Raw genomic sequence first — 55,327 nt, forward strand, 5'->3', positions numbered from 1 at the left:
CGACGTTCTGGGCATGGCGCCCGACGCGCAGATCTTTGACCTGCGCATTTCCGGGCCGGGAGGTTCGGTCGCCGTCATTTCGCGCGCGCTGCAGGCCTTTGACTGGGCCCCCAACCGGCATCCTCCGCATCCTCCCGCGCGGGGGCCGGCTCGTCATCCATCTCGGCTCATCCCAATCAGACGGAGACTGTCATGATCCTCATCATCTCGCATCCCGAAGACATCCACGCCCGCGCGGTTCTGAACCATCTGGGCCAGATGCGCGCGCCTGCACAACTGCTGAACCTTGGCCGCTTTCCCAAAGCCGCCCGGCTGGTCCTGCGCTATGACGCCCATTCCAGCCAGATGGGCTGGAGCGATGACGACGGCACCGTGATCGACCTCGATACCGTCGGCGCCGTCTGGTGGCGCCGTCCACAGCCGCTGGCGTTCGAGCCCGGCCTGAAGGCGCAGGATTTCGCCGCCTCGGAATGCGCCGAGGCGCTGGCCGGGATGTGGCAGGCCATGCCTGCGGTCTGGATGAACCCGCCCGTTCTGGACGAGGCCGCCAGCCGCAAAAGCTGGCAGCTGCGGCTGGCCGGGCAACTGGGGCTGGACCCGCCAGAGACGATCATCACCACCTGCCCGCAGACCGCGCGGGCCTTTGTCGCAAAATGCGGCGACGTGATCTGCAAGCCCTTCGCGGGCAGCCGGCACCACCGGCGCGAGACCTGCCGCATCCGCGAAGCCGAGCTGGCCGAGATCGAGCAGCTGCGCCATGCGCCCGCCATCCTCCAGCAGCGGATCGAGGGCCGCGACATCCGGGTCACGGTGGTCGGGCGTCAGGTCTTTGCCGCCGAGATCGACACCGGCGCGGGCCGTTTCCCCGACAATCGCCGCATGAACGACAACCGCACCATCCGCCCGGCCGCCCTGCCCAAGCCGACGATTTCCGCCATCCATATCCTGATGGAGTATCTTGGCCTCGTCTACGGCGCGCTGGACTTTCGCCAGCAACCCGACGGGCGGCTGCGCTTTCTGGAGATCAATCCGGCCGGCCAGTTCCTGTTTGTCGAGGAGCAGACCGGCCAGCCGATCGCGCGGGCCATGGCCAGTGAGCTGATGCAGATGGCGGGCCTGCGGGCGGCGGCCTGAGCCCTGATGTGCGGGGCGCGTCCTGTTCATCCGCCGGGCATCGCGGTGTCGTCTGCCACGCCCGGCTGTGACCGGACCGCCTCCCTGACCGCCCTGCGCCCGGGTCAATGCAGACTGCACCGGGCCGGCCGTGGCCCGAGAATTCGTCCTGGTCAGGCCCCCGCGCATTGACCCCGATATCGATCTTGCACGCTTTGGCGCGAGGCGTTAGACGGCACCAACGGAGCGGTGGCCGAGTGGTCGAAGGCGCACGCCTGGAAAGTGTGTAGGCGGGAGACCGTCTCGAGGGTTCGAATCCCTCTCGCTCCGCCATCTACCTAAAATTTCTGTTGATTATCAGCCGCTTGCGGGGCAGATTGTCAAACTGCTTTAGCGGGTTTGACAGTTGCAGTTTCGTCGTCTGATCGTCCCAGCGCAAGCATTGCCCGCACTGCGAGGTCTTTTCGGCTGGCGGCGACGGTATATCGCGTCACCTCGGCCAGCGATCGATGGCCGGAAATAGCCATGATTTCGTGTGCGCTGCATCCCGTTTCTGCCAGACGGCGGCGGGTGGCTTTGCGCAGCCCGTGAGGCGACAGGCCATTCGGTACCGATTGGCGATCGCGCCCCACGTCGAACATCTGCGCGGCCAACAGCCGCCTGGCCCGGGGCATCGCCATCCCGGAATATTCCGCCCTTCAGGTGATGGAACGTGCCTTCCGGCATCCCGTGCCTGCACCTGCGCACGATGCGGGTGTCAGAGCTTCGAGATGCGCTTTTGCAGCTCGGCAAGCTGGCGGCGGATCTCGGCCATGTCCTGTCCCTCGGGCGCAGCACCGTCCGGGGGGGCGGCGCCCGCATCGGTCATTTCATCAGGCTCGGGACCGGAACCGCCGCGCCAGCCACCCATCATCGCCTTGAGAAACATCTGCTGCTGGCGCTGCAACGCGTCAAAGCCGGGCATCGTCGCCATCGGATTCGGCATCGAGGCCATGTTCTCCATCAGCTTGGACTGGCCGTCGCGCAGCATCTCGAAGCTGGCGGCCAGAAACTGGGGCACAACCGACTGCGCGTTGGGCGTGTAGCTGCGCACAAGATCGGTCAGCACGTCGATCGGCAGCACGCTTTCGCCGCGGCTTTCATGCTCGGCGATGATCTGGAGAAGATATTGCCGCGTCAGGTCATCGCCCGACTTCAGGTCGATGATCTTCACCTCGCGGCCATCGCGGATGAAACGGGCGATATCCTCCAACGTCACGTAATCGCTGGTTTCGGTATTGTAGAGCCTGCGGCTGGCATAGCGCTTGATCAGCAGCGGCTCGCTTGATGCGGCCATCACGGCCCCCTTGCTGTTCCGTCCGGGCATGATGAAAGCTGGCAGGGGAAAAGGCAAAACAAAAAAAGGCTGGGACGGGATAAACCCGCCCCAGCCCGGAACTTTCACCGGCTAAAATAACACCACAGAAAACGAATTCGTGGAATTACTTCGCAGCGGCAGTCGCGGCAGTCGCCGTGGTGGTCGCTTTCTTGGCCGCAGCCTGCGTCTCGCGGGCGGCTTTCTCGGCGACTTTCTGTGCGTCGGCGGCAATGTCCTTGCCAGCGGTCAGCATCAGGTCAACGGTGTCCATCTGAACCTTTTTCGCCACTTCGGCGTAAGAGGCCATGTGCTCGGCGGCCATTTCAGCCGAAGCCGAGGCGTAATCGCTCATGGCTTTGGTGTATTCCGAGGGCTCTTCACGGACAGCGGCCAGTTCACCGGCGCGGGCGATCGAGTCCTTGGCCCACTGGGCCGAAATCTCGGTCGAACGCTCGGCGGCGCTCAGCGCAACGCGGGCCAGCTTCTCGGCCAGCAGGCTTTGCGACTTCATCGCTTCCTGCAGCGAGGTGGTGTCGATGGGGAAGTTCGCCATCATGTCTTGCATCGTTTTTGCGAAATCGGGGGTCTTGGCCATCTGTACTACTCCTGAGCTTGCGGCGCGGGGGCTGTTTGCCTCGGAAGCCGCCAATCATATCGTTCCACCAATATGAATGCCGCAGTGCAGCATTTCAAGTATTTTTTCTGCACCGCAGCATAAACTGTTACAAAGTGAGGCGGTTGCCTGCAAGCCTTTGATAAGCAGACTTGCAGGCCGAAAGAACGCTATGCGCGCTCGTGGACATACCGTCCGGGGGCGGGTTCCAGCCCCTCGGATGCCTCCCGCGCAGGCAGTTTTCCGCCTGCGCGCGCGGCCAGCCAGGCCCCCCAATGCGGCCACCAGCTGCCCGGAACGAACGCGGCCTGCGCCCGCCAGCCCTCATGCCCCGAATCGAATGCGGGCGGGCCCACGTAATGGCCGTATTTCTTCTTGCTGGGCGGATTGACGATGCCCGCGATATGGCCCGATTCCGACAGGATAAAGGTCTTGTCGGCGGCCCCCATCTGCGCGACGCCACGCCAGCAGTCCTTCCACGGCGCGATATGATCGGTCTCGCAGGCGATCGCGCAGAGCGGAACAGAGACATCGGACAGATGCAGCCGGTGGCCCATCAGATCGAACCCCTCGCCCGCAAAGGCGTTCTGCTGGCACAGGCTGCGCAGATACTGCATCGCCATGCGGCCCGGCAGGTTGGTGCTGTCGCCGTTCCAGTACAGCAGATCAAAGGCGGGCGGCGCCTCGCCCATCATATAGCTGCGGATCGCAGGCCCCCAGACCAGATCATTGGCGCGCAGAAAGCTCATGGTGCGCGACATCAGCTGCGCCCGCATCAGCCCGTGCCGGGCCACCTCATCGGCGATGCCCTTGACGAAATCGTCCTGCAGAAAGGTGGTGAATTCGCCCTGATCCGAGAAATCGGTCAGCGTCGTGAAGAAGGTGGCCGAGTTCACCCGGTCATCGCCCCGCGCCTTGAGCAGGGCCAGCGTCAGCGACAGGGTCGTGCCCGCGATGCAATAGCCCACGACGTTCAGTTTGGGCTGCTCCGTCAGGTCGCGCACCTTATCCATCGCGTCCAGATAGGCGGCGATGTAATCCTCAAGCCCGGTCTCGGACATGCTGGCATCGGGGTTTTTCCAGCTGACGACGAACAGGGTGTGGCCCTGATCGACCAGCCACCGGATCAGGCTGTTCTGCGGTTTCAGGTCAAGGATGTAGAACTTGTTGATCCATGGCGGAATGATCAGCAAGGGCACGGCATGGACCGTCTCGGTCGAGGGCGTGTACTGGATCAGTTCGAACAGCGGCGTGCGATGCACGACCATGCCCGGCGCCGTGCCGATATTCTCGCCGACGCTGAAGGCCGTGCGGTCGGCCAGCGACACGACCATCTCGCCGCCATGCTGTTCCACATCGCGCACGAGATTTTCGAGGCCCCGCACAAGGCTTTCGCCTTCGGTCTCGATCGCCTTTTCCAGCGCGTCGGGGTTGGTGGCCAGAAAATTGGTCGGCGCCATCATGTCGATGATCTGCGCGGTCAGCCAGTCCAGCCGGCGCCGGGCCACCCCGTCGGGCAGGTCCAGCGCGGCCGCGGCCTCTTGCAGGGCATTGGCGTTGGTCCGGTACTGGCGCTTGATCAGGTTGAAATAGGGATGCGTCGTCCACAGCGGATTGGCAAACCGCTTGTCCGCCGGGCCGTCATCTTCGGGCGCCGCAAGCCGGCCCTTGACCAGCGCCGCCTGCGCCAGCGAATAGTTCTTCAGCGTCTCGCCCCAGTAATTCACCTGCTGTTCGATCAGCTTGGTGGGATGATCGGTCAGCGTCTTCAGAAATGCCTCGGCTGCGGTCATGTAGAGGTCAGGGCCCGGCCCCTCGACGCCGGGATTGGGCGGGCTGCGATCCACCAGAGCCGACATGAGGCGGGTGCTGAGCAGCTCGATCCGTTCGATGTTCTGGGCCAGCTTCTTGGCCGTGGGCGCGTGGCCGGTCAGCGCAAGCTGTTTCAGCATGTCTTGTGCCGCCGCGCGCCCCTCATCGACAGCCTCGGAGGGCGGCGCGGCTGAGGCGGGCTGGGCTGAGGCGGGCGCGGCAGTTCTGGCCGCAGGTGAGGCGGCGGTCCGGGCTTCAGACCGGGTCGCAGGCTGCGCCGCAGGTTTGGCAGGTGCCGTCGCGGCCCCCTGCCCGGCTGGCGTGGCTGGCGCGGCTTTGCGACTGCGGCGCACCGCGGGCTTGGCCGGAGCCGTCGCCGCAGGGCCTGCTTTTGCGGCAGATCCTCTTTTTGCGGCAGCGCTGGTGGGCGTCGCCGCGCTGGCCTTTGCCGCGCCGGTTGACCGCGCAGCAGCAGCGCCCGCCTTGGCCGCAGCCCTTGGTTTTGCGGCAGGGCTGGCCTTTGGCGCAGCCTTGGCCGGGGCGCTGTCATTCTCTGTCGCGGCGACCCCGCCCGCCTTTCGGGTCGTTGCCTTTTTGCCGACTGGTATTGACGGATCTTTCCCCGGACGGGTCGAGTTGCTTGCCATGTTCCAGTTTCCCCCCTAGACGTTTGGCAATGATACGCGCAGGACGCAGGACGCGCAAACCCGGCTTTTTCCGGTGCCCCTCGGCCTCCGCCAACGCAGCAGATGGTGACCGGAATGCCGATGAAGGGTCTCAAGGGGATCGTCTCGTACGACGCGATGGAGACGATCCGCAACACGAATGAGTGGCTGGGCGCGACGGCGCGGGCGCTGGCGTCCTACCCGGCCTTCGCCATGGTTCCGCATCCGGCGTTCAAGCTGATGGGGGCATGGGGCCGGGTGACCGAACGCAGCTTTGCGCGCATGGTCACCAAACCCGGCTGGCAGCTTCCCGCGATTCCGGGCGAGGACGGGCAGGACCATATCGTCTATGTCGAACCCGTCGTGCGTCGCGCCTTCGGCGATCTGATCCATTTCCGTGTCGCCCGGCGCGAGCCGCGCCCGCGCAAGGTGCTGCTGATCGCGCCGATGTCGGGCCACTATGCCACGCTGATGCGCTCGACCGTGACTTCGCTGCTGCCCGATTGCGAGCTTTATGTCACCGACTGGCACAATGCCCGCGACATTCCGGTCAGCGAGGGCAAGTTCGACATCGAGGATTACACCCAGTATCTGGTCGATTTCATCCGCCATCTGGGCCCTGACACCAATGTGATCGCCGTGTGTCAGCCCGCGCCGCTGGCGCTGGCCGCCACCGCGATTCTGGCCGCGGACGACCCCGCCGCCCAGCCCCGCACCCTGACGCTGATCGGCGGGCCGGTCGATCCCGATGCCGCCGCGACCGAGGTGACCGATTTCGGCAACCGCGTCACCATGGGCGAGCTGGAGCATCTGGTCATCCAGTCGGTCGGCTTCAAGTATCGCGGCGCCGGTCGGATGGTCTATCCGGGGCTGGCGCAGCTGTCGTCGTTCATCGGAATGAACGCCGAAACGCACACCAACGCCTTTATCAGCCAGATCTTCGCCGAGGCGCGCGGCACCGCCTTTGAAGGCGACAAGCACAACAAGTTCTATGACGAATATCTGGCCGTGATGGACATGACGGCAGAGTTCTACCTGTCCACGGTCGAACGCATCTTCAAGAACCTGGAAATCGCCAAGAACGAGTTCAGCGTGAATGGCCGCCCGGTCGACATCGGCAAGATCACCGATGTCGCCGTGATGACCATCGAGGGGTCGAATGACGACATCTCGGCACCCGGCCAATGCGTCGCGGCGCTGGATCTGTGCACGGGCGTGCCGGATTCGAAGAAGGTGCAGCATCTAGAGGACGGCGCCGGTCACTATGGCATCTTCGCGGGCAAATCCTGGCGGCTGAACATCCGCCCGCTGGTGCTGGACTTCATCGACGAGAACTCGTCCCTGCCCGACGCCGTGAAGCCGCGCAAGCGTCGCGTGCGGGGCGGGCCGGATGCCGATTGCGGCGCCGATGACGGCGAAAGCAGCAAAATGGCGGTCTGAACATGTCAGGCGCCCCCGCGCGGGCGCCTTTTCGCCTTACGGCAGAGCCTCGATTTCGCGCTCGATGGCGGCAAGGCAGTCCGGCGTCGAAAAGCGGTGATCGGCGCCCTTGACCAGCACCAGCCGCGCATCCGTCGCGGTCACATGATCCAGCAGATCCAGCGCCCAGCCCATCGGCACATCCGTATCCGCCGTGCCCTGCAGCATCCGCAGCGGGCAGTCCAGCCGCAGCGGCTGGTCCATGATCAGGTGATCGCGCCCGTCCTCGATCAGGCGGCGGGTGATGACATAGGGCTGGTCGGCGTAATCACTTGGCAGCTCCAGCCGCCCGGCCTGCATCAGCACCTCGCGCTGCCGGGGCGTGAAACCGGCCCAGAAGCCGCGCTGGGTAAAGTCGGGGGCGGCGGCGATGGTGACAAGCCCCGCGACCCGCTGCGGAATGTGGCGCGCCATCAGCAACGCGATCCAGCCCCCCATGGATGAGCCGACAAGGATCTGCGGCCCGTCCGTCAGCGCCTCGATCGCGGCGCGGGCATCCTCGGCCCAGTCTCCGATACAGCCATCCTCGAAATGGCCGCTGCTGTCGCCATGGCCGGAATAGTCCAGCCGCAGGAAGGCGCGGCCCCGGCACGCGGCCCAATCCTGCAGGTGCAGCGCCTTGGTGCCGGACATATCGGATTTGAACCCGCCCAGAAACACCACGCCGGGGCCGCCACCCTGCGTCCGGTGATAGGCGATGCGCCGCCCCGTCGCTGTGTCCAGATAGTTGCTCATCCGTGCCTCTCTTTCAGTTCATCGGCATCAGCGCCCCGTCCGCCCCCTTGATACGCGATCATCGCCCCGGACAGAACCACCACGATCCCCGTATCTTGACAGCGCCCCCACCTGCGGTCATGCCTGCGCCCACATCACCCGCAACCGGGCGTTCCGTGGGCGCCAAACTGACGAGGAGGACAACATGTCCCAGATCACCCTCCGCTTTCCCGATGGCAATGCGCGCGACTATCCCGCAGGCGTGACCGCAGCCCAGGTGGCCGAAAGCATCGCGCCCAGCCTGGCCAAGCGGGCCATCTCGGCCAGTCTGGACGGGGGCCATGTCGATCTGGCCTGGCCGATCCATTCCAGCGGCACCATCGCGATCCACACGATGAAGGACGAGGCGCAGGCGCTGGAGCTGATCCGCCATGATTTCGCCCATGTCATGGCCCGCGCCGTGCAGGCGATCTGGCCCGATGTGAAGGTCACCATCGGCCCGGTGCGCGACCATGGCTGGTTTTACGATTTCGACCGCGCCGAGCCTTTCGTGCCCGACGATCTGGCCCGGATCGAGGCGAAAATGCGCGAGATCATCAACGCGCGCGAACCGATCCGCACCGAAGTCTGGGACCGCGACCGCGCCATCGCCCATTACAAGGCGGCGGGCGAGCCGTTCAAGCTGGAGCTGATCGACCGCATCCCCGAAGGTCAGGACCTGCGCATGTACTGGCATGGCGACTGGCAGGATCTGTGCCGTGGCCCGCATCTGCAATCCATGGCGCAACTGCCCGCCGATGCCTTCAAACTGACCCATATCGCGGGCGCCTACTGGCTGGGCGATGCCTCGCGCCCCATGCTGCAGCGCATCTATGGCGTGGCCTTCCGCAACCGCGACGACCTCAAGGCCCATATGACCATGCTGGAAGAGGCCGCCAGGCGCGACCACCGCAAGCTGGGCCGCGAGATGGACCTGTTCCACATGCAGGAAGAGGCGCCGGGCCAGATCTTCTGGCACCCCAACGGCTGGAACATCTATGTCGCGTTGCAGGATTACGTCCGCCGCAAGCAGCGCGCCGATGGCTATGTCGAAGTGAACACGCCGCAGGTCGTCAGCCGCAAGCTGTGGGAGGCCTCGGGCCATTGGGACAATTATCAGGAAAACATGTTCATCGTCGAAGTCGATGAGGAACATGCCAGGACCAAGACGATCAACGCGCTGAAGCCGATGAACTGCCCCTGCCATGTGCAGGTCTTCAACCACGGCCTGAAATCCTATCGCGACCTGCCCCTGCGCATGGCCGAATTCGGGTCGTGCAACCGCTATGAGCCTTCGGGGGCGCTGCATGGCATCATGCGGGTGCGCGGCTTCACGCAGGATGACGGACATATCTTCTGCACCGAGGATCAGATCGAGTCGGAATCGAAGAAATTCATCGACTTCCTGTCGGGGATCTATTCCGATCTGGGCTTTGATCAGTGGCGCATCAAGCTGTCGACCCGCCCTGAAAAGCGCATCGGCAGCGATGAAAGCTGGGACCGGGTCGAGGCCGCGCTTGGCAATGCCTGCAAGGCGGCGGGCCATGACTATGAGCTGTTCCCCGGCGAGGGCGCCTTTTACGGCCCGAAGCTGGAATTCGTGCTGACCGACGCCATCGGGCGCGACTGGCAATGCGGCACGTTGCAGGTCGATCCCAACCTGCCCGAACGGCTGGATGCGGAATATGTCGGCGCCGACGGCCACAAGCACCGCCCGATCATGCTGCACCGCGCCGTGCTGGGCAGTTTTGAACGCTTCATCGGCATCCTGATCGAGAACAGCGCGGGCAAGCTGCCGTTCTGGCTGGCCCCGCGTCAGGTCGTGGTGGCCTCGATCGTCTCGGATGCCGATGAGTTCGTGGCCGAGGTGGTGGCGGCCCTGCGCGCCGTGGGCATCCGCGCCGAGGCCGATACCCGCAACGAAAAGATCAACTACAAGGTCCGCGAACATTCGGTCGCCAAGGTGCCCGCGATCATGGCCATCGGCATGAAAGAGGTCGAAAGCCGCTCGGTCTCGCTGCGCCGGCTGGACGCGCAGGGCAGCCGAAGCCTGACATTGGAAGAGGCGGTGGCCCTGCTGAAAGCCGAGGCGACCCCGCCGGATCTGCGCTGAAACGCTCCAGCGTCACGCTGGCGTCACGCTGAGACGCCAGCCTGTGCACAGTTCGCACTTGCCTTTTAACGCGATTCGGGCATCCTCGCTTTCGCGTGAGCAAGGACTTTCTACCGCCTCCCAGCACGGGCAGCCGGAAGATCGGAAGCGGGCTGCACGGCCTGACGCAATCCTGCGTCGGGATGACTTGAAGGAGAGACGGTTATGGCGACCGGAACGGTTAAGTGGTTCAACGCCACCAAAGGGTTTGGCTTCATCGCACCGGACGATGGCGGCAAGGATGTGTTCGTCCACATCTCGGCCGTTGAGCGTGCGGGCCTGACGGGCCTGCAGGACAACCAGAAAATCGCATACGAGCTGCAGTCGGGCCGCGATGGCCGTGCATCCGCCAGCGATCTTCAACTGCTCTGAACTCACGCCCCGGCGCGTGCTGCGACGGCCCGTTTGCGCGGGCCGTTTTTCTTTTCGCCCGCCCGCCGACCCCCAAAAGGACCGCCCATGATCCCGCTTGATATCTTTGCCGATCCCGTCTGCCCGTGGTGCCTGATTGGCAAGGTGCAGCTGGACCGGGCATTGGAAAGCCGCCCCGACCACCCCTTTGTGCTGGCATGGCACCCGTTCCGCCTGAACCCGCAGATGCCGCCCGAGGGCATGGACCGCATCGCCTGTCTGCACGCCAAACTGGGCCCACGCGCCGAAGAGGCATCGCGTCAGGTCGCGGCTCAGGCGGCAGAACTTGGCCTGACCCTGAACCCCTCACCGCGCGAGCCGGACACGACCGATGCGCATCGGCTGCTCTACTGGGCCGGGCTGGAGGGGGCGCAAAGCCGCGTCATGGCGGGCCTGCTGCGTGCGCATTGGCAACAGGCGCAGGACATCGGCGCCCCCGCCACCCTGACGCAGATCGCGGCAGGCGCCGGCATGGACCCGACCCTGACCGCCCGGCTTCTGGCCTCTGATGCCGACCGGGACGAGGTTGCCACCCGCGAGAGGCACGCCCGCCAGCGGGGCATTTCGTCGGTGCCGACCTTCATCGTGGCCGACAGCCATGTCGTGACCGGCGCGCAACCCGCCAGCCTGTGGCAAAACGTCATCGACGATCTGACCCGCCCCTGACCGGCGGCACCGCTTGCACAGAATGCAAAACGCGCCTATCTGCCGGTGACAACCGACAGGTATTTGCATGACCGACATCGCCAGCCCCGCCCCCGCCCCAGACACGACGCGCCGTCTTCCGCTGCCGGAATTCATTGCGATGCTGGCGTTCCTGTTTGCCACCATCGCCTTTGCGGTGGACGCGATGCTGCCCGCCCTGCCCGACATCGCAGCCGAACTGTCCCCCGACAACGTGAACCGCGCCCAGCTGATCCTGACCTCGTTCATGGCCGGGATGGGGCTGGGCACGCTGTTTGCCGGGCCGATCTCGGACGCGATCGGACGCAAGCTGACCATCACACTGGGATTTGCGATCTATGCGGTGGCCGCGCTGGCGGCCATCTGGGTCAATTCGCTGGAACTGCTTTTGCTGGCGCGCTTTGTCCAGGGCCTCGGCGCCGCCGCCCCCCGGATCGTCGGCGTGGCCCTCGTCCGCGACCTCTACGAGGGCCGCGAGATGGCGCGGATCACCAGCTTCGTGATGATGATCTTCATCATCGTGCCCGCCCTTGCCCCCTCGCTTGGGGTCGGGATCATCGCGATCTCGGACTGGCACGGCGTCTTCGTGGCCTTCGCCCTCTTCGCGGTGATCGGCGCGCTGTGGCTGAACCTGCGCCAGCCCGAGACGCTGCTGCCCGCCCAACGCCGCCCCCTGCGCCTGACCAGCCTTGTCGCTGCCGCCAAAGAGGTGCTGTCGAACCGTCAGGTGATGCTGGCCACGATCGTCCTGACCCTGGGCTTCGGGCAGATGTTCGCGCTTTTGTCCTCGGCGCAGCAACTCTTTGGCGAGACCTATGGCCGCGGCGACAGCTTTCCGTTCTGGTTTGCGATGATGGCGCTGCTGTCGGGCTCGGGCACGATCCTGAACGCCAGCTTCGTGATGCGCTTCGGCATGCGCCGCATCGCGGCATGGGCCTATATCATGCAGACCATCGTCTCGGCGGTGATGCTGACACTGCTGCTGACGGGCCTGCTGCCCGCCGCCCTGCAGTTCCCGGCCTTCTTCCTCTGGGCGACCAGCGTGTTCTTCATGGCGGGCGTCACCTTCGGCAACCTGAACGCGCTGGCCCTGCAACATATGGGCCATATCGCCGGCATGGCCGCCTCGGTCGTGGCCGCCATCTCGACGCTGGCGGCGGTGCTGATCGCCGCCCCGGTCGGGCTGCTCTATGACGGAACGGCCATTCCCGCCGTCACCGCCACGCTGATCTGCTCGGGCCTGGCCTGGTGGCTGATGCGCCGCCTGCGCGACTGAGAAAAGCCGGACGGGGCAGGCCACCGCCCGCCCCTTTGCCTTGGAAAAATATCCCGGGGGAATCGCGCGGCACGCGCGATGGGGCAGCGCCCCCAAAGCGCCGCCCACCTCAGGCCGCCACGCCCTCGGGCAGCCGCGCCCCGGTCATATAGGCCACCGCATCCGACATCGAATGCTCCTTGGGGTCGATGACGCACAACCGCTTGCCCAGACGGTGGATGTGGATGCGGTCAGCCACCTCGAACACATGCGGCATATTGTGGCTGATCAGCACGATCGGAATCCCGCGTGAACGGACATCCTGGATCATCTCCAGCACCCGGCGGCTTTCCTTGACGCCAAGCGCCGCAGTCGGTTCGTCCAGAATGATCACCCGGCTGCCAAAGGCCGCGGCCCGCGCCACCGCGACGCCTTGTCGCTGGCCGCCCGACAGGGTTTCAACCGGCTGGCCGATATTCTGGATCGTCATCAGCCCCAGTTCGTTCAGCTTCTGGCGTGAAAAGGCGTGCATCGCCGCCGTGTCCAGCATGCCGAACCAACGGCCCATGAAGTCCTTGCGCCGGACCTCGCGGCCCATGAACATATTGTCGGAAATCGACAGCGCGGGCGACAGGGCCAGCGTCTGATAAACCGTCTCGATCCCGGCATTGCGCGCATCCAGCGGGCTGGAAAAATGGACCAGCTCGCCGCCCAGCCGGATCTCGCCCGCATCGGGGCGGACAGCCCCCGACAGCGCCTTGATCAGGCTGGACTTGCCCGCGCCGTTATCTCCGATCACGGCCAGAATCTCGCCGGGATAGAGGTCGAAATCAGCGCCGTCCATCGCGGTCACGCGACCATAGCGCTTGACCAGATTGCGGCCAGAGAGAAGCGGTTCGGTCATGACGATACCTTTCTGATCCATTGGTCGATGGCGACAGCCAGAATGATCAGCCAGCCGGTCGCGAACAGCTGCCACAGCACATCCACCCCCGCCAGCCGCAGGCCCGAGTTGAACACGCCTACGATCAGCGCCCCGATCAGCGGCCCCAGGATCGAGCCGCGCCCGCCGAACAGCGAGATGCCGCCGATCACCACCGCCGTGATCGATTCCAGGTTTGCCTCGAAGAACGAGGTCGGGCTGACCGACCCCACGCGCCCGATCGAGGACCAGGCCGCCAGCGCGCAGATCACGCCTGCAACCATATAGACCGACATCAGCACGCGGTTGGTCTGGATGCCCGCAAGTGCCGCGGATTCGCGGTCATCGCCCACGGCATAGACCCGCCGCCCCCATGCGGTCTTGTAGAGCGCGTAATACAGCACCGCAAAGACCACGACCATCAGCACGACGCCATAGGTCAGCACCGCGCCCGCGACCTCGAACCGGGTGCCGAAGAATTTCAGCAACGGCGCTTCGGCATCCAGCGTCTGGCTGCGGATGGTCTCTCGCCCCGACAGGTAATAATTCAACGCGAGGAAGATATTCCATGTCCCAAGCGTCGTGATGAACGGAGGCAGCTTCAGCCGCGTGACCAGAAAGCCGTTCAGCGCGCCGGTCGCGGCGCCGCAGCCAAGGCCGATCAGAATGGCGATGGGCACCGGAATGCCGAAGTTCACCGCCAGCTGACCCATGATGACCGAGATCAGCACCATCACCGCACCGACCGACAGGTCAATCCCTGCGGTCAGGATCACCAGCGACTGCGCGGCAGCCAGCGTGCCGACCACGGCCACCTGCTGGAGGATCAGCGACAGGTTGAAGGCCGAAAAGAAGTTGGGCGAAACCAGTCCGAAGACGAGAACGGACAGCACCAGCACGATGACCGGAACCATGGTGGGATACTGATGCAGGAAATGCTGCATCCGGTCCAACGTACTGCGCGAATGGGTCTCGAACTGGGCGACCGCTTCGCTTGCATTGCGTTCGACCACGGGATCGGGGGCGTCGGACATAGGGGTCTCCGTGGATCTGCGGGAAAGACCGGCGGCGGGCTTGCGCCGCCGGGATGAGGTCAGCGGACAGGCTCAGCGGCCCTGGGCACTCAGCCCCAGCAGCGCTCCAGCCCCTCTTCGACGCTGATCGAGTCCAGCCCGTCGACCGGCTCGCCGGTCACGAGGTTCACGCCGGTATTGGTGAAGTCCAGCCCCTGGCTGGTATCGGGCATGGTGCCGTCGGCGGCAAAGGCCGCGATTGCCTCGATCCCCATCGACGCCATCAGCAGCGGGTATTGCTGCGCGGTCGCGCCGATCACACCGTCGCGGATGTTCTGAACGCCCGGACAGCCGCCATCGACCGACACGATGATCACGTCATTTTCCTTGCCAAAGGACCGCAATGCCTCGTAGGCACCGGCGGCGGCGGGCTCGTTGATCGTATAGACGAGGTTGATGCCGGGATCGCGTTGCATCAGCGCCTCCATCGCCTGCCGGCCACCCTCTTCGTTGCCCGATGTGACCTCGTGGCCGACGATGCGCGGGTCATCCTCATCACCGATAACATCGGGATCTTTCACATCGACGCCGAAGCCTTCCAGAAAGCCCTGATCGCGCAACACATCGACCGAGGGAGAACTGGCCGACAGGTCCAGCATTGCGATGCGCGCATCCGCGGCCGCATCGCCCATCCGGGCAGCAGCCCATGCGCCGATCAGGCGGCCCGCTTCGCGGTTGTCGGTGGCAAAGGTCCCGTCGGCGGCGTCGATCGGGTCCAGCGGCGTATCCAGCGCAATGACCAGCATGCCCGCCTCGCGCGCCTGCGCCAGCGGATCGACGATCGCCTTGGTGTCAGAGGCCGCGATCAGGATGCCCTTGGCCCCCGCCGCGATGCAGCTTTCGACGGCCTGCTGCTGGGTCTCGTGGTCGCCGTCCACCTTGCCGGCAAAGGTCATCAGTTCGATGCCCAGTTCCTGCGCCTTGGCGGTCGCGCCTTCCCGCATCTTGACGAAAAACGGATTGATGTCGGTCTTGGTGATCAGGCAGGCGCGCGTCGTCTCCTGCGCCTGAGCCGCACCCATCGTCAGCGCCAGGGCAGACAGGGCTGCGGACGCCGCCAGAACGGTCTTGATGGTCATGATGAATACTCCTCCAGAGCGGCGGGCCCTCTTCCCGCCCTGCCGTCACAAAGCATCTCCACTATACACTTGTCAATAACTCAATCATGTTGATTTAATCGGCGCAGGAGGAATCGACCATGGCTTATGATCGCGACACCACCGGCGGCCTGACCCGGAATGAGCGCCTGATCCTGTCGCTGATCCGCAGGCACGGGCCGCTGCCGCGCGCCGCTCTGGCCCAGCAGACGGGGCTGTCGGCGCAGGCGCTGACCAATCTCAGCCGCAAGCTGATGCAGGCCGGGCTGCTGGATGCGGGTGCGGTGGTGCGCGGCAAGGTGGGCCAGCCCTCGACGCCGCTGTCGCTGGCGCCGGACGGGGCGCTGTTTCTGGGGCTGAAGATCGGGCGACGGCTGGCCGAACTGGCGCTGGTCGATTTTGCGGGCCATGTCCGGCTGCACCGGCAAGAGGTGCATGCCTTTCCCGAACCGCAGCGCATTCTGAATTTTGCCCTTCACGGAATAACCACCTTCATGGCCGGGCTGCCTGACCCCCTGCGCGGACGACTTACCGGACTGGGCGTCGCCACGCCCTATCGGCTGTGGGACTGGGGACATGAGATGGCCGCATGGGAGGGGTTCGACCTTGGCGCCGAACTGGCGCGTCATACGCCCTGCCCGGTCTTTACCGAAAACGACGCGACGACCGCTTGCGGCGCCGAGCTGATCTTTGGCCGGACCGCGCTGCCGCGTGATTTCATCCATATCTATGTCGCGCATTTCGCGGGTGGCGGGATCGTGCTGGACGGCACCCTGCGGCACGGACCGACCCGCAATGCCGGGGCGCTTGGCTCGATGCCGGTGCCGGGGGGCGGGCAGTTGCTGGACCGGGCCTCGGTCTCGGCGCTGGAGCGGCGGATCGGGCGGGCCTTGCCGCCCGATGATTCGGCCTGGGACGTGCCCCTGGGCGATGAAATGGCCTGGGCGGAGGAGGCCGGTCAGGCGCTGGCCTTTGTGGCGCTGTCGGCGGTGGCTCTGGCCGATCTGCCGCTGGTGGTGATCGACGGCGCGGTGCCCCCCGCCACCCGCGCCCGGCTGGCCGAGGCGACGCGGCGCGCGATGGCGCAGATGCCCGCGGCGGGGATCGACCGCCCCGAGGTGACCGAGGGCAGCCTTGGCCGCGCGGCCCGCATTCTGGGCGCGGCAGGTCTGCCGCTGGCGCATTTCTTTCAGCCGGACGGGGCGCCTGCCTGAGGCAGAGCGGTGCCTGACGCGATTGCGCTTGACGCGGGGGGCCGGGCGGCTATAAGCGCCCCCTTCATTGGTGTTGGTGGACCCCGCAAGGGGAAGCCTGTCGGGCCTGAGGCCAAAGGACAACGCCCTTCGACAAAAGAGAAGGATATCAGCCGTGACCAAACGCACGTCTGCCAAGTACAAACTTGACCGCCGCATGGGCGAGAACATCTGGGGCCGCGCGAAATCGCCGGTCAACCGTCGCGAATACGGCCCCGGCCAGCACGGTCAGCGCCGCAAGCAGAAGCTGTCGGATTTCGGCACCCAGCTGCGCGCCAAGCAGAAGCTGAAAGGCTATTACGGCGATCTGACCGAAAAGCAGTTCCGCCGCATCTATGCGGAAGCAGAGCGCCTGAAGGGCGATACCGGTGAGAACCTGGTCGGTCTGCTGGAGCGTCGCCTGGACGCCATCGTCTATCGCGCGAAATTCGTGCCGACGATCTTTGCCGCACGCCAGTTCGTGAACCACGGCCATATCGAGGTGAACGGCCAGCGCGTGAACATCGCGTCCTATCGCGTGAAGGAAGGCGACGTCGTCTCGATCCGCGAGCGGTCGCGTCAGCTGGCCATCGTGCTGGAATCGGTCAGCCTGACCGAGCGCGACGTGCCCGACTATCTGGAAGTCGACCACAACAAGATGACCTCGACCTTTGTGCGCACGCCGTCCCTGGGCGACATTCCTTATGCCGTGCAGATGGAACCGAACCTGGTCGTCGAATTCTACGCCAAGAACTGATACTTTCGGTCGGTTGCAGATTGGGGGCCGCATCTTCGGATGCGGCCCTTTTGCGTCCCGCGGCCGCCGGGGGCTTGCCCCCGGACCCCCAGGATATTTGTGGACCAATGCAGGCCACAGGGCGGGCTAAAGGGTTTGGGGGCTTTTCTTGGCGCGGTGCGGGGCATAGACCGGGCCGGGAGCAAGGAGCGAGCCATGTCAGAGATCACCGTGCAGCCCGGCATCATGGACATCGCGCTTTATGTCAGCGGCGACAGCGCGCTGGCGGGGCGGGGTGAGGTGCTGAAACTGTCCTCGAACGAGAACCCGCTTGGGTGCAGCCCGGCGGCCAGCGCGGCGTTCCGGGCGGCGGCGGACGCGTTGCATCGCTATCCTGCGACAGATCATGCCGGTTTGCGTGGCGCGATTGCCGGGACCCTTGGGCTGGATGCGGGGCGGATCATCTGCGGGGTCGGCTCGGACGAGGTGTTGCAGTTCATCGTGCAGGCCTATGCCGGGCCCGGTGATGAGGTGATCACCACAGAGCACGGCTTTTCGATGTATCCGATACTGGCGCGGATGGTCGGCGCGACCCCGGTGACCGTGCCCGAGGCCGGGCGGCGCGTCGATGTCGACGCGATCCTGGCCGCCGTGACGCCCGCGACGCGGGTGGTGTTTCTGGCCAACCCCGCCAATCCCACCGGCACCATGCTGGGCGCGGATGAGTTGGAGCGGCTGGCCTCGGGGCTGCCGGGCCATGTGCTGCTGGTCCATGACGGCGCTTATACCGAGTTTGCCCGAGGGTTTGACGGCGGCGCGGGGCTGGTGGACCGCTATCCGAATGTCATCATGACGCGCACCTTTTCCAAGATCCACGGGTTGGGCGGGCTGCGCATCGGGTGGGGCTATGCCGCGCGCGACATCATTGATGTGCTGAACCGGGTGCGGCAGCCGTTCAACCTGTCCAACGCCCAGATGGCAGCCGCCGAGGCCGCGATCCGGGATCGGGCCTTTACCGCCCGTTGTGCCGAACTGAACGCGGCGATGCGAGCGCGGATGCGGGCCTCGCTGATCCAGATGGGCATTGCCTGCGACGAGAGTTTCGCCAATTTCGTGCTGGCCCGGTTCGACAGCCCCGCCACCGCCGAGGCGGCCGATGCGGCGCTGCGCGAGGACGGTATTCTGGTGCGCCGCGTGGCCGGCTATGGCCTGCCCGAGGCGCTGCGGATCACGGTCGGCGATGAGGCGGGCGTGACCCGCGTGCTGGACAGTCTGGGCCGCTTCATGGCCGCGCGGGGGGCTGCATGAGCCGGGTCTATGACCGTGTCGCCCTGATCGGGCTGGGGCTGATCGCGGGTTCGATGGCACATGCGATGCGCGAGGGCGGGCTGGCGGGCGAGGTGACGGGCTTTGCCCGCAGCGCCGCCACCCGCGACACCGCGCGCGAGATCGGGCTGTGCGACCGCGTCTGTGACAGCGCCGCCGAGGCCGTGGCGGGTGCCGATCTGGTGGTGCTGGCCGTGCCCGTGGGTGCGATGGGCGCGGTGATGGCCGAGATCGCGCCGCATCTGGCGCCGGGGGCCACGGTCACCGATGTCGGCTCGGTCAAGCAGGCGGTGATTGATGCGGTGGCCCCGCATCTCCCTGCGGGCGTGCATTTCATCCCCGGTCACCCGCTGGCCGGGACCGAGCATTCCGGCCCGCGCGCCGGCTTTGCCAGCCTGTTTCTCAACCGCTGGTGGTTGCTGACCCCGCTGCCCCAGACCGATGCCGTGGTCCTGGACCGGCTGGAGGCGCTGATCCGTGCCATGGGGGCCAAGACCGACCGGATGGAAGCGCCCCATCACGATCTGGTTCTGGCCGTGACCAGCCATGCGCCGCACCTGATCGCCTATACGATGGTGGGTGTGGCCGACCATCTGCGGCGTGTCTCGGGCGAAGAGGTGATCCAGTATTCCGCCGCCGGTTTCCGCGACTTTACCCGGATCGCGGCCAGCGATCCGACCATGTGGCGCGATGTGTTTTTGCACAACCGCGAGGCGACGCTGGATATTCTGGGCCGCTTCACCGAAGAGCTGTTTGTGCTGCAGCGCGCCATCCGCATGGGCGACGGACAGCAGCTGCACGACTATTTCACGCGCACACGTGCCATCCGGCGCGGCATTATCGAGGCCGGACAGGACACCGAAGCGCCTGATTTCGGGCGTGTTGCCGGGGCCAGACCCGCAGCGTCAGGGTAGCAGACGCGGCGCCGGGCCAAGGGGGACGGTGCCCAGAAACATCTGCCCGTCCTGAAACAGCAGCGGCAGCCGCAACTCGTCGCCGGTGGCCTCGGGGAAGTCAGGGCCGGGCTGGGGCGCATCGCCCTGCGCAAACCCGGCGCGGCCAAGCTGGCTCAGCCCGGCGCGCAGCAGAAGCCGTGCGCCGTCCGGGATCAGGCCCAGTTCGGCCATGTGATCGACGATTGCGCCCGCATCGCGGGTGTACAGCGCGACGCGCCCCTGGGCAAAGCCTGCCTCATCCGCCGCAAGACGTGCGACAATCCGGGCCGACAGATCGCCCGAGGCAAGGGTCAGGCCATCGGTTTGCCCGCCGACCAGCTGCGGCGGCCGCGCCTGCCCCGGCCGCAGCGGGCCGTCCAGCCACAGCCGCACGACGCCCTGCGCCGACAGATCGCCGGGCAACTCGCCCGCCTGCAGGCCAAGCTGCGAAAGCCCGGCCTGTGCCATCCCGTCAATTGCGATATCCGCGTCATAGCTTGCCCGTGCGGGGCGGGGCGCGTCATGGCCAAGGCGCTGCATCGCCAGATCGAGGTCGATCTGCCGGGCCAGCGCCATCCCGTCGATGCGCAGATCGCGCGCCTCGATGTGCAGCGCATCGACGACCATGCCGCGCAGCGGCGCGACGCTCAGAAGCGCCTGCGCCGCGCCCGCCGTCAGATCGTGGACCCGGCCATCGAGGGTCAGCCGTCCCTCGGGCGGCAGATCCAGTTGCAAGGTCGTGGGCGAGGTGGGCGACAACAACAGCCGCGCCCATGGCAGTGCAAGACCCGCGCGCGCATCCCCGACAGCGGGCGCCTCCAGCCGCAGGCCCATGCCCTCGGGGCTGCGCAACGGCGTGACCGAGGCCGCGTCGAGGGCGGGCGATTGTGCGATATGCTGGCGCAGCCGGTCTGCCGCGACCGTCTCGCCGCCCAGCCACAGCCCTGCACCCAGAATGGCAACCACAGTCACCCCGATCAGCGTTCCGCGCCACATGTCCGGCCTGTCCCGTCCCTTGATGTCCGGCCCCGCGATGCGACGCCCTTTCAACCGGCGCCATGGTGGCCTAGATTCAGGGTCTGGGAAAGTGATGGAAATGCACCAGATAGATTGGATTTTCGGTTATGGATCGTTGATCTGGGATCCGGGCTTCACGCCACGGGAATCCCTGCGCGCGCATCTGCCGGGCTATGCGCGCAGCTTCTGCCTGCGCTCGATACAGTACCGGGGGACGCAGGCGCGCCCCGGTCTGGTGCTGGGGCTGGACGAGGACGCGGACGCCGCCTGCCGGGGCCTCGCGATGCGAATCGCACCCGGAGATCACGACGAGGTGCTGGCCTGTCTGCGCGCACGCGAGCTGGTCACCGACGCCTATCGCGAGGCCATCGTCGCGGTTGTGCTGGAGGACGGGCGCCGGGTCGAGGCGCTGACCTATGTGATGCGGCGCGATCACTGGCAATATGCGGGCGGTCTGCCGCTGCCCGAACAGGCGCAGATGATCGCCGATGCGGTCGGCGGGCGCGGGCCGAATGCCGACTATCTTTTCAACACTGCACAACATCTGGCACAGATCGGGATGGCAGACCCGCTGCTGGAGGAATTGGCGGCCAGCGTGCGCAACCTGTTGGAAAAGCGCATCTAGCCCCTGCCCCACTGCATCGCCCACGCTTGGCAAGTGCCCCACCGGGCCCTACACTCGGCCCGGACCAAGCGAAGGGGCGGGTGACAGCGTGAGCGATGCGACCAAGGGCCAGACGCCTGACGACCGGACGCCGCCATCGCGGCTGACCCTGGGCAATCGCCGCATCAGTGCCAGCCGGGGTGAATCCCTGCTGGGTGCGGCAGCGCCCCGTTTCTCGCAGCCGGTGCGCCAGATCCTGTTGATGCTGACGGTTCTGGTGCTGGTCATGGTGGGCGGCTGGGTCACCTATGGCCGCATCCTGCCGATCTTCATGTCGAACCTGTGGCTGAACGGGCTGATCCTTGCGGTGTTTGGCATCGGCGTGCTGGCCTGTTTCTGGCAGGTCGGCCAGCTTGTCCGCTCGGTCAGCTGGATCGAACGGTTTGCCGCCCGCCGCCGCACAGCCGTCGCGCGCGACGCCTCGGTCATGCCCGACGATCAGGCCCCGCGTCTGCTGGCACCGCTGGCCGCGATGCTGGGCTCGCGGGGGCAGGTCGGCGGAGTCATCTCGACCAGTTCCGCCCGCTCGATCCTCGATTCGGTGGCCACCCGGATTGATGAGCTGCGCGACATCACCCGTTATCTGGCCAACCTACTGATCTTTCTGGGCCTGCTGGGGACGTTTTACGGTCTGGCCACCACGATCCCGGCGGTGGTCGACACGATCCGCGCGCTGGCGCCGCAAGAGGGGCAGACCGGGCTGGACGTGTTCGACCAGCTGATGACCGGGCTTGAGGCGCAGCTGGGCGGCATGGCAGTCGCCTTCTCATCCTCGTTGCTGGGTCTGGCCGGGTCGCTGGTCGTGGGCCTGCTGGAACTGTTCGTCACCCACGGTCAGAACCGCTTTTACCGCGAGCTGGAAGAATGGATGTCGGGCTTTACCCGCATCAGTCTGGCCGGGTCCGAGGGCGATGGCGTCGATCAGGCCGCCCTTGCAGGCTTTCTGGAGCAGATGTCCGCCCAGATGGACCGGCTGCAGGAGTATCACGCCGAGCGCGATGCCCTGCGCGAGGACACCTCGATGATGGCGGACGAACGCGTGGTCGTCATGGCGCAGGCGATCGAGGCGCTGGTCCTGAAGACCGAGGCCGAACAGCAGGCCGCCACCGGTCGCAGCGAGAGCCTGACCGCCGCCCTGACCCGGCTGGCCGAGGGGCAGTCGCGCCTGATCGAGCTGACCGAAAAGGCGCCGCCCCCCGCACCGCCCCCTGCGGCACCCGATTTCAGCCGCATTGAAACCGCCGTGACGCGTCTGGCCTCTGACCTGAATGCCGGGCGTGACGAGATGGTGGCCGAACTGCGCTCGGACATTCTGGTGCTGACCCGCGCCGTGCGCGCCGCGCGCTTTGGCGATCCGTTCCGCGACGACCTGATCGGGCACGGCACCGGCCACGGCGCGGGCCGCAGAGACGAATAATCATGCCCCCGCACCGCTCGTCCTCTTCCCAACGGTTTTCCAGCACGATCTGGCCGGGCTTCGTCGATGCGATGACGGCCTTGCTGATGGTGCTGATGTTCGTGCTGACCATCTTCATGGTGGTGCAATCGGTGCTGCGCGAGCAGATCACCACGCAGGACGATACCATTTCGGGGCAAAGCCTGACGATTTCGCGGCAGGAACGACAGCTCGAGTCACTTGGCCAGCAGGTTGCGGCACTGGGCGAGGCGCTGACCCTGTCCGAGACGCGCGAGGCCGCAGTGGCCCGCGATCTTGAGACCGAGGCCGCGCGCGCCCGCGACCTTGAGGCCGAGGCCCGCGCCCGCGCCGCCCAGATCACCCGGCTGAGCACCCAGCTGGACACGCAGCAGGGCGAGCTGGCCGAAACCCGGACCCGCCTGACCGATTTCGAGGCGGAGGTGGCAACCCTTCTGGCCGCCCGCGCCCAGGACGCCGCGCGCGCGCAGGCGCTGGACGCGGAACTGGCGCAGACCCGCGACCGCGCCTCGGCGGCTGAACTGGCCGTGGCCGCCGCCCGGACCGAGATCGACGCGCAGGCCGAGGCCGCCCGTCTGGACGCCGCCCGCCGCGAGGCGCTGGAGGCGCTGACCGCCGATCTGCGCGGGCGCGTCAGCGAGCAGGAGGCCGCCTTGACCGACGCCGAAGCCGTGCGGCTGGCCGAGGCCGAGGCAGCCGCCCTGCTGCGGCAGCGGCTGGAAACCGCGGATGGCGAACTGACCGCAATGACGCTGGCGCTGGAGGAACAGCGCCGCGATGCCGAGGAAACCCTGACCCTGCTGGCCGCCGCCCAATCCGCCCGCGACCGGCTGGAGGAGGATCTGGCCACACAGATCTCGGACGCGGACCGGCAGGCGGGCCTGCTGGCCGCTGCGCGCGCGGAACTGGCCGAGCAGGAAGCCCTGTCGCAGGACGGGCAGCGCCGGGTGGCGCTGCTGAACGAACAGGTGGCCTCGCTGACCGCGCAGCTTGGGTCACTTCAGGCGCTGCTGGAGGCTGCGGGCGACGAACAGACCGAGGCAGAGCTGCGCGTGGCCGAACTGGGCCAGCAGCTGAACGCCGCGCTTCTGCGCACGACCGAGGAAACCCGCCGCCGCCTTGCGCTGGAGGAAGAGGCCCGCCTGCGCGCCGAGGCCGAGGCGCAGGACCTGACCCGCTACCGGTCCGAATTCTTCGGGCGGCTGTCGCAGATCCTGTCGGGGCGCGAAGGTGTGCAGGTGGTGGGCGACCGCTTTGTGTTCCAGTCCGAGGTGCTGTTCGCCCCCGGCGAGGCGGCACTGTCGGATGCGGGGCGTTCGCAGATTGGCGGGCTTGCGCGCCTGCTGGAAGAGATCGCCGGTGAAATCCCGCCCGAAATCGACTGGATCATCCGCGTGGACGGCCATACCGACAACCTGCCCCTGTCGGGGACGGGCCGGTTCCGCGACAACTGGGAACTCAGTCAGGGCCGGGCGCTGGCCGTCGTGCGCTATCTGACCGAGGATCTGGGCTTTCCCGCCAGCCGCCTTGCCCCCACGGGCTTTGCCGATACGCGCCCCATCTCGGCCGAGGACAGCCCCGAGGGCCGCGCCCTGAACCGCAGGATCGAGCTGAAGCTGACCGAACGCTAGCGCCTAGTGGCCAACGGTCTTCGAAAAGAGGTTGACCACCACCACCCCAGTCACGATCAGCCCCAGACCGATCACCGCGGGCAGATCCAGCCGCTGCCCGAAGACAACCAGCCCGATCACCGCGACCAGCACGATGCCCACCGCGCTCCAGATCGCATAGGCGATGCCAAGGGGCAGAACGCGCAGGCTCAGCGACAGAAGGTAAAAGCTGACCAGATAGCAGGCCGCCATGCCGACGATCGGCCAGAGCCTGCTGAACTGTTCGGATCGTTGCAGCACAGAGGTGCCGACGACCTCCAGCGCGATGGCCGCCACCAGCGGAATATAGGGCGAGACGATCATCGTGGGTCCGGCAGTCCGGGTCAGACCGGGGCCTTCTTGCGCGCCTCGATCAGGGGGTCGGGCAATCCTGCCATGCGCCTCGTGTGGCGCTCAAGCTCGGAATTGATCTCGGCCCCGATCAGCACGATGGTTGCGTTCAGCCAAAGCCACGTCATCAGCGCGATCACCGCCCCAAGAGAGCCATAGGTCTGGTTGTAGTTGCCGAAATTCGCCGCATACCACGAGAACAGCATCGAGGTCGCCACCAGCACGACCGCCGCGATCACCGCGCCGGGCGAAACCCACCGCCAGCGCGAATTGGGCACCGCCGGTCCCCACCGGTAGATCGCGGCCAGCGCCAGCACCAGCACCGCAAACATGATCGGCCAGCGGATCGAATTGACCATCGCCTCGCTGGCGGGGGCCATGGGCACAAGGCGGACGATCGCCGGGATCACGGCAATCACCGCCAGCATCAGCGCAACCACCAGAAGCCCGCCCAGAGTAAACGACATCGCAACCAGATTGAGCCGCACAAAGCTGCGCGTCTCGCGCTGATAAAAGGCCACGTTCAGCGCGGACAGCAGCGCCTTCATGCCGCCATTCGCCGACCACATCGCAGCCAGCAGCGCGACGATGCCCGCAATGGACAGCGCACCCGCCGGGCTTTCCGCGATCGAGGTGACCTGCACGCGAATGATCTCGAGGCTGCCCTCGGGCAGGAAGTCGCTCAGCAGGTTCAGATGCGCCTGAATGGTCCCGGTATCGGCCATCAGCCCATAGATCGAGACAAAGGCCGTGATCGCGGGAAACAGCGACAACAGCCCGAAAAATGTCACCCCGCCTGAAACCGAGGTGACACGGTCCTCGCCGATCCGGGTGATCGTCGATTTGGTGACGGCAACCAGATCACGCATCCGCAGGTCGCGAAGGCGCGCCGGTTGTACCGCAGGTTCCTGAGGCAGAACCGGCGCCTCCGGCTGGCGCCCAAAGGGCTGGCCGGTTCTTGGGTCGACAGTGTCGAACAGAGCGTCAAGAACCGTCGGGCCTTGGGATTTATGGGCTGTCCTGCCGTTCATGCGCCCTGCCTAGATCCGCCGTCCCGGCTGATCGACGCGCGGCGGCACCCGAGGCTGGGCTTCGGTCGGCGCTGTGGGCCGCAGCGGATCGCTGGCGGGGCCGTTTCGCTCGCCGCCCAATGTCCGGATCTGGTCAGCGGCGGCGGTGAACTCGCCCACGATGCCGCGCGCCTGTCCGGCGATGCGCTGGAACGCTTCGAACGCGCCCAGAACTGACTGAACAACGCTGTTCAGCCCACCGGACAAGTCGTTGGCCGTTGCCGTCAGATTGCGGGCGGCATTGCCGCTGCCCGCCCGGCGCCGGGACGCACCCGCCCGCAGCCGGGCTGCGGCGCGGCTGTCATCACGGGCCTGCGCACGGACGCGGCGGCGCATTTCCTCGCGTTCATCTTCGTCAATCGCGGCAAAGCGCGGGGCGATGGTCTGGCGCGGGGCCTGCGCGGACCGCGCCGGATCGTCATGTCCGGCCAGTTTGCGCGCCGCAATCGCCGCGGCGGCAGTGACGCCCGCGACACCTGCGGCAATCCCGCCCCAGACGATGATCCTGGCCGCCAGCGACGGCTGCGGCCAGACGCGCCGACCATCGGGCGAGACCTTGCCCGACGGTGGAATGTGGGACGAGACCATCTTGCGATGCGGATAGGCGCTGGCGGTGCGGTGGCCTTCGGGAACGGGCCTTAGGCCGAACCGGGTCTCGCTGTCGCGATCGGCCTCGGTCAGCTGCGGGTGCGGGTCATGGCGGCTCATGGAGGGTCTCCGGCTTTGCAGTGTTGCGGGACAAACCCCCGGCGCGCCGGGAATGTTCCGAGGAATGTTCCGCCTGTGGCCGAATCTTATCACATGAAAACTTGCCCAGAGGCCGGGGCAAGGCTATGCCCGCCGCAACGACAAGGAGCCCGCCATGATCCCGCGCTATTCCCGCCCCGAGATGACCGCCATCTGGTCGCCCGAAACCAAGTTCCGCATCTGGTACGAGATCGAGGCCCATGCCTGCGACGCGCAGGCCGATCTGGGTGTGATCCCGCGCGAGAATGCCGATGCCGTCTGGCGCGCCAGGGATGTGCAGTTCGACGTCGCCCGCATCGACGAGATCGAGGCCGTCACCAAACATGACGTGATCGCCTTCCTGACCCATCTGGCAGAACATGTCGGCAGCGATCAGGCGCGGTTCGTCCATCAGGGCATGACCAGCTCGGACGTGCTGGACACCACGCTGAACGTCCAGCTTGTGCGCGCCGCCGACATTCTGCTGGCCGATATGGACCGCGTCCTGGCCGCGCTGAAAACCCGCGCCTATGAACACAAGGACACCGTCCGCATCGGTCGCAGCCACGGCATCCATGCCGAACCGACCACGATGGGCCTGACCTTTGCGCGTTTCTATGCCGAGATGGCGCGGGGCAAGGCGCGGCTTCAGGCCGCGCGCGAGGAAATCGCCACCGGCGCCATTTCGGGTGCGGTCGGCACGTTTGCCAATATCGACCCGGCGGTCGAGGAACATGTCTGCGCGAAACTGGGCCTGCGCCCCGAGCCGATCAGCACGCAGGTCATCCCGCGCGACCGCCATGCGATGTTCTTTGCCGTGCTGGGTGTGATCGCCTCCAGCATCGAGAATATCGCCATCGAGATCCGCCACATGCAGCGCACCGAGGTGCTGGAGGCCGAAGAGTTCTTCAGCCCCGGCCAAAAGGGCAGCTCGGCCATGCCCCACAAGCGCAACCCGGTCCTGACCGAGAACCTGACCGGGCTGGCGCGTCTGGTCCGCATGGCCGTGGTCCCCGCGATGGAAAACGTGGCCCTGTGGCACGAACGCGACATCAGCCACTCCTCGGTCGAACGCGCCATCGGCCCCGACACCACCATCACGCTGGACTTCGCGCTGAACCGGCTGGCGGGCGTGGTCGAGAAGCTGGTGATCTATCCCGACAACATGCTGGCCAACATGAACAAGTTCAAAGGTCTGGTCATGTCGCAACGGGTGCTGCTGGCCCTGACGCAGGCGGGCGTATCGCGCGAGGACAGCTATCGGCTGGTGCAGCGCAACGCGATGAAGGTCTGGGAAAAAGGCGCCGATTTCCGCGAGGAACTGCTGGCCGATGCCGAGGTGACCGCCGCCCTGACGCCCGACGAGATCAACGAGAAATTCGACCTCGGCTATCACACCAAACATGTCGACACGATTTTCCGCCGGGTTTTTGAGGCAAATCCTCTGTAAATTCCCGGTTCCGTTAACCTCTTGTTAGGCCAATGCTGTCACCTTCCCTGTCAAGAAACGGACGTCGGGGGCAGACATGGGTGCGGGCATGGAACTCAATCAACGGCAAAAGGCGGCGATCATCGTCCGCCTTCTGCTGGAGGATGACGAAGGCGTCAGCCTCGAACGTCTGACCAGCGACAGCCAGAGCCTGCTGGCCCAGGAAATGGCAGGGATGGAGATGATCGACCGCGGCACGCGCGACGCGGTGATCGAAGAGTTCTGCGAAATTCTCGAAGCCGTGGGCGTCACCTTTCCGGGCGATCTGGACGGCACGCTGGCGATGCTGGGCAGCAAGATATCGGAAGACAGCAGCGACCGGCTGCGCAAGGCCGCTGCGGTCGAGGGCAGAACCGATCCTTGGGCGCGCATTGCCGCCCTGCCTTCGGAAACCCTTGTCGCGCTGGCTTGCTCCGAGCCGCCGGAACTGGTGGCGCTGTTGCTGTCGAAACTGCCGGTCGAGCGTGCATCGGATGCGTTCGTTGCCCTGCCCCGCGACCGCGCCCGATCCGTGGCACAGGCGATGTCGATGACAGCCGGGGTCAGCGCGACATCACTGCGCCGCGTCGGCACCGTGCTGCTGCGCGCGGCCGACGCCCTGCCCCGCCCCGTCCTGCCGATCCCGGCCCCGAACCGCATGGGCGCGATCCTGAACTTTGCCTCGGCCGATCTGCGCGATGATGTGCTTGAAACGCTTGACGGATACGATCCCGACTTTGCCGAGGGTGTTCGCAAATCAATCTTTATCTTCGCGCATATCCCGGCCCGCCTGAACCCCCGCGACGTGCCCCGTGTCCTGCGGGAGGTCGAGCAGCCGATCCTGCTGCGGGCCTTGTCCGCGACCGCAGAAGACGACGCGCTGGCGGCTGAATTCCTGTTGTCGAACCTGTCGCAGCGCATGGCCGAGGGGCTGCGCGAGGAAATGGCTGCTCTGGGAAAGCTTCGCCCCAAAGAGATCGAAGACAGCATGACCGAGCTTGTGGCCGCCATCCGCCGCCTCGAAGAGGCTGACGAGATCAAGCTGGCCTTGCCGGTCGACGATGAATAGCGAATCACCCGCCGCAATACGGGCCGCTGCTGATCTGCTGGCGATCGCGACGCATCCCATGCCGGCCCCATGCTGGCCCCGTGGCGTCCCGTGGCGTCGGGCGGGCTCAGGCCACCAGACCTGCGTGACCGCTTGTCAGGGGTCCCATGCGGCGCAATAACGAGGCCAGCCGGAGGCCCCCATGACCAACCAGATTGCGATTGCCCTGTTACTGCTGTTTGCCGCCTTTCTTGTCGTCGATCATTTCTGGCTTCAGCTGGATGCACCGATGTTTCTGGCCCGCCAGCTGGATCAGTTCATCGAATATCTCAGCTTCTGGCGCTGACGCCTGCGACTGTTAGCGCAGCACAGCACGATCCCCGTTTGCATCACCGGGGCTTGTTGGCTAGAGGATGGCAACCGTCATCTGCTCAGGAGGGGTACCCATGGCAGTCAAGGTCGCCATCAACGGCTTCGGTCGTATCGGACGTAACGTGTTGCGTGCTATCGTGGAATCGGGCCGCACCGATATCGAGGTCGTCGCCATCAACGATCTGGGTCCGGTCGAGACCAACGCCCATCTGCTGCGCTATGACAGCGTGCATGGCCGGTTTCCGGCAACCGTCACCGTCGACGGCTCGACCATTGATGTGGGCCGCGGCCCGATCAAGGTGACCGCCATCCGCAACCCCGCCGAACTGCCATGGGGCGATATCGACGTCATCATGGAATGCACCGGCATCTTTGCGTCCAAGGAAAAGGTGCAGCCGCACCTGTCCACCGGCGCCAAGCGGGTGCTGATCTCGGCGCCGGGCGACAATGCCGACAAGACCATCGTGTTCGGCGTGAACCATGACACGCTGACCGCCAGCGATCTGGTCGTGTCGAATGCCAGCTGCACCACCAACTGCCTGTCGCCGGTCGCCAAGGTTCTGAACGACACGATCGGCATCGGTCGCGGCTTCATGACCACGATCCACAGCTATACCGGCGACCAGCCGACGCTGGACACGATGCACAAGGATCTGTATCGCGGCCGCGCCGCGGCGCTGTCGATGATCCCGACCTCGACCGGTGCCGCCAAGGCCGTCGGTCTGGTTCTGCCCGAACTGAAAGGCAAGCTGGACGGCGTCGCCATCCGCGTGCCGACGCCCAACGTCTCGGTCGTGGATCTGGTGTTCGAAGCCGCGCGCGACACCTCGGTCGAGGAAATCAACGCCGCGATCCGTGCCGCCGCCGATGGCCCGATGAAGGGCGTTCTGGGCTATACGGACGAGCCGCTGGTCTCGTCGGATTTCAACCATGACCCGCATTCCTCGGTGTTCCACATGGACCAGACCAAGGTGATGGAAGGCCGCTTGTGCCGCATCCTGACCTGGTACGACAACGAATGGGGCTTCTCGAACCGCATGTCGGATACGGCTGTGGCCATGGGCAAGCTGATCTGAACAGCGGTCAGGTCATGACAAAGGCGGCAGGGAAACCTGCCGCCTTTTTTCGTCTCATATCCAAAGGGATCAGGCCGGGCGCCCCGAAAGACGGCGTGAATTCGCCCGCGTGCGCTTGCCATAAGGGCGAAGCCCAAGCGACATCACCCGTTCGGCGCTGTCGCCGCGCCCTGCGGCGGTGACCATCGCAAAGAGGGATTCTGACGCCGCCGCGTGCTTTTCGGCAACCATGCGAAACGGCTCGCCCGGCGCCTGGGCCATCAGACCCATCATTCCGGCAAGCCGGTATCCGATAATCATCTGCGATTCGATCGCCATGCGCGAAAATTGCAGCATGAGGCGCGTCTGGGCGACGGGCAGCACCGGCAGGGTCATATAGGTCATGCGAATCGCGCTTTCTTCATGTGAGGCCTTAATCAAGTCCGGCTTGCCAGTTAAGTTCCCCTTGCAGCCTCATGCAAGCCTCCGGTGCAACCGTGGTAAACGGAAACTTTCCACGCACGCTTGGCAAGCGTGACGCGGCGTGTATAGAGGCAGGCCATGACCGACAGCATCCTGATCCGCCGCCCTGACGACTGGCACCTGCATCTGCGCGATGGCGCCATGCTGGCGGCCGTTGCCCCCCATTCCGCCGCTTTCGGGCGCGCCATCATCATGCCCAACCTTGTGCCGCCCGTGGTGACAGGCACCGAGGCCGCAGCCTATCGCGACCGCATCCGCGCCGCTTTGCCGCAGGGCGCGGCGCTGGACCCGCAGATGGTGCTGTACCTGACCGACACGACCGACGCCGCCGATGTGGTCACAGCCTTCCGCGCCGGCATCATCCGCGCCGTCAAGCTGTATCCGGCGGGGGCCACCACCAACAGCGCCTCGGGCGTGACCGATTTCGACCGCGTCCAGCCGGTGCTGGAGGCGATGGCCGAGGCGGGCGTCACCCTGTGCGTGCATGGCGAGGTCACCGACCCGTCCGTGGACATCTTCGACCGCGAGGCCGTGTTCATCGACACGGTTCTGGACCCGCTGCGCCGCCGCAACCCCGGCCTGCGCGTGGTGATGGAGCATGTGACCACCTCGGAAGGGGTCGCCTATGCGCGCGCGGGCGGCGATGATCTGGCCGCCACGATCACCACGCATCATCTGGTCATCAACCGCAATGCGATCCTGGCGGGCGGAATCCGGCCGCATTACTACTGCCTGCCGGTCGCCAAGCGCGAATCGCACCGTCTGGCCCTGCGCGAGGCCGCAACCAGCGGCGAGGCCACGTTCTTTCTGGGCACCGACAGCGCGCCCCATACCGATGCGGCCAAGCTGCAGCCCTGCGGCTGCGCGGGCTGCTTTACCGCGCCCAACACCATGTCGATTCTGGCGCAGGTGTTTGCAGACGACGGCGCGCTGGACCGGCTGGAGGCGTTCACCAGCCTCAATGGCGCCGCCTTCTATCGCATGGCACCCAATGAGGACCGCATCCGCCTGACCCGCCGCGCAACGCCCGCCCGATACCCCACCCATATCACCGCAGGCGATGAGACGGTCACCGTCTTCGACCCCGGTTTTCCCCTGCACTGGCATCTGGAGGACGCATGAGCCTGACCTTCCCCGCCCGCGATGAGATCGCGCGCCTGACCGCCCGGATGTTGCTGGAAATCAAGGCGGTGGACTTCAACGCCGCCCAGCCCTTTACCTATGCGTCCGGCCTCAAGGGCCCGACCTATGTCGATTGCCGCCGCATCATCAGCTTTCCGCGCGTCCGCGCGACGCTGATGGATTTCATGGCCGCGACCGTCATGCGCGATGCGGGGTTCGAGGCGTTCGACAATGTCGCGGGCGGGGAAACCGCGGGCATCCCCTTTGGCGCGCTGGTGGCCGAACGCTTGGGCCTGCCGATGACCTATGTGCGCAAGAAGCCCAAGGGCTACGGCCGCAATGCCCGGATCGAAGGCGTGATGACCGAAGGCCAGCGGGTCCTGCTGGTCGAGGATCTGACCACCGATGGCGGCTCGAAACTGTCCTTTGTCGATGCGATCCGCGAGACGGGGGCCACCTGCGCCCATACGGCGGTGATCTTCTATTACGGCATCTTTCCCGAGACCGTGCAGCGGCTGGCCGATCACGGGGTTGCGTTGCACCACCTCTGCACCTGGTGGGACGTGCTGGCCGAGGCCCGCGCGCAAGGCGCCTTTGATGAGGCCACGCTGACCGAGGTCGAGGCGTTCCTGACCGATCCGCGCGGCTGGCAGGCGGCCAACGCCTGAACTTATCCACAGCTTGTCCACAGAACCACGCACGGAAATCTTCGGCGGGCCGATTACGCGGCCCGCCGCTTTCGTCTAGACTGCCAGCCAACCGACAAGAAGGACAGGACCGGCCATGAGCAGCATCCGCGCGATCATCCCAGGCCAGACCGAGGATGAGGCAAAGCAGGCCATCCCCTATTCGCTGGAGGCCGAGCAACAGCTTCTGGGCGCGCTGCTGACCAACAATGACGTGTTCGACCGCGTCAGCCAGATCATCCGGTCCGAGCATTTCTATCACCCCGTCCATGCCCGCATCTTCGAGATCTGCGCCGAACGCATCCGCCGCAATGCGCTGGCCAGCCCGGTGACGATCAAGGCCTTCCTTGAGAACGATGACGGGCTGCGGGAACTGGGCGGCCCGGCCTATCTGGCCCGCATGGCCGGTGCCGCGATCAGCGCCTATGCCGCGCGCGACTATGCCCAGATGATCCGCGAATTCGCCCTGCGCCGCGAGCTGATCCTGCTGGGTCAGGACATCTCGGCCCGCGCCGCCACCGTCGAGGTGGGTGACGAGGCCGAGGAACAGATCAAGGCCGCCGAGCAGACCCTGTACAAGCTGGGTGAGGCAGGCACGGCGGAACGCGGTTTCCAGAGCTTTCTGAAAGCCGTGACCGGGGCCGTGCAGGCCGCCAATGCCGCCTATCAGCGCGACGGCAAGCTGTCGGGCATCTCGACCGGGCTGATTGATCTGGACGGCAAGATGGGCGGTCTGAACAATTCCGACCTGATCATTCTGGCCGGGCGCCCCTCGATGGGGAAAACCTCGCTGGCCACCAACATCGCCTTCAACATCGCCAAGGCCCACAAGATCGGCGAAAAGCCCGATGGCACGCAGGGCAGCGTCGAGGGTGGCGTGGTCGGCTTTTTCAGCCTGGAGATGTCCGCCGAACAGCTGGCCGCGCGGATCCTGTCCGAGGCCGCCGAGGTGCCCAGTGAACGCATCCGCAGCGGCAATATGGACGAGGCCGAATTCCGCCGCTTTGTCGAGGCCGCGCATGCGCTGCAGAACTGCCCGCTGTTCATCGACGACACGCCCGCTTTGCCGATCAACCAGCTGGCCGCCCGCGCGCGCAAGCTGAAGCGGACGCATGGGCTGGACGTGCTGATGGTCGACTATCTTCAGCTGCTGAAAGCCGCGACCGCCAAGGACAGCCGCGTGAACGAGGTGTCCGAGATTACGCAGGGCCTCAAGGCCATCGCCAAGGAACTGAACATCCCCGTCATCGCCCTGTCGCAGCTGTCGCGTCAGGTCGAAAACCGCGAGGACAAGCGCCCGCAGCTGAGCGATCTGCGCGAATCCGGCTCGATCGAGCAGGACGCCGACATCGTGATGTTCGTGTTCCGCGAGGAATATTACAAGGAACGGGAAAAACCTTCCGACAGCGATCTGGATGCCATGGCCAAGTGGCAGACAGTGATGGAGGCCGTCCACGGCAAGGCCGAGGTCATTCTGGGCAAGCAGCGCCACGGCCCCATCGGCACGGTCGAGCTGTCCTTCGAGGGGCAGTTCACGCGCTTTGGCAATCTGGCCAAGGACCGGCAACAGTCGCAGTGGGACTGACCTGCCGGGGCTGACCTGACCAGCGCCATGGGCGCGGTCACGACCCAGCTGCTGGCGGGTCTGGCGCTGGCCCAAAGGCCGGGCTAAGGATTGGCACCCGGCAATATGCACGATCTGCAAGGCCGGCCCCACCGCAAAGGGACTTGCCATGGCCGCTCTGCGCACGCCGCCCCGTATGTTGACCCTCGTTGCGCTGTCAGGCGTGTCGGCCTTGTCGATGAACGTGTTTCTGCCCTCGCTGCCGGGCATGGCGCGGGATTTCGACGTCGAATATGGCGTGATGCAGCTGTCGGTCTCGGCCTATATCGGCGCCAGCGCGGTGCTGCAGCTGCTGGGCGGCCCGTTGAGCGACAGGTTCGGTCGCCGCCCGGTGGTGATCTGGGGGCTGGTGGGCTTTCTGCTGGCGACCATCGGCACGCTGCTGGCGACCACGGCGACAACCTTCCTGATTTTCCGCCTGCTGCAGGCCGTCATCACCGTCTGCATGCTGGTGCCCCGCGCCGTGGTGCGCGACATGTATGATGGCGACCGGGCCGCCTCGATGCTGGGCTATGTCACCATGGGCATGGCCGTGGTGCCGATGATGGCGCCGGTCTTCGGCGGCGTGCTGGACGAGCTGTTCGGCTGGCAGGCGAATTTTGCCGTCATGGGGCTTCTGGGACTGCTGGTTCTGGCGCTCGCATGGCACGACATGGGCGAGACGGTGCGCGGCGGCGGCCTGCCCCTGCGCCAGCAGGTCAGGAACTACCCGGCGCTGGCGCGGTCACAGCGGTTCTGGGGCTATTGCCTTGCGGCGACGCTGTCCTCGGGGGCGTTCTTTGCCTATCTGGGCGGCGCGCCCTTTGTGGGCGAACAGGTCTTTGGCCTGACGCCCGCGCAGGTGGGATATTGGTTCGCCGCGCCCTCGATCGGCTATCTGACCGGCAATTTCCTGTCGGGACGGTTCTCGCAGCGTATCGGCCTGAACCGGATGATTCTGGCGGGGGCGGCGATCTGTGTGGCGGCGCTGTCGGCGGCGCTGCTGGTCGATCTGGGTGGCGCGCTGCGCCCGCTGGCGTTCTTTGGCGCGATTGCGCTGATGGGGCTGGGCAATGGCATGGTGCTGCCCAATGCCAATGCCGGGATGATGAGCGTGCGGCCCGAACTGGCCGGAACCGCCTCGGGGCTGGGCGGCGCGCTGGCGGTCGCCGGAGGTGCTGCCCTGTCGGCGCTGGCCGGGGCGCTGTTGCAGCCGGGCAGTGGCGCGGGGCCGCTGCTGGTGATCATGTCCGCCTCGGCGGCGGGGTCGCTGGTGGCCGTATTCTGGGTGCTGTGGCGCGAAAAACAGATCGGGCTGGGCGGCTGACAACCGGATATTAAGGCTTTTGCCTCATTGTCGGGGCATGTCGGGTCGCATTTTCCATATCCTGCTCATGGGGCTGCTCGCCCTGTTCACGGCCCTTTCCACGGCGGCGCCGGGGCTTGCCGGACCACCTTTGCAAACGCTATCCGTGGCTTTGCAAACCGGGGGGACGGGGATGGCCATTCAAAAGATCTATGCAGGCAGCGCCCTGCGCGAAACGCGGGCACGCACCGGCCTGACACAGCGGCGCTTTGCCGAGACGCTTGGCGTCTCGCTGCCCTATCTGTCGCAGATGGAGAACAACCACCGCCCGATTTCGGCGGGGGTGCTGCTGCGGCTGGCGCAGGAATTCGGCACCGACCTGACGACGCTGGCGGCGGGCGACGCCGAACGCATGGTCATCGACATGCAGGAGGCGCTGGCCGATCCGCTGTTCGATGCGACGCCACCGCTGACCGACCTGCGGCTGGCGGCGACCAATGTGCCGGTGCTGGCGCGGGCCTTTCTGGACCTGCACCGCGCCTATCGCGAGGGGCAGGAACGTCTGGCCGCGCTGGACGAGGCGCTTGGCGCCGCCAGCCACAGCACGCTGAGCACGCCATGGGACGAGGTGCGCGATTTCTTCCATTATTGCGACAACTACCTGGACGCGGTGGACCGTGCGGCCGAACGCTTTGCCTGCCCGGACGGCGCGCGAAGCGATCCGTGGGCCCGCGCGGTCGAGGCGCTGGCGGCAAAGGGCATCCGAGTCTCGTTGACCGAACTGCCGGCGGGTGCGGTCTACCGGCGCGAGGGCGCGCAGGTGCTGATGAATGCCTCCGCCGAGGCGCCGACGCGGGCGTTTCAGCTGCTGCATATCGTGGCGCTGGAACGGCAGGCGGATCTGCTGGAGGCGACGCTGGATCTGGCCCGTTTCCGCAGCACGACCGCGCGCGAGATCGCGCGGCTGGGGCTGGCCAACTATTTCGCGGGCGCGGCGCTGATGCCCTATCGCGCCTTTCTGGCCGCGGCCCAGTCCGAGCGGCACGACCTGGAACGGCTTTCACACCTGTTCGGCGCCTCGCTGGAGCAGGTGGCGCACCGGCTGTCGACGCTGCAGCGCCCCGGCGCAAAGGGGCTGCCGTTCTTCTTCGTCCGCGTCGATCAGGCCGGAACGATCACCAAGCGTCACTCGGCCACGCGCCTGCAATTCGCCCGCTTTGGCGGCGCCTGCCCGCTGTGGAACGTGCATCAGGCGTTCGAGCAGCCGGGCCGGTTTCTGCGACAACTGGCCGAGACCCCCGATGGCGTGCGCTATCTGCTGCTGTCGCGGGATGTGTCGAAACATGCCGGCGCCTACAACGCCCCGGTCCGCCGCTTTGCCATCGGTCTGGGCTGCGAGGTCACCCATGCCGCGGGGCTGGTCTATGCCGATGGTCTGGACCTGAGCAAACCGCGCGCCTTTGAACCCATCGGTATTTCCTGCCGGATCTGTCCCCGCCCGGACTGCCACCAGCGATCGGTCCCGCCGATTGACCGCGCGCTGCGGATTCCAAATGACCGCAATGGACATTTACCCTATGAAATCACGTCATAATTTTGCTGGATATGTCTGTATTTCGGCGGAATCCCGCGCAGGAAGGCAGGTATCCGCGCATCTGGGGAACGCGAGGCGGATGGCATGTTGCCAAGATGGCACAGGTCCTGTTTACCCGACCATGAATGGAACCAACATGCCGGCGGCCTTAATGCGGCGTGCCATTGAGGGACACGGATTGCCTATGAACATTCTCGACCGACTGAACTCGTCGCTTGGCAAATGGTTGCCCGAGCAACGCATTTTCATCCGGTCAGAAGAAGGCACGCGCTTTTTGCGCCTGCGTCCGCTGACACAGCTGGCAGGCGTCAGCGGTCTGACGCTGGTGCTTGGCTGGACGCTGCTGTCCAGTTCGTTTCTGGTGATCGACGCGGTCGGCGCCGGGAATTCCCGCGATCAGATCCATCGCGCCCATTCCTCGTTCGAAGAGCGTCTGAACGAGCTGTCGTCGGAACGTGACGCCCGCGCGGCCGAGGCGTTGGCCGCACAGAACCGCTTCTCGGTCGCACTGGAGCAGGTGTCGCAGATGCAGTCCCAGCTTCTGCTGTCCGAGGAACGTCGCCGCGAACTGGAGGCGGGTCTGGAAAGCGTGCAGGTTGCCCTGGCCGAACGCGGCGCCGGCACCCACAGCACGGCCGCCGCCGGGGGCGAGACGCCGCTGGATGCCGGCCGCGCCGAAGAGTTTTCCGTTGCGCTGGATATTCTGTCGGGCGAGCTTCGCAGCGCGGCGACGCAGCGCAGCGAAGCCGTTCTGGAGGCCGAAGAGGCCCGGCTGGCCGCCGAAGAACTGGTGGTCGAGCGCGACCAGATCCTTGCCCGCAATGATGAGATCCTGAACCAGCTTGAGAATGCCGTGACCATTTCGGTCAAGCCGCTGGACGATGTGTTCCGCTCGGTCGGGATGAACCCGGACGAGGTGCTGCGCACCATCCGCCGTGGCTATTCGGGTCAGGGCGGGCCGCTGACGCCGATGTCCTATTCGACCCGCGGCAATGCCGCGCTGAGCGAGGGCGAGGTCAAGGCCCGTCAGATCATCGTGACGCTGGACCAGATGAACACCTACCGGATCGCGATGGAAAAGCTGCCGCTTGCGATGCCGGTCAAGCAGAATTTCCGCTATACGTCCGGCTTTGGCCGCCGGTGGGGCCGCATGCATGAGGGGATCGACATGGCCGGTCCCGTGGGCACCCCGATCCACACCACGGGCGACGGCGTTGTGACCTTTGCCGGTCGTCTTGGCGCCTATGGCAACCTGATCAAGATCGAGCATGAGCTGGGCACCGAGACCCGCTATGCCCACCTGAACAGAATCGGCGTCCGTGTGGGCCAAAGGGTGTCGCAAGGCGAGCGGATCGGTGATATGGGGAATACCGGACGCTCGACCGGGCCGCACCTGCACTATGAGGTGCGGATGAACGGTCGGGCCGTTGACCCGATGAGCTTCATCAAGGCAGCAGAGAATGTTCAGTAAGACCCGCGTGACCGAAACCCGCCCCCAGCAAGGCAATGCCCCTGCAAGCCCGGCCGCCGAGCCCACGGCAGCCGACAGCAGACCTGTCGAATCCACGTCCATGGCTGCACCCCGGCCCCGCAGCGCGCCCTCGCTGCTGTCGGCGGATCTGCATGTCACCGGCAACATCAAGACGCAGGGCGACATCCAGATCGAGGGCACGGTCGAGGGCGACATCCGCGCCCATCAGCTGACCATCGGCGAATCGGCCACCATCAAGGGTGAGATTGTCGCCGATGACGTGATCGTCAATGGGCGTGTCGTCGGCCGCCTGCGCGGTCTCAAGGTGCGGCTGAGCGCTTCGGCGCGCGTCGAGGGCGACATCATCCACAAGACCATCGCCATCGAATCCGGCGCGCATTTCGAGGGCTCGGTCCAGCGTCAGGACGACCCGCTGAGCAATGGCGTCACCAAGAAGCTGGCGCCGCCCAGCTCTGAGTGATCCGACCGGCCTGCCGGTTGCACCCCTTGCAAGGCCCGCAATCGCGGGCCTTTCTGCATCCGCCCGCTGACCGCTGCCGGGTGCAGGTTCAGTCGGCCTCATCCTGTGGCGTCAGCCGCCGATAGAGATGCCAGGTCGCGTGACCAAAGACCGGCAAGGCGATGAACAGCCCCAGAAACATCGGCAGAATCGCCAGGAACAGTCCGGCGGCAATCAGCGCCGCCCAGAGGGCCAGCACGCCCGCATTCATCTGCACCGCCTGAACCGAGGTGATGATCGCCGTGATGAAATCGGTCTCGTGATCCAGAAGCAGCGGCAGGCCCACGATGGTAAAGCTGAACAGCGCAACCGCAAAGCCCGCCCCCACCAGCGTGCCGACGCACAGCATGACAAGGCCACGCGGCTCGAACAGCAGTGCCGGTGAGCTGGTGATATTGGTCAGCGACGCCGTGCCCAGAAACAGCGCAAAGACCGTATGCGCGACAAACACCCAGAACATGAACATCAGCAGAATGACCATCGCCATCGACGGGATCTGGCGGTCTTTCTGCGCAATCACGACGCGGATGACCTGCGGCCAGTCCAGCGGCAATCCACGCTCGATCCGGCGACTGACCTCATAGAGGCCGACAGCCGCAAAGGGGGCAATCAGCGGGAACCCCAGAACAAACGGGATCAGCCACCACTCGCGCCCGACTGCGGTGCTGACAGCCGCCAGAACCAGCCCGCCCATGACATAAAACGCTGAAAACAAAAGCCCGAAGGCTGGCGCACGTCGAAAATCGTGCCAGCCGCAGGCAAGCGCCGCGCGCAGATCGGCAAGGGTGATCCGCACCGGGTCCGGCAGCAGATCAGGCTCGGGCCGAGGGTCATTGGAAAAATCTGATCGCGCCATGAATCCATCCCCAGAAGTCAGCGCGCTCTGGGGAAAGATACGCGCCGCCTGCCGGGGTGGCAATGAAATTACGCGTACCGGCGAACCAGCGCCTCGCAGACCGGGGGGGTGACGAATTTCGACACATCCCCGCCCAGGCGCGCGATTTCCTTGACCAGCTTGGAGGCGATGGCCTGACGCCGGGCATCCGCCATCAGAAAGACGGTCTCGATGCCGCTGTCCAGCGCCCGGTTCATACCGACCATCTGGAATTCGTACTCGAAATCAGCCACCGCGCGCAGGCCCCGCACGATCAGCCCGGCGCCCACATCGCGGGCGCAGTCGATCAGCAGGTTCTCGAACGGATGCACCAGGATTTCGCCGCCTGTGCAGGCCGCGATTTCGGCGCACTCGGCCTGAACCATCGCCACCCGCTCTTCCAGCGTGAACAGCGGCCCCTTGTCGCGATTGATGGCCACGCCGATCACCAGCCGGTCGACCAGCGCCATGGCGCGCTGAATAATGTCGATATGGCCAAGGGTGATCGGATCGAAAGTACCGGGATAGAGGCCGATGCGCATGAATTTGCGTCCTTAGGTCAGGGTCTCGGCCTCAGGCAAAGCGCATTTGTCCACCGATTGCAAGAATGTGAACGCCACCGGTCGCGCGTCATGCGCCCATGATCATCCCGGTCAGCGCCTCTTTTTCCGCCGCCAGTTCCTTGAGGCGGCCGCTGACCGCATCCCCGATCGACACGACGCCCAGCATATTGCCCTCGGCGTCGACCACCGGCAGGTGACGGAACCGCCCCTCGGTCATGCGCTCAAGGATCTGCAGCGCATCCTCACCCTCGGTGCAGGTCTGAACCTCGCGCGTCATCACGCTGCTGACCGGCTCGGACAGAACATCCGTGCCCCTGCTGCCAAGCTGCCGTACAATATCACGCTCTGACAGGATACCCTCGGGGCGCCGACCATCGGATGAGACGACCACGGCGCCGATCCGGCGCTCGGCCAGCAAGCGCGCGGCCTCGGCCAGCGTCACATCGGGCGCGATGGTGATGATCGTCTGCGCCTCGATCCCCGGCTTTCCCATTCCGGCCTTCATCGACAGCAACTGTTTCACCAGCATGACACGCCTCCATTCGCTTGTCTTTCTCCCGTCATCTTTTGCGCCGAATCGCCGCGCGTCAAGTCAGTCTGGCGCAACACCCTGCGAAGGTGCGGAAAGCTGCGCCTCCAGCCGCGCGACCTCGGCCCGCACGGCGCCGCCAAGCGCCTCGGCCAGCAGCGACAGACGGCGCGAGTTGCGGTCATCGGCATGGCGGATCAGCCAGAAGCTGCGCCGCAGCGCGATCTGGTCGCGCAGCACTACCTGCAGACCGGGCGTAAAGGGGATGGCAAAGTCATGCACGATCCCCAGCCCCGCCCCTGCCCGGATCGCCTGCATCTGCACCGACACCGAGTTCGAGCTGATCGCCGCCGTCTCGACCCCGGTTTCCGACAGATAGTCCAGTTCCCGGTCAAAGATCATATCGGGGATATAGCCGATCATCCGGTGCGCCCGCAGGTCCGCCAGATCGCGCAATGGCGGGTGCTGCGCCAGATAATCCCGGTGCCCGGCCAGGTGCAGCCGGTAATCGGTCAGCCGCTGCACGACCAGCCGACCCGTATCGGGCGGCGAGACGGCGATGGCCATATCCGCCTCGCGACGCGTCAGGTTCACGACCCGAGGCAGGGCCACGATCTGCACCTCCAGCCCCGGATGGCGCGCACACAGATCGCGCGCCACCTGCGGCAGCAGATAGTTCGCACAGCCATCCGGCGCCCCGATCCGCAGCTGCCCGGTGATGCCCGCATCGCGGCCCACCGCCTCGGCGGCGGCGCTGGCGGCCTGCTCGGCGGTCTCGGCGGGCGGGATCAGCCGCGCGCCCTCGGCGGTCAGCGCATAGCCCTGCGGCGTTTTCAGAAACAGCGCGGCGCCCACCGACCGTTCCAGCCGCTGCACCCGTCGCCCCACGGTCGAGGCGTCCATGCCCAGCCTGCGCCCCGCCCCCGACAGGCTTTCCGCCCGCGCCACGGCCAGAAAAATGCGCAGATCATCCCAGTCCATCGCCGCCACCTTTGCAAAAACGCAAAACGCTTTTGCCAGCATTCCTCTTTCCACAGCATTTCCGCAAGGCTACCCTCTGGCCAAAGCACAGGAGGATGCCATGAACGAGATACATCACTGGATCGACGGCAAGGACCACAAGGGCTCGTCCGGCCGGTTTTCCGATGTCTTCAACCCCGCCACCGGCGAGGTGCAGGCCCGCCTGTCGCTGGCCACCAAGGCCGAACTGGACCACGCTGTGGCACAGGCCGCCAAGGCGCAGGTGAAATGGGGCGCCACCAACCCGCAGCGCCGCGCCCGCGTGATGATGGCCTTCGTGGGCCTGATCAACCGCGACATGGACAAGCTGGCCGAGGTTCTGTCGGCGGAGCATGGCAAGACCTTCCCCGACGCCAAGGGCGACATCCAGCGCGGCCTTGAGGTGATCGAATTCTGCATCGGCGCCCCCCATCTGCTGAAGGGCGAGTTCACCGACAGCGCCGGCCCCGGCATCGACATGTATTCCATGCGCCAGCCGCTTGGCGTCGTCGCGGGCATCACGCCCTTCAACTTCCCCGCCATGATCCCGCTGTGGAAGATGGGCCCGGCCCTGTCCTGCGGCAATGCGATGATCCTGAAACCGTCCGAGCGTGACCCCTCGGTGCCGCTGATGCTGGCGCGTCTGCTGCAAGAGGCGGGCCTGCCCGATGGCGTGCTGCAGGTCGTGAACGGCGACAAGGACAGCGTCGACGCGATCCTCGACAATCCGACCATTCAGGCGGTGGGCTTTGTGGGTTCCACCCCGATCGCGCAGTATATCTATGAACGCGCGGCGGCCAACGGCAAGCGCGCGCAATGCTTCGGCGGCGCCAAGAATCACATGATCATCATGCCGGATGCCGATCTGGATCAGGCCGCCGACGCGCTGATCGGGGCGGGCTACGGGGCGGCGGGCGAACGCTGCATGGCGATCTCGGTCGCGGTGCCGGTGGGCGAGGCGACCGCCGATGCGCTGATCGAAAAGCTGATCCCGCGCATCGAAAAGCTGAAAGTCGGCCCCTGGACCGCAGGCGATGATGTCGATTACGGCCCCGTCGTCACCAAAGCCGCCAAGGACAACATCCTGCGCCTCGTGCAGACCGGCATCGACCAAGGCGCCGAACTGGTCGTCGATGGCCGCGACTTCAGGCTGCAGGGCTACGAGGATGGCTTCTTCGTGGGCCCCCACCTCTTCGACCGCGTCACCCCCGACATGGACATCTACAAGACCGAGATCTTCGGCCCGGTCCTGACCACCGTCCGCGCCGCCAGCTACGAAGAGGCGATCGGGCTGGCCATGGACCACGAATATGGCAACGGCACCGCGATCTATACCCGCGACGGCGACACCGCGCGCGACTTTGCCAGCCGCATCAATATCGGCATGGTCGGCATCAACGTGCCCATTCCGGTGCCCTTGGCCTATCACACGTTCGGCGGCTGGAAAAAATCCGGCTTCGGCGACCTGAACCAGCACGGACCCGACGCGTTCCGCTTCTACACGCGCACCAAGACGGTGACCGCGCGCTGGCCCTCGGGGATCAAGGAAGGCGGAGAGTTCAACTTCAAAGCGATGGACTGAACCTTTCTTCTTCACGAAAATATCCCGCAGGGGGTCCGGGGGGCGCGCAGCCCCCCGGCGCTCGCGGGACGCAAACCCGCCCAGGGTCCCGGTCACGACCACCCTGCCGCAAAGGTAGACCATGACGACCGAACCCGACTTCACCCTTGGCATCGAAGAGGAATACCTCCTCGTCGAGGCCGATACCGGCGATCTGGCCGAGGCGCCGCCCGCCCTCATGCAGGCGTGCAAAAGCGACCTCAGCGATCAGGTCAGCCCGGAATTCCTGCGCTGCCAGATCGAGATCGGCACGCCGGTCGCGGTCAGTATCTCGCAGGCCCGCGACCATCTGCGCCATCTGCGCGCCACGGTCGCGCGGCACGCCGGGGCGCATGGGCTTGCCCCCATCTCGGCCTCGACCCACCCGTTTGCCGACTGGCGCGCGCAGACCCATACCGACAAGGACCGCTACAATCAGCTGTCGCGTGACATGGGCGGCGTGGCGCGGCGGATGCTGATTTCGGGCATGCATGTCCATATCGGCATCGACGACCCGGCCCTGCGCATCGACCTGATGGGCCAGATGACGCATTTCCTGCCTTGGCTGCTGGCGCTGTCGGCCTCCAGCCCGTTCTGGCAGGGCGAGGATACCGGCCTTGCCTCGTATCGCACCACGGTCTTTGGCGACATGCCCCGCACCGGCCTGCCCCCCGCCTTTGGCAGCTGGTCCGAATTCGAACGCTCGGTCACAGCGCTCAGCGACCTCGGCGTGATCGAGGACAGCTCGAAAATCTGGTGGGATCTGCGCCCCTCGGGCAAGTTCCCGACGCTGGAGACCCGGATCTGCGACGCCTGCCCCCGGATCGAGGACACGCTGACGCTGGCGGCGCTGATCCAGGCGACGCTGCGGATGCTGTGGCGCCTGTCGCGCAAAAATATCCGCTGGCGGCAATATGACAGCTTCCTGATCGGTGAAAACCGCTGGCGCGCCCTGCGCTATGGCACGACCGAGGGGCAGATCGACTTTGGCCGTGGCCGGATCACCCCCTTTGCCGAACTGGCCGAGGACTGGTTCGCCCTGATCGCCGAGGATGCCGACGCACTGGACAGCCAGCCCGCCATCGCCCGCCTGCGCGACATGGTGGCCCGTGGCACCTCGGCCGACCGCCAGCGCAAGGTGGCCGCTGATGCCCGCGCCGCAGGGGCCACGCAGGATCAGGCCCTGCGCGCCGTGACCCGCCATCTGATCGGGGAATTCACCCGCGACCTATGACCGACCCGCCCCTTGCAACATTCTGGAAATATCTGCCAATTAAACATCCGTTCAATTCGCGCATATCTGGGGAGGGATGCCGCATGGATTTTGCACTCAGCGAGGAACAGCAGGCGATATTCGACATGGCCCGCGATTTCGGCCAGACCCGGATCGCGCCCCATGCCCGCGCATGGGAAGAGGCCGGCACCATCCCGCGCGCGCTGTGGGCGGATCTGGCCGCACTGGGCCTCGGCGGCATCTATGTCAGCGAGGATCACGGCGGCAGCGGCTTGTCGCGGCTGGACGGCACCCTGATCTTCGAGGCGCTGTCGATGGCCTGCCCCTCGGTCGCGTCCTTTCTGTCGATCCACAATATGTGCGGCGGCATGATCGACAGGTTCGGCAGCGCCCAGGCCCGCGCGCGCTGGCTGCCCGCCATCTGCCGGATGGAGACGGTCTTCAGCTATTGCCTGACCGAACCGGGCAGCGGCTCGGACGCGGCGGCCCTGCGGACGCGAGCCGAGCGGGGCGATCAGGGCTGGCGCCTGAACGGCACCAAGGCCTTCATCTCGGGCGGCGGCTATTCCGACGCCTATATCGTGATGGCCCGCACCGGCAGCGACGGCCCGCGCGGCATCAGCGCGCTGGTGGTCGAGGACGGCACGCCCGGCCTCAGCTTTGGCGCGCCTGAACAGAAGATGGGCTGGCGCGCGCAGCCCACGACGCAGGTGCAGTTCGACGATTGCACCATCCCGGCGGACAATCTGCTGGGTGACGAGGGGCGCGGCTTTGCCTATGCCATGGCCGGGCTGGACGGCGGGCGGCTGAACATCGCGGCCAGCGCGCTTGGCGGCGCGCAGGCGGCGCTGGACGCGACGCTGACCTATATGGGCGAGCGCCGCGCCTTCGGGCAGACGCTGGATCAGTTTCAGGCGCTGCAATTCCGGCTGGCCGAGATGGAAACCGCGCTGCAATCGGCACGCATCCTGCTGCGTCAGGCGGCATGGAAGCTGGATCAGGCCGCCCCGGACGCCACCAAATTCTGCGCCATGGCCAAGCTGCATGTGACCGACCGCGCCTTCGAGGTGGCCAATCACTGCCTGCAACTGCATGGTGGTTACGGCTATCTTGCCGATTACGGGATCGAAAAGATCGTGCGCGACCTGCGCGTGCATCAGATCCTTGAGGGCACGAACGAGGTCATGCGGCTGATCATCAGCCGCGCGCTGCTGGCCGAACGGGGGTAAGGCGTTGAGCGATCTGAATATCCGGAAATCGGGCCGCGCGGGCCGCATCACCTTCACCCGCCCGCAGGCGCTGAACGCGCTGAGCCACCAGATGGCGCTGGCGATCCATACGGCGCTGGACGGCTGGCGCGACGACCCCGGCGTGGCGCTGGTCATCATCGACGCCGAGGGCGAGCGCGCCTTTTGCGCAGGCGGCGACATCGCGGCGGTCTATCACGCCGGGCGCGCGGGCGATCATCAGACCGGGCGCGCCTTTTTCCGCGACGAATACCTGATGAACGCGGCCATTGCCGGTTACCCCAAGCCGGTGGTGGCCTTCATGCAGGGCTTTGTGATGGGTGGCGGCGTCGGCGTCGGCGGCCATGCCGGGCACCGGATCGTAGGCGACACGACCCGGATCGCCATGCCCGAAAGCGGCATCGGCCTGATCCCCGATGTCGGCGGCAGCTGGCTTCTGGGCCGCGCGCCGGGGCGGATCGGCGAATATCTGGCGCTGACCGGCGCGCGCATGGGGCCGGGCGATGCGATCCATGCCCGCTTTGCCGACAGCTACCTGCCCGAGGCGGAATGGCCCCCCCTGATCGCCCGGCTGGAGGCGACCGGCGACGCCACCCTGATCCGGGGCCTGACCCCGCCCGAGGCACCGCTGGCGGCCTGCGATCTGTCGGCCTTTGGCGCGCCAGATGCGGACGCGATCATGGCTGCGCTGGAGGCTACGGGCCAGACCGGACCGCTGGAGGCGATGCGCCGCAACTCGCCCCTCTCGATGGCGGCGGGGCTGGCCATGGTGCGCGCCGCGCGGGGCGACGAGAGGATGCAGGACGCGCTGTCGCGCGAATACCGTTTCACCTTCCGCGCCACGTCTGACAGCGATTTTCTGGAAGGCGTGCGCGCGCAGATCATCGACAAGGACCGCCAGCCCGACTGGCGGGCCGACGCCTCGCCCGCAGCGGTTCAGGCGATGCTGGCGAATTTGGGCGAACATGAACTTTGCTGGAGGGACAGGGCATGAAAATCGGGTTTATCGGTCTGGGTAATATGGGCGCGCCGATGGCGCAGAATCTGGCGGCGGCGGGCCATCAGGTGACGGGCTTCGACACCGCCGCGCCCGAGCCCGACGGGGTCACCGCGGCCGCCAGCGCCGCCGAGGCCGTGCAGGGCGCCGAGATCGTCATCACCATGCTGCCCAACGGCCAGATCCTGCGCGCGGTCGCGGAGCAGGTGATCCCCGCCATGGCCCCCGGCGCGGTGCTGTGCGACTGCTCGACCGTCGATGTGGACAGCGCCCGCGCGGTGGCCCGGCAGGCACATGCGGCGGGGCTGGGCGCGCTGGATGCGCCCGTCTCGGGCGGAACCACGGGCGCGCAGGCGGGCACGCTGACCTTCATGGTCGGCGGCGCGCCCGAGGATTTCGCCCGTGTGGCGCCGCTGTTCGAGGTGATGGGCCAGAAGGCCGTCCATTGCGGCGATGCGGGCGCGGGACAGGCGGCCAAGATCTGCAACAACATGATCCTCGGCGTGACCATGATCGCCACCTGCGAGGCTTTCGCGCTGGCCGACAAGCTGGGCCTTGACCGCCAGAAGATGTTCGATGTCGTCTCGACCAGCTCCGGCTATAGCTGGAGCATGAACGCCTATTGCCCGGCCCCCGGCATCGGCCCGTCCTCGCCCGCCGACAACGGGTATAGGCCGGGCTTTGCATCGGAACTGATGCTCAAGGACCTGACACTGGCGCAGCAGGCCGCCGGTTCGGCGCAGGCCGACACGCCGATGGGCGCCCTTGCGCGACAGATCTACGCCGAGTTCGTCGAACACGAGGACGGGCGCGGGCGTGACTTTTCTGCCATGCTGCCCCGCTTTGTGCAGAGAAACGGGTAATTTTCCTCACCGAGTGCAACTTTTTGCGGAACTGGATCACGATCGGGTGGTTGCCTCCTTAATCAAGGAGACGACAAGGGACGTGGCTGATGATTTCGATCCGCATCGCCGGCGCAGTTGCATTGGTCACGTTTGCCTGGGCAGCGTGGCCTGCACGGCATGCTGTGATCGCAGCCCCGGCAATGGCGGACGAGGCGGCAAGAATTGTGACAGTCGGCAGCATTATCGACCCCGCCAACCTGCATATCGTCACCCTTCCGGGGCGATACGGTCTTGGATCGCACCTTCCCGGTAGCCAGTATGGTGTGGTGGCCGGGCATCTGGTGCGCTTTGATCCGCTGACCCATCGCACGCTTTCGATCCTGCGTCGCGCGCCGCAGGTCATGGACTGAGACGAGGCCGATACCGCAGCCTTGCCGTCAGCGCATGACGACATTGCGCCCGGTTGCGGAACCGATCGGACCACGGGCAGGTTGGCATCTCTGAAACCAGATAAAGACGGAGACGATGATGACACTGTCGCAACGCCAGGGCGCGGTGGCGGCCGGGGCGATGCTGATAGCGGTCGTTGCGGCGCCCGGAGGCCATTCACAGGCGCAGGCGCAGGTGCAGAACTCGTCGCCTTCTGCTGCCCTCGCGGTCAGCCATCCGCCACAGCGGGGCATCGCCATCGGTGATATCGTGTCGCGCGATCAAATCCACCTGGTGACGCGCCCCGGGGCCTACGGCCTGTCGAATCCCCCGGCCGGGAATGGCTATGCGATCGTCTCGGGGCATCTTGTGCGCATCGACGTGACCAGCGGCAAAATCCTGTCCGCGCTCCGCCGGGTCGAACGAATTCTCGACTAGCGATCACCCCGCCAGCAGCGACCGCGCCGCCTGCGAGGCGGCATCGGTGATCGTCTCGCCCGACAACATCCGGGCGATTTCCGCAACCCGCGCACCCTCATCCAGCAGGCAGACAGTCGAGCGGGTCATCCCCTGCTCGACCGACTTCGAGACCTGAAAATGCGCCGCACCCAACGCCGCGACCTGCGGCGAATGCGTCACGACCAGCACCTGCGCACCGTCGGCCAGTGCTTTCAGCCGCCGCCCGACCGCATCGGCAGTGGCGCCACCGACGCCGCGGTCGATCTCGTCGAAAATCATCACCAGCGCGTCATTGCCCCGTGCCAGACAGACTTTCAGCGCCAGCAGAAAGCGCGACAACTCGCCGCCCGAGGCAATCTTGTCCAGCGGTCCGGCGGGTGCTCCGGGGTTGGTGGCGACGCTGAACGCCACCATGTCACGCCCCTCGGGACCGGGATCGGCGGGCGTCACACGGGTCTGGAACACCGCACGCTCCATCCGCAGGGGGGCAAGCTCGGCGGTGACGGCGCGGTCAAGACGCAGGGCCGCCGCCTGCCGGGCCGCGGTCAGAGCGCCTGCGGTGGTGTCATAAGCCTGCTCGGCCTCGGCCGCCTCGCGGCGCAGATCCTCCAGCCGGGCCTCGCCCGCGTCGATCCGCGTCAGCCGGTCGCGCAACTCATCCGCCAGCCCGGCCAGATCATCGGCCAGCACGTCATGCTTGCGCGCCAGCGCCCGCAGCGCAAACAGCCGTTCCTCGGCCGTCTCCAGCGCGGATGGATCGAAATCCAGCGCCGACAGCGTGTCTTCGACGCCGCGATGCGCCTCGCCCAGCTCGATCAGCGCCCGCGACAGCGCCGCCAGAGGCGCGTCCAGCCGACCCTCGGCGCGGTCGGCGGCACCCTCCAGCCAGCGGCTGGCATCGACCATCGCACCCTCGGCCCCGTCCGCCCCCAGCATCTGCAGGGCGCGGGCGACATCGACGCGGATCCGCTCGGCCGCCTGCATGCTGCGGCGCGCCACGTCCAGCTGCGCCTCTTCGCCCGCCACCGGGGCCAGCGCGTCCAGTTCGTTTACGGCATGGCGCAGGTAATCCTCTTCGGCGCGGGCGGCGGCAAGGGCTGTCTCGGCCTCATCAAGCGCCCGCCGCGCCTCGCGCCGGGCCGTCCATGCGGCGCGCGCAGGCGCCAGGTCCAGCCCGCCGAAAGCATCCAGCATCGCCCGGTGGCCGCGCGGGTTCAGCAGACCGCGATCGTCATGCTGGCCGTGCAGCTCGACCAGAGTGTCCGACAGCTGCCGCAACACCTCGCCCGACACGCGGCGGTCGTTCACCCAGCCCGTCTTGCGCCCGTCCTGAGCGTTCACGCGGCGCAGGATCAGCTCGTCATCCTCCAGCTCGATCCCGGCATCGGCCAGCAGCGCGCGCGCCGGATGGTCCTGCGGCAGGTCGAACACCGCCGTCACCTCGCCCTGCGCGGCACCGCTGCGGACCAGTTCGGCGCGGCCCCGCCAGCCCAGCACAAAGCCCAGACAGTCGAGCAGGATCGACTTGCCCGCCCCTGTCTCGCCGGTCAGCACGTTCAGACCCGGCTGGAACGCAAGCTCCAGCCGGTCAATCAACAGCATGTCGCGGATGTCCAGCGAACGCAGCATTGGAGTGCCCCCGGCTTACGCCATGCGGGGCGGCATCACAGCCAGCGCCCCTGAATCGTCTGACGATAGATATTGGTCAGCCAGCTGTCGCCGCGCGCCTCGGGCGACAGGCCACGCCCGCGCAACTGGCCGAACGCGTCCTGATAAAAGGGCGAGGACTGGAAGTTGTGGCCCAGAATTGCCCCCGCTGTCTGCGCCTCGTCCAGCAGGCCAAGCGCCAGATAGCCCTCGGTCAGCCGCATCAGCGCCTCGGGGGTCTGGCCGGTGGTCTGGAATTCCTCGACCACGACGCGGAACCGGTTGATCGCCGCCGTGTAATGCCCGCGCTTGAGGTAATAGCGCCCGATTTCCATTTCCTTGGCCGCCAGATGGTCAAAGGCCAGATCGAATTTCAGGATCGAGCTGCGGGCATATTCGCTGTCAGGGTATTCCTCGATCACGCGGCGCAGGCCCTGCAGCGCCTGAAAGGTCAGCCCCTGATCGCGGCCGACATCGTCGATCTGATCGTAGTAGGACAGCGCCAGCAGATATTGTGCATAGGCCGCATCCTCGTCACCGGGATAGGTATCGAGGAACCGCTGCGCCGCGCCCCGCGCCTCTTCGTAGTTGCCGGCGCGGTGCTGGCCGTAAGCCTGCATGATCAGCGCGCGCTTGGCCCATTCGGAATAGGGGTACAGCCGCTCGACCTCGGCGAAATAATGCACGGCGTCTTCGGGTCTGCGCGTATTCTCCAGCTCGAACTCGCCGCGTTTATAGATGTACTCGGCGGTGAACTGGTCCAGATTCTGACGCAGGGCTGCGTCCCGGCTGCCCGAACAGCCGGACAGGACGGCTCCGGCCAGAAGCACAGCCGTCACCGATGCCATGATTTTCGAGCGCGCCATCCTGATCCTGTCCTGCGATTTCGTCTGCGCCAGACCGCCCAGTGGACGGCGCTGCCGGCACCTCCTAGCACAGAACATCAGAGGGCGCAAAATGGCAATCCGTTGAATTCTGCGTGGCTTTCTCCGCATGATTGCACGACATCAAAGGGCGGCAGCAAAGCGCCGTCCGCAAGACTGTCCGGGAATACGGGGCACCTTACTCGGCGGCGACCCCATAGAAGCTGGCAGCGCCAGCCTGGGGGCCATAGGCCGCAACACCCGCGCCGGGCAGTCGCCCTTCCAGCGCGGGGGTGCAGTTCTCCCAACGCCAGGCTGTCGGGTCCGCAAACAGCGCACGCAGCAGACGGTTCGTCATCGCATGCCCCGCCCGGTGGCCCTGATACTGCGCCAACAGCGGCGCACCCGCCAGCGCCAGATCGCCCAAAGCGTCCAGCATCTTGTGGCGCACGGCCTCGTCACGGTGACGCAACCCGCCCGGCGACAGGATCTGCGCGCCATCGACGACGACGGCGTTCAAATAGGTGCCGCCAAGGGCCAGCCCGTTGCGGCGCATCGCCTCGACATCCGAGGCACGGCAGAAGGTGCGGCTGTCGGCCAGTTCGCGCAGGAAGGCGCCGTTGGCCATGTCCAGATGCATCTCCTGATGACCGATCGCGGCATCGGCAAAGTCGATGGCAAAGTCGATTTCCAGATGATCGCCGGGGACCAGCCGCGCAAACGCCTCACCCTCGCGGACCTCGACCGGGCGCAGAACACGGATCGCGCGCAGCGGCGCGGCCTGCATCTCGATCCCCGCGCCAAGGATGCCCGACACGAACGGCGCCGACGAGCCATCGAGAATCGGCACTTCGGGTCCGTCCACCTCGACCAGAGCGTTGTGAATGCCGGTGCCCGACAGCGCGGCCATGACATGTTCAACCGTCGACACCGTCGTGCCCGCGCCGTCATCCAGCAGCGTGCACAGTTTCGAGGGGGTCACATGGTCCCAGCGCGCGGGGATCTGCGGGCGGCCCGGCAGGTCGGTGCGGCAAAAGCGGATACCGTAGTCAGCAGCAGCAGGCAGCAGCACAAGCCGGACCGGAGCGCCGGAGTGAAGCCCGACGCCGGTAAAAAGAACTGCTTGTTTCAGCGTTGCCTGCATGGCTGCCACTCCGGAAAAATTCTCGCACCGCATCACTGCGGGGCCTGTGCATTTCAGCTAGGCGCAGCGCCGGTCGCGATCAATTAACGTTTTATGACGGCATGAAACAAACGGCGGGCCGAGATGTAACATTTGTCCAGAAAACGGCGCAATGTTCTGGATTTTATACAAAAAGAAAGGGCCGCACTGTGGCGGCCCCGTTCATTCGATGTCGGATACGTGAGCGGTGTCAGTTCGCCTGACGGCGCAGGAAGGCCGGGATTTCGACATTGTCCTGGGCCGCATCCGGGCTGGCCAGATCGTCGAAATCGGTTTCTTGCTGCCGCGCGCGGACGGCAACGCGGTCGCTGACACGCTCGGCGATCGAGGATGCGGGGGGTTTGCCCGCCTGATCACCGCCATGCCCGGCCATCCGCTCCAGCATCCGGCCAAGGCCGCTCATGCGGCTCTGAGCGCGGGGATCAGCCTGAGCGTCCGCCTGCTGCGGGGCGGCATTGCGGCTGTTCTGGCCATGGTTCTCGACGGCGCGGCGCAGACGGTCCATGACCTCGGGTGCGGGCTGGCCCGGACGCGGCGGGGTCGGTGCGACAAAGTCCGAGGCGTCGTCCTCGATCCGCACGGCGTTCTGGCGCGGGCTTTCCTTGGGCTGATAGGCCGGTTTCGGCATATCCTCCTCGTGACGCGCCTCGGGTGCGGCGGTGCGGGCGGCGGGCGCCAGCGGCGCGCGCGGCTCGACCGCCGGGGTGGTGCGGCGCGGCGGCAGCGGCATGTCGGCGGCCGTGTCCTTGTGGGTCACGGTCGGGTTCTGCGTCAACGGGGCTGCCATGCTGCGGCGGGGCGAGGGCGTTTCGACCACGGCAGCTGCCGCGTCGATGCCGGTCGCCACGACGGACACGCGGATCGCGCCTTCCATATCGGGGTCCAAGGTCGAGCCGACGATGATATTGGCGTCCTGATCCACCTTGTCGCGGATCACGTTTGCGGCCTCGTCCAGCTCGAACAGGGTCATGTCATAGCCGCCGGTGATGTTGATCAGCACGCCACGGGCGCCGTTCAGGCTGATCTCGTCCAGCAGCGGGTTGGCGATGGCGCGCTCGGCGGCTTCCTGGGCGCGGTTTTCGCCCGTGGCCTCGCCGGTGCCCATCATCGCCTTGCCCATCTCGTCCATCACCGCGCGGACGTCGGCAAAGTCGAGGTTGATCAGGCCCGGACGGACCATCAGGTCGGTCACACCCTTGACGCCCTGATACAGCACGTCATCGGCCATGGCGAAGGCTTCGGTAAAGGTGGTCTTTTCATTCGCCAGCCGGAACAGGTTCTGGTTGGGGATGATGATCAGCGTGTCGACGACCTTCTGCAGTGCTTCGACGCCCTCTTCGGCCTGACGCATCCGCTTGGAGCCTTCGAACTGGAAGGGCTTGGTCACCACGCCCACCGTCAGAATGCCCATCTCACGCGCGGCCTGCGCGATGATCGGAGCCGCACCCGTGCCGGTGCCGCCGCCCATGCCGGCCGTGATAAAGCACATATGCGCGCCCATCAGGTGATCGACGATATCCTCGATGGTCTCTTCGGCGGCCTTGGCCCCGATCGAGGGCTTGGCGCCGGCGCCCAGCCCTTCGGTCACTTTCGGACCCATCTGGATGCGCGAGGTCGAGCGCGACTGCTGCAGCGCCTGCGCATCGGTATTGGCGACCACGAATTCCACGCCCTCAAGCTGCTTCTGGATCATGTTATTGACCGCATTGCCGCCCGCCCCGCCGACACCAAAAACGGTGATGCGCGGCTTCAGCTCTTCTTCGTCGTTCATCATCAGATTGAGGCTCATGGTTTCCGCCTTTTGTCGCTGCTCTCGCTTACGGGCGCGGGCTGCCCGCTCGAATCCCCGGAATTAAACACAACCGTACCCTTTGCAGCCCTTCGCGTCACCCGAAAAACGGCAGGAATGCGCAAAATCTGGCGGTTTGGTCTGTGGTTTTCGGCGGTATCTTGCCAAGCGCTCAGAATGTGGTGGCCCGGTGGGCAACCAGCCATAGCAAGCGGTGCAATACAATCACCAGTTGTTTCGGAACCACCGATATGCCCGCCGCAGCGACCGCGCCGGATAGCGGTCCGAGGGCATTTCAAAGTCCCACCACTCGTCTTGCGGATGGGCGGCAAACAGCGCCAGCCCGACGGCGCTGGAAAAGCTGGGATCGGTCAGCTGATGGGCCAGCCCGTCGATGCGCAGGGGCCGTCCGCAGCGGATATTCGGCCCCAGAATACGCGTCGCCAGCCCGTCCAGACCGGGGATCTGGCTGCCGCCGCCGGTCAGAACGATCTGTTGGCTGGGCATATAATCGAACCCGGCCGCGTCCAGCACGCCCCGCACATTCTCCAGAATTTCCTCGACCCGCGGGCGCATGACGCCGATGACATCGGCACGGCTGACCTGTCGGCGGTCGGTTTCCCAGTCGCCGGTCTCGCCGCCCACGTCGATCATGTCGCGGTCGTCGCGGCCCGTTGCCTCGACGCCGCCGTTCAGGGTCTTCAGCCGCTCGGCCACGGGCAGAGGCACGCGCAACCCCTGCGCGATATCCTGCGTGATCAGATTGCCGCCGATGGGCACGTGATCCGAAAAAATCATGTGCTTTTTGACAAAG

Annotated in this window: 54 protein-coding genes and 1 tRNA gene (2 of these 55 only partly in view); 33 read left to right on the forward strand and 22 right to left on the reverse strand. The window is 66.2% G+C overall.

The features are described 5' to 3' along the window. The 3 genes from ACK41U_RS00250 to ACK41U_RS00260 form a co-directional block, all read left to right on the forward strand. Positions 1-196: the end of a hypothetical protein gene (locus ACK41U_RS00250; RefSeq protein WP_409674282.1), read on the forward strand. 650 nt of this gene lie to the left of the window's left edge; 196 of the gene's 846 nt are visible here — the last part of the coding sequence; the start codon falls outside the window, past its left edge; its stop codon occupies positions 194-196. Beyond that, positions 193-1,134: an MvdC/MvdD family ATP grasp protein gene (locus tag ACK41U_RS00255; protein ID WP_409674284.1), complete on the forward strand. Its 942-nt coding sequence runs from the start codon at positions 193-195 to the stop codon at positions 1,132-1,134. The genes ACK41U_RS00250 and ACK41U_RS00255 overlap by 4 nt, the downstream gene beginning before the upstream one ends. A gap of 222 nt (positions 1,135-1,356) precedes the next feature. Next, a tRNA-Ser gene (locus ACK41U_RS00260) sits at positions 1,357-1,446 on the forward strand. Between the two features lie 47 nt (positions 1,447-1,493). Here ACK41U_RS00260 and ACK41U_RS00265 read toward each other — a convergent pair. From ACK41U_RS00265 to phaC, 4 genes are all read right to left on the reverse strand, one after another. Beyond that, entirely contained in the window at positions 1,494-1,793 is a 300-nt protein-coding gene (locus tag ACK41U_RS00265; protein WP_409674286.1) for a tyrosine-type recombinase/integrase, read from the reverse strand. A 77-nt stretch (positions 1,794-1,870) separates the two neighbouring features. Then, on the reverse strand, positions 1,871-2,449 hold the full coding sequence (phaR, locus tag ACK41U_RS00270) for a polyhydroxyalkanoate synthesis repressor PhaR (RefSeq protein WP_409674288.1): 579 nt from the start codon (positions 2,447-2,449) through the stop codon (positions 1,871-1,873). 145 nt (positions 2,450-2,594) lie between these two features. Then, the gene (locus ACK41U_RS00275; protein ID WP_409674290.1) at positions 2,595-3,065 is read right to left on the reverse strand and encodes a Phasin; all 471 of its coding nucleotides are present in this window, start codon (positions 3,063-3,065) and stop codon (positions 2,595-2,597) included. A gap of 188 nt (positions 3,066-3,253) precedes the next feature. Next, on the reverse strand, positions 3,254-5,035 hold the full coding sequence (phaC, locus tag ACK41U_RS00280; RefSeq protein ID WP_409674292.1) for a class I poly(R)-hydroxyalkanoic acid synthase: 1,782 nt from the start codon (positions 5,033-5,035) through the stop codon (positions 3,254-3,256). A 621-nt stretch (positions 5,036-5,656) separates the two neighbouring features. Between phaC and phaZ the strand changes: the two genes are divergently transcribed. Beyond that, positions 5,657-7,000, forward strand: coding sequence for a polyhydroxyalkanoate depolymerase (phaZ, locus tag ACK41U_RS00285; protein WP_409674294.1), 1,344 nt, complete (start codon positions 5,657-5,659; stop codon positions 6,998-7,000). Between the two features lie 36 nt (positions 7,001-7,036). On the opposite strand, the gene ACK41U_RS00290 is transcribed toward phaZ, so the two are convergent. Further along, complete coding sequence (locus ACK41U_RS00290; protein WP_409674296.1) at positions 7,037-7,774, reverse strand: alpha/beta hydrolase; 738 nt, start codon at positions 7,772-7,774, stop codon at positions 7,037-7,039. Between the two features lie 184 nt (positions 7,775-7,958). On the opposite strand from ACK41U_RS00290, the gene thrS reads away from it, so the two are divergent. From thrS to ACK41U_RS00310, 4 genes are all read left to right on the forward strand, one after another. Further along, entirely contained in the window at positions 7,959-9,905 is a 1,947-nt protein-coding gene (gene thrS / locus ACK41U_RS00295) for a threonine--tRNA ligase (protein WP_409674298.1), read from the forward strand. A gap of 204 nt (positions 9,906-10,109) precedes the next feature. Next, entirely contained in the window at positions 10,110-10,316 is a 207-nt protein-coding gene (locus ACK41U_RS00300) for a cold-shock protein (RefSeq protein WP_409674300.1), read from the forward strand. Positions 10,317-10,403: 87 nt separating this feature from the next. Beyond that, the gene (locus ACK41U_RS00305; RefSeq protein ID WP_409674302.1) at positions 10,404-11,021 is read left to right on the forward strand and encodes a DsbA family oxidoreductase; all 618 of its coding nucleotides are present in this window, start codon (positions 10,404-10,406) and stop codon (positions 11,019-11,021) included. 67 nt (positions 11,022-11,088) lie between these two features. Continuing rightward, positions 11,089-12,315 (forward strand): multidrug effflux MFS transporter, encoded by a 1,227-nt coding sequence (locus tag ACK41U_RS00310; RefSeq protein WP_409674304.1) that lies wholly within the window; start codon positions 11,089-11,091, stop codon positions 12,313-12,315. A 109-nt stretch (positions 12,316-12,424) separates the two neighbouring features. On the opposite strand, the gene ACK41U_RS00315 is transcribed toward ACK41U_RS00310, so the two are convergent. The 3 genes from ACK41U_RS00315 to ACK41U_RS00325 form a co-directional block, all read right to left on the reverse strand. Continuing rightward, complete coding sequence (locus tag ACK41U_RS00315) at positions 12,425-13,198, reverse strand: ATP-binding cassette domain-containing protein (protein ID WP_409674306.1); 774 nt, start codon at positions 13,196-13,198, stop codon at positions 12,425-12,427. Next, the gene (locus ACK41U_RS00320) at positions 13,195-14,250 is read right to left on the reverse strand and encodes an ABC transporter permease (protein WP_409674308.1); all 1,056 of its coding nucleotides are present in this window, start codon (positions 14,248-14,250) and stop codon (positions 13,195-13,197) included. The genes ACK41U_RS00315 and ACK41U_RS00320 overlap by 4 nt, the downstream gene beginning before the upstream one ends. 89 nt (positions 14,251-14,339) lie before the next feature. Beyond that, positions 14,340-15,368, reverse strand: a complete 1,029-nt coding sequence (locus ACK41U_RS00325; RefSeq protein WP_409674309.1) for a sugar ABC transporter substrate-binding protein — start codon at positions 15,366-15,368, stop codon at positions 14,340-14,342. Positions 15,369-15,487: 119 nt separating this feature from the next. Here ACK41U_RS00325 and ACK41U_RS00330 point away from each other — a divergent pair, with 119 nt between their 5' ends. The 4 genes from ACK41U_RS00330 to ACK41U_RS00345 all read left to right on the forward strand — a co-directional run bounded on the left by ACK41U_RS00330 (position 15,488) and on the right by ACK41U_RS00345 (position 19,594). Next, positions 15,488-16,600, forward strand: a complete 1,113-nt coding sequence (locus ACK41U_RS00330) for an ROK family protein (protein WP_409674311.1) — start codon at positions 15,488-15,490, stop codon at positions 16,598-16,600. Between the two features lie 154 nt (positions 16,601-16,754). Further along, complete coding sequence (gene rpsD, locus ACK41U_RS00335) at positions 16,755-17,375, forward strand: 30S ribosomal protein S4 (RefSeq protein ID WP_409674313.1); 621 nt, start codon at positions 16,755-16,757, stop codon at positions 17,373-17,375. Between the two features lie 195 nt (positions 17,376-17,570). Next, positions 17,571-18,662 (forward strand): histidinol-phosphate transaminase, encoded by a 1,092-nt coding sequence (gene hisC, locus ACK41U_RS00340; protein ID WP_409674315.1) that lies wholly within the window; start codon positions 17,571-17,573, stop codon positions 18,660-18,662. Continuing rightward, positions 18,659-19,594 (forward strand): prephenate/arogenate dehydrogenase family protein, encoded by a 936-nt coding sequence (locus tag ACK41U_RS00345; protein ID WP_409674317.1) that lies wholly within the window; start codon positions 18,659-18,661, stop codon positions 19,592-19,594. The genes hisC and ACK41U_RS00345 overlap by 4 nt, the downstream gene beginning before the upstream one ends. On the opposite strand, the gene ACK41U_RS00350 is transcribed toward ACK41U_RS00345, so the two are convergent. Further along, entirely contained in the window at positions 19,586-20,611 is a 1,026-nt protein-coding gene (locus tag ACK41U_RS00350; protein WP_409674319.1) for a DUF2125 domain-containing protein, read from the reverse strand. The two genes, ACK41U_RS00345 and ACK41U_RS00350, sit on opposite strands and share 9 nt — an antisense overlap. 100 nt (positions 20,612-20,711) lie before the next feature. On the opposite strand from ACK41U_RS00350, the gene ACK41U_RS00355 reads away from it, so the two are divergent. The 3 genes from ACK41U_RS00355 (at position 20,712) to ACK41U_RS00365 (ending at position 24,362) form a co-directional block, all read left to right on the forward strand. Further along, positions 20,712-21,257: a gamma-glutamylcyclotransferase gene (locus ACK41U_RS00355; RefSeq protein ID WP_409674321.1), complete on the forward strand. Its 546-nt coding sequence runs from the start codon at positions 20,712-20,714 to the stop codon at positions 21,255-21,257. Between the two features lie 88 nt (positions 21,258-21,345). After that, positions 21,346-22,713: a hypothetical protein gene (locus ACK41U_RS00360; protein ID WP_409674323.1), complete on the forward strand. Its 1,368-nt coding sequence runs from the start codon at positions 21,346-21,348 to the stop codon at positions 22,711-22,713. A 2-nt stretch (positions 22,714-22,715) separates the two neighbouring features. Further along, positions 22,716-24,362 (forward strand): peptidoglycan -binding protein, encoded by a 1,647-nt coding sequence (locus tag ACK41U_RS00365; RefSeq protein WP_409674325.1) that lies wholly within the window; start codon positions 22,716-22,718, stop codon positions 24,360-24,362. 3 nt (positions 24,363-24,365) lie between these two features. Here the strand turns inward: ACK41U_RS00365 and ACK41U_RS00370 are convergent, their stop codons facing one another. From ACK41U_RS00370 to ACK41U_RS00380, 3 genes are all read right to left on the reverse strand, one after another. Beyond that, positions 24,366-24,704: an SMR family transporter gene (locus tag ACK41U_RS00370; RefSeq protein WP_409674327.1), complete on the reverse strand. Its 339-nt coding sequence runs from the start codon at positions 24,702-24,704 to the stop codon at positions 24,366-24,368. 20 nt (positions 24,705-24,724) lie between these two features. Then, positions 24,725-25,600, reverse strand: a complete 876-nt coding sequence (locus ACK41U_RS00375; RefSeq protein WP_409674329.1) for a YihY/virulence factor BrkB family protein — start codon at positions 25,598-25,600, stop codon at positions 24,725-24,727. Between the two features lie 171 nt (positions 25,601-25,771). Further along, positions 25,772-26,509 carry a hypothetical protein gene (locus ACK41U_RS00380; RefSeq protein ID WP_409674331.1) on the reverse strand — a complete coding sequence of 246 codons (738 nt, stop codon included), beginning with the start codon at positions 26,507-26,509 and terminating at the stop codon, positions 25,772-25,774. 154 nt (positions 26,510-26,663) lie between these two features. Between ACK41U_RS00380 and purB the strand changes: the two genes are divergently transcribed. The 4 genes from purB to gap all read left to right on the forward strand — a co-directional run bounded on the left by purB (position 26,664) and on the right by gap (position 30,491). Beyond that, on the forward strand, positions 26,664-27,977 hold the full coding sequence (gene purB / locus ACK41U_RS00385) for an adenylosuccinate lyase (RefSeq protein ID WP_409674333.1): 1,314 nt from the start codon (positions 26,664-26,666) through the stop codon (positions 27,975-27,977). 88 nt (positions 27,978-28,065) lie between these two features. Further along, a complete protein-coding gene (locus tag ACK41U_RS00390; protein ID WP_409674335.1) occupies positions 28,066-29,064 on the forward strand; it encodes a flagellar motor switch protein FliG in 999 nt (332 codons plus the stop codon). Between the two features lie 181 nt (positions 29,065-29,245). Continuing rightward, a complete protein-coding gene (locus tag ACK41U_RS00395; RefSeq protein ID WP_409674337.1) occupies positions 29,246-29,389 on the forward strand; it encodes a hypothetical protein in 144 nt (47 codons plus the stop codon). Positions 29,390-29,489: 100 nt separating this feature from the next. After that, the gene (gap, locus tag ACK41U_RS00400) at positions 29,490-30,491 is read left to right on the forward strand and encodes a type I glyceraldehyde-3-phosphate dehydrogenase (RefSeq protein ID WP_409674339.1); all 1,002 of its coding nucleotides are present in this window, start codon (positions 29,490-29,492) and stop codon (positions 30,489-30,491) included. A gap of 69 nt (positions 30,492-30,560) precedes the next feature. On the opposite strand, the gene ACK41U_RS00405 is transcribed toward gap, so the two are convergent. Beyond that, positions 30,561-30,875 carry an antibiotic ABC transporter gene (locus tag ACK41U_RS00405; RefSeq protein ID WP_409674341.1) on the reverse strand — a complete coding sequence of 105 codons (315 nt, stop codon included), beginning with the start codon at positions 30,873-30,875 and terminating at the stop codon, positions 30,561-30,563. Between the two features lie 156 nt (positions 30,876-31,031). On the opposite strand from ACK41U_RS00405, the gene pyrC reads away from it, so the two are divergent. The 7 genes from pyrC (at position 31,032) to ACK41U_RS00440 (ending at position 39,216) form a co-directional block, all read left to right on the forward strand. Then, the gene (gene pyrC / locus ACK41U_RS00410; protein ID WP_409674343.1) at positions 31,032-32,075 is read left to right on the forward strand and encodes a dihydroorotase; all 1,044 of its coding nucleotides are present in this window, start codon (positions 31,032-31,034) and stop codon (positions 32,073-32,075) included. Continuing rightward, the gene (locus ACK41U_RS00415; protein ID WP_409674345.1) at positions 32,072-32,743 is read left to right on the forward strand and encodes an orotate phosphoribosyltransferase; all 672 of its coding nucleotides are present in this window, start codon (positions 32,072-32,074) and stop codon (positions 32,741-32,743) included. The genes pyrC and ACK41U_RS00415 overlap by 4 nt, the downstream gene beginning before the upstream one ends. A gap of 115 nt (positions 32,744-32,858) precedes the next feature. Further along, positions 32,859-34,346: a replicative DNA helicase gene (locus ACK41U_RS00420; RefSeq protein ID WP_409674347.1), complete on the forward strand. Its 1,488-nt coding sequence runs from the start codon at positions 32,859-32,861 to the stop codon at positions 34,344-34,346. 148 nt (positions 34,347-34,494) lie between these two features. Then, positions 34,495-35,691 carry a multidrug effflux MFS transporter gene (locus ACK41U_RS00425; protein ID WP_409674349.1) on the forward strand — a complete coding sequence of 399 codons (1,197 nt, stop codon included), beginning with the start codon at positions 34,495-34,497 and terminating at the stop codon, positions 35,689-35,691. 172 nt (positions 35,692-35,863) lie between these two features. Then, positions 35,864-37,264 (forward strand): short-chain fatty acyl-CoA regulator family protein, encoded by a 1,401-nt coding sequence (locus ACK41U_RS00430; RefSeq protein ID WP_409674351.1) that lies wholly within the window; start codon positions 35,864-35,866, stop codon positions 37,262-37,264. A 184-nt stretch (positions 37,265-37,448) separates the two neighbouring features. Beyond that, a complete protein-coding gene (locus tag ACK41U_RS00435; RefSeq protein ID WP_409674353.1) occupies positions 37,449-38,735 on the forward strand; it encodes a DUF5930 domain-containing protein in 1,287 nt (428 codons plus the stop codon). Continuing rightward, on the forward strand, positions 38,725-39,216 hold the full coding sequence (locus tag ACK41U_RS00440; RefSeq protein WP_409674355.1) for a polymer-forming cytoskeletal protein: 492 nt from the start codon (positions 38,725-38,727) through the stop codon (positions 39,214-39,216). Before ACK41U_RS00435 ends, ACK41U_RS00440 begins: the two co-directional genes overlap by 11 nt. An 88-nt stretch (positions 39,217-39,304) precedes the next feature. Here ACK41U_RS00440 and ACK41U_RS00445 read toward each other — a convergent pair whose 3' ends face one another. The 4 genes from ACK41U_RS00445 to ACK41U_RS00460 form a co-directional block, all read right to left on the reverse strand. Further along, complete coding sequence (locus tag ACK41U_RS00445; protein ID WP_409674357.1) at positions 39,305-40,111, reverse strand: DUF2189 domain-containing protein; 807 nt, start codon at positions 40,109-40,111, stop codon at positions 39,305-39,307. Between the two features lie 68 nt (positions 40,112-40,179). Further along, positions 40,180-40,671 (reverse strand): pantetheine-phosphate adenylyltransferase, encoded by a 492-nt coding sequence (gene coaD, locus ACK41U_RS00450; protein WP_409674359.1) that lies wholly within the window; start codon positions 40,669-40,671, stop codon positions 40,180-40,182. Positions 40,672-40,759: 88 nt separating this feature from the next. Then, positions 40,760-41,221 carry a CBS domain-containing protein gene (locus ACK41U_RS00455; RefSeq protein WP_409674361.1) on the reverse strand — a complete coding sequence of 154 codons (462 nt, stop codon included), beginning with the start codon at positions 41,219-41,221 and terminating at the stop codon, positions 40,760-40,762. Positions 41,222-41,284: 63 nt separating this feature from the next. After that, the gene (locus tag ACK41U_RS00460) at positions 41,285-42,202 is read right to left on the reverse strand and encodes a LysR family transcriptional regulator (RefSeq protein ID WP_409674363.1); all 918 of its coding nucleotides are present in this window, start codon (positions 42,200-42,202) and stop codon (positions 41,285-41,287) included. A 100-nt stretch (positions 42,203-42,302) separates the two neighbouring features. Between ACK41U_RS00460 and ACK41U_RS00465 the strand changes: the two genes are divergently transcribed. The 7 genes from ACK41U_RS00465 to ACK41U_RS00495 all read left to right on the forward strand — a co-directional run bounded on the left by ACK41U_RS00465 (position 42,303) and on the right by ACK41U_RS00495 (position 49,010). Further along, positions 42,303-43,802, forward strand: a complete 1,500-nt coding sequence (locus ACK41U_RS00465) for a CoA-acylating methylmalonate-semialdehyde dehydrogenase (protein WP_409674365.1) — start codon at positions 42,303-42,305, stop codon at positions 43,800-43,802. 121 nt (positions 43,803-43,923) lie between these two features. Further along, the gene (locus ACK41U_RS00470) at positions 43,924-45,054 is read left to right on the forward strand and encodes a carboxylate-amine ligase (RefSeq protein WP_409674367.1); all 1,131 of its coding nucleotides are present in this window, start codon (positions 43,924-43,926) and stop codon (positions 45,052-45,054) included. A gap of 83 nt (positions 45,055-45,137) precedes the next feature. Further along, complete coding sequence (locus ACK41U_RS00475) at positions 45,138-46,283, forward strand: acyl-CoA dehydrogenase family protein (protein ID WP_409674369.1); 1,146 nt, start codon at positions 45,138-45,140, stop codon at positions 46,281-46,283. Positions 46,284-46,287: 4 nt separating this feature from the next. Then, positions 46,288-47,295 (forward strand): enoyl-CoA hydratase/isomerase family protein, encoded by a 1,008-nt coding sequence (locus ACK41U_RS00480; RefSeq protein ID WP_409674371.1) that lies wholly within the window; start codon positions 46,288-46,290, stop codon positions 47,293-47,295. Next, positions 47,292-48,161 (forward strand): 3-hydroxyisobutyrate dehydrogenase, encoded by an 870-nt coding sequence (mmsB, locus tag ACK41U_RS00485; RefSeq protein WP_409674373.1) that lies wholly within the window; start codon positions 47,292-47,294, stop codon positions 48,159-48,161. Before ACK41U_RS00480 ends, mmsB begins: the two co-directional genes overlap by 4 nt. Before the next feature lie 89 nt (positions 48,162-48,250). Next, on the forward strand, positions 48,251-48,553 hold the full coding sequence (locus tag ACK41U_RS00490) for a hypothetical protein (protein ID WP_409674375.1): 303 nt from the start codon (positions 48,251-48,253) through the stop codon (positions 48,551-48,553). Between the two features lie 118 nt (positions 48,554-48,671). Next, on the forward strand, positions 48,672-49,010 hold the full coding sequence (locus tag ACK41U_RS00495) for a hypothetical protein (RefSeq protein WP_409674377.1): 339 nt from the start codon (positions 48,672-48,674) through the stop codon (positions 49,008-49,010). Between the two features lie 3 nt (positions 49,011-49,013). On the opposite strand, the gene recN is transcribed toward ACK41U_RS00495, so the two are convergent. The 5 genes from recN to ftsA all read right to left on the reverse strand — a co-directional run. Next, positions 49,014-50,660: a DNA repair protein RecN gene (gene recN, locus ACK41U_RS00500; protein WP_409674379.1), complete on the reverse strand. Its 1,647-nt coding sequence runs from the start codon at positions 50,658-50,660 to the stop codon at positions 49,014-49,016. A gap of 35 nt (positions 50,661-50,695) precedes the next feature. Next, positions 50,696-51,544: an outer membrane protein assembly factor BamD gene (locus ACK41U_RS00505; RefSeq protein ID WP_409674381.1), complete on the reverse strand. Its 849-nt coding sequence runs from the start codon at positions 51,542-51,544 to the stop codon at positions 50,696-50,698. Between the two features lie 196 nt (positions 51,545-51,740). After that, entirely contained in the window at positions 51,741-52,685 is a 945-nt protein-coding gene (gene lpxC, locus ACK41U_RS00510; protein WP_409674383.1) for a UDP-3-O-acyl-N-acetylglucosamine deacetylase, read from the reverse strand. 229 nt (positions 52,686-52,914) lie between these two features. Further along, positions 52,915-54,513, reverse strand: coding sequence for a cell division protein FtsZ (gene ftsZ, locus ACK41U_RS00515; RefSeq protein WP_409674385.1), 1,599 nt, complete (start codon positions 54,511-54,513; stop codon positions 52,915-52,917). 225 nt (positions 54,514-54,738) lie between these two features. Further along, on the reverse strand, positions 54,739-55,327 hold the 3' end of the coding sequence (ftsA, locus tag ACK41U_RS00520) for a cell division protein FtsA (protein ID WP_409674387.1). The gene runs 746 nt beyond the window's last position; the window shows 589 of its 1,335 coding nt (coding positions 747-1,335); the start codon falls outside the window, past its right edge; it ends in the stop codon at positions 54,739-54,741.

The organism is Paracoccus sp. (in: a-proteobacteria), from assembly GCF_046289755.1.
Lineage (GTDB): Bacteria > Pseudomonadota > Alphaproteobacteria > Rhodobacterales > Rhodobacteraceae > Paracoccus.

Excerpts from the sequence above, each read along its gene's own strand:
- ACK41U_RS00440 (WP_409674355.1), top strand. The coding sequence starts at position 38,725 with ATGTTCAGTAAGACCCGCGTGACCGAAACCCGCCCCCAGCAAGGCAAT.
- ACK41U_RS00265 (WP_409674286.1), bottom strand. The coding sequence starts at position 1,793 with ATGGCGATGCCCCGGGCCAGGCGGCTGTTGGCCGCGCAGATGTTCGAC.
- coaD (WP_409674359.1), bottom strand. The coding sequence starts at position 40,671 with ATGCGCATCGGCCTCTATCCCGGTACTTTCGATCCGATCACCCTTGGC.
- ACK41U_RS00475 (WP_409674369.1), top strand. The coding sequence starts at position 45,138 with ATGGATTTTGCACTCAGCGAGGAACAGCAGGCGATATTCGACATGGCC.
- ACK41U_RS00420 (WP_409674347.1), top strand. The coding sequence starts at position 32,859 with ATGAGCAGCATCCGCGCGATCATCCCAGGCCAGACCGAGGATGAGGCA.
- ACK41U_RS00315 (WP_409674306.1), bottom strand. The coding sequence starts at position 13,198 with ATGACCGAACCGCTTCTCTCTGGCCGCAATCTGGTCAAGCGCTATGGT.
- ACK41U_RS00395 (WP_409674337.1), top strand. The coding sequence starts at position 29,246 with ATGACCAACCAGATTGCGATTGCCCTGTTACTGCTGTTTGCCGCCTTT.
- hisC (WP_409674315.1), top strand. The coding sequence starts at position 17,571 with ATGTCAGAGATCACCGTGCAGCCCGGCATCATGGACATCGCGCTTTAT.
- ftsZ (WP_409674385.1), bottom strand. The coding sequence starts at position 54,513 with ATGAGCCTCAATCTGATGATGAACGACGAAGAAGAGCTGAAGCCGCGC.
- ACK41U_RS00310 (WP_409674304.1), top strand. The coding sequence starts at position 11,089 with ATGACCGACATCGCCAGCCCCGCCCCCGCCCCAGACACGACGCGCCGT.
- ACK41U_RS00490 (WP_409674375.1), top strand. The coding sequence starts at position 48,251 with ATGATTTCGATCCGCATCGCCGGCGCAGTTGCATTGGTCACGTTTGCC.
- ACK41U_RS00375 (WP_409674329.1), bottom strand. The coding sequence starts at position 25,600 with ATGCGTGATCTGGTTGCCGTCACCAAATCGACGATCACCCGGATCGGC.
- phaZ (WP_409674294.1), top strand. The coding sequence starts at position 5,657 with ATGCCGATGAAGGGTCTCAAGGGGATCGTCTCGTACGACGCGATGGAG.
- lpxC (WP_409674383.1), bottom strand. The coding sequence starts at position 52,685 with ATGCAGGCAACGCTGAAACAAGCAGTTCTTTTTACCGGCGTCGGGCTT.
- ACK41U_RS00435 (WP_409674353.1), top strand. The coding sequence starts at position 37,449 with ATGAACATTCTCGACCGACTGAACTCGTCGCTTGGCAAATGGTTGCCC.
- ACK41U_RS00405 (WP_409674341.1), bottom strand. The coding sequence starts at position 30,875 with ATGACCTATATGACCCTGCCGGTGCTGCCCGTCGCCCAGACGCGCCTC.
- ACK41U_RS00460 (WP_409674363.1), bottom strand. The coding sequence starts at position 42,202 with ATGGACTGGGATGATCTGCGCATTTTTCTGGCCGTGGCGCGGGCGGAA.
- ACK41U_RS00470 (WP_409674367.1), top strand. The coding sequence starts at position 43,924 with ATGACGACCGAACCCGACTTCACCCTTGGCATCGAAGAGGAATACCTC.
- purB (WP_409674333.1), top strand. The coding sequence starts at position 26,664 with ATGATCCCGCGCTATTCCCGCCCCGAGATGACCGCCATCTGGTCGCCC.
- ACK41U_RS00300 (WP_409674300.1), top strand. The coding sequence starts at position 10,110 with ATGGCGACCGGAACGGTTAAGTGGTTCAACGCCACCAAAGGGTTTGGC.
- recN (WP_409674379.1), bottom strand. The coding sequence starts at position 50,660 with ATGCTGCGTTCGCTGGACATCCGCGACATGCTGTTGATTGACCGGCTG.
- ACK41U_RS00355 (WP_409674321.1), top strand. The coding sequence starts at position 20,712 with ATGCACCAGATAGATTGGATTTTCGGTTATGGATCGTTGATCTGGGAT.
- ACK41U_RS00255 (WP_409674284.1), top strand. The coding sequence starts at position 193 with ATGATCCTCATCATCTCGCATCCCGAAGACATCCACGCCCGCGCGGTT.
- ACK41U_RS00390 (WP_409674335.1), top strand. The coding sequence starts at position 28,066 with ATGGAACTCAATCAACGGCAAAAGGCGGCGATCATCGTCCGCCTTCTG.
- ACK41U_RS00495 (WP_409674377.1), top strand. The coding sequence starts at position 48,672 with ATGACACTGTCGCAACGCCAGGGCGCGGTGGCGGCCGGGGCGATGCTG.
- ACK41U_RS00325 (WP_409674309.1), bottom strand. The coding sequence starts at position 15,368 with ATGACCATCAAGACCGTTCTGGCGGCGTCCGCAGCCCTGTCTGCCCTG.
- ACK41U_RS00275 (WP_409674290.1), bottom strand. The coding sequence starts at position 3,065 with ATGGCCAAGACCCCCGATTTCGCAAAAACGATGCAAGACATGATGGCG.
- ACK41U_RS00465 (WP_409674365.1), top strand. The coding sequence starts at position 42,303 with ATGAACGAGATACATCACTGGATCGACGGCAAGGACCACAAGGGCTCG.
- ACK41U_RS00370 (WP_409674327.1), bottom strand. The coding sequence starts at position 24,704 with ATGATCGTCTCGCCCTATATTCCGCTGGTGGCGGCCATCGCGCTGGAG.
- ACK41U_RS00365 (WP_409674325.1), top strand. The coding sequence starts at position 22,716 with ATGCCCCCGCACCGCTCGTCCTCTTCCCAACGGTTTTCCAGCACGATC.
- ACK41U_RS00430 (WP_409674351.1), top strand. The coding sequence starts at position 35,864 with ATGGCCATTCAAAAGATCTATGCAGGCAGCGCCCTGCGCGAAACGCGG.
- ACK41U_RS00305 (WP_409674302.1), top strand. The coding sequence starts at position 10,404 with ATGATCCCGCTTGATATCTTTGCCGATCCCGTCTGCCCGTGGTGCCTG.
- ACK41U_RS00290 (WP_409674296.1), bottom strand. The coding sequence starts at position 7,774 with ATGAGCAACTATCTGGACACAGCGACGGGGCGGCGCATCGCCTATCAC.
- ACK41U_RS00455 (WP_409674361.1), bottom strand. The coding sequence starts at position 41,221 with ATGCTGGTGAAACAGTTGCTGTCGATGAAGGCCGGAATGGGAAAGCCG.
- pyrC (WP_409674343.1), top strand. The coding sequence starts at position 31,032 with ATGACCGACAGCATCCTGATCCGCCGCCCTGACGACTGGCACCTGCAT.
- ACK41U_RS00320 (WP_409674308.1), bottom strand. The coding sequence starts at position 14,250 with ATGTCCGACGCCCCCGATCCCGTGGTCGAACGCAATGCAAGCGAAGCG.
- ACK41U_RS00425 (WP_409674349.1), top strand. The coding sequence starts at position 34,495 with ATGGCCGCTCTGCGCACGCCGCCCCGTATGTTGACCCTCGTTGCGCTG.
- ACK41U_RS00505 (WP_409674381.1), bottom strand. The coding sequence starts at position 51,544 with ATGGCGCGCTCGAAAATCATGGCATCGGTGACGGCTGTGCTTCTGGCC.
- ACK41U_RS00445 (WP_409674357.1), bottom strand. The coding sequence starts at position 40,111 with ATGGCGCGATCAGATTTTTCCAATGACCCTCGGCCCGAGCCTGATCTG.
- mmsB (WP_409674373.1), top strand. The coding sequence starts at position 47,292 with ATGAAAATCGGGTTTATCGGTCTGGGTAATATGGGCGCGCCGATGGCG.
- thrS (WP_409674298.1), top strand. The coding sequence starts at position 7,959 with ATGTCCCAGATCACCCTCCGCTTTCCCGATGGCAATGCGCGCGACTAT.
- phaC (WP_409674292.1), bottom strand. The coding sequence starts at position 5,035 with ATGCTGAAACAGCTTGCGCTGACCGGCCACGCGCCCACGGCCAAGAAG.
- ACK41U_RS00415 (WP_409674345.1), top strand. The coding sequence starts at position 32,072 with ATGAGCCTGACCTTCCCCGCCCGCGATGAGATCGCGCGCCTGACCGCC.
- ACK41U_RS00350 (WP_409674319.1), bottom strand. The coding sequence starts at position 20,611 with ATGTGGCGCGGAACGCTGATCGGGGTGACTGTGGTTGCCATTCTGGGT.
- phaR (WP_409674288.1), bottom strand. The coding sequence starts at position 2,449 with ATGGCCGCATCAAGCGAGCCGCTGCTGATCAAGCGCTATGCCAGCCGC.
- gap (WP_409674339.1), top strand. The coding sequence starts at position 29,490 with ATGGCAGTCAAGGTCGCCATCAACGGCTTCGGTCGTATCGGACGTAAC.
- ACK41U_RS00380 (WP_409674331.1), bottom strand. The coding sequence starts at position 26,509 with ATGAGCCGCCATGACCCGCACCCGCAGCTGACCGAGGCCGATCGCGAC.
- ACK41U_RS00330 (WP_409674311.1), top strand. The coding sequence starts at position 15,488 with ATGGCTTATGATCGCGACACCACCGGCGGCCTGACCCGGAATGAGCGC.
- ACK41U_RS00345 (WP_409674317.1), top strand. The coding sequence starts at position 18,659 with ATGAGCCGGGTCTATGACCGTGTCGCCCTGATCGGGCTGGGGCTGATC.